This is a genomic window from Alteromonas sp. MmMcT2-5, assembly GCF_022348315.1.
Classification (GTDB): Bacteria; Pseudomonadota; Gammaproteobacteria; order Enterobacterales; family Alteromonadaceae; genus Alteromonas; species Alteromonas macleodii.
The window spans coordinates 1-50,876 of sequence record NZ_JAKRFB010000031.1; the positions used below are offsets into that span (position 1 = coordinate 1).

Below are 50,876 nucleotides of genomic sequence, written 5' to 3' on the forward strand. Positions count from 1 at the left end.
GTCCATAAAAAAATCCGATATCAGTTACCTGATACCGGATTTTGAAGCCTTAAAAAGATCGGTCAACCGATCATTAAATTCTTAACTGATCGGCATTAGTGCAATGCACGGCTTTTTTTTCATGTTTTTTTCCGTTTATCGGTATACATATTTAACGCATTCTATCTGTTTGTAAGTGGTTACTTACAAACGAGTTCGCAGCCAGCTTTATGCTGAAGCCAGCATTCATTTGCTAGCTCTGCGTTGATCAAAGGATGCGATTTCAGCCAGCCTTCAGGAAAAGTAAGTGTCCACTTACTTTCTTCGCACTGCAAAGTTACTTCTGGTATATGTTTATTCTGACGACGCAGACATAACACCACTGCTATACGTAAAATTCGCAATAAGCCTTTTAGCATTGGACGGTAGTCTTCGTGGTACTTTTCAAATACGTCTGGCTTTATGTTTAATCTATGCTGAGCAACTAAATCGCGGATGGCGGCGCGCTGAAGGCGCGTGAAGCCAGGCAAATCAATGTGACTTAATATGTATTCACCATGCTCATGATGGCGCTTATATTCGATGTGAAGACCTATTTCATGAAGCTGTGCGGCTGCACCTAAAATGGTTTCGGTATCTAAATGACAAATGTTCTGTTGTGCACAAAGTTGATGGCATAAAGTAAGCGCTACGTGACTAACCGAGTTCGCGTGACTGGCATCTACATGATAACGATGTTTTGCCTGATTAAGGGTCTGCTGGCGACGATCATTCTCGGTAACGTTATCTAACATTCCGTAGATAAGTCCTTCTCGAAGCGCACCACCAGAAATATTCATGTGCTTGATATTTAGCGCTTCAAATAAGCTGATGAGGATCGCTAAACCAGACGGGAAAATAGCTTTTCTGTTATCTTCCAATCCGTCGATATCAAGGGTTTTAATGCTGCCGCATTCAATACATTGCTTTTCTAAATGATACAAATAGTCTAAGCGGATAGCATCACTAATGCCCTGTGCTACAAGAATCTCAGTAATGGCTTGCGGCGTGCCAGATGCACCTAAACAATTCTCCCAATCAAAACACAAAAACGCGCTAGACACATCGGCAATAAGCGCGTGTGCGGCTTGCTTGGCATTGTCGAAATTGTCTTCGGTGATAGTGCCGCCGGTGAAATAGCGTTCCATAAACGTTACGCAGCCCATATCCAAACTCTTAAGATGGATAGGCTGCATGTCGTTGCCGATAATGATTTCTGTGCTGGCACCGCCAATATCTATGACTAAGCTATTGCCTTGGTTGGCGGATGTGTAGGCTACGCCAAGATAAATTTGTCGCGCTTCTTCTTCACCGCTAATCACTTCAAGTTTGTGATTGAGAATCTCTTCTGCCTTGCGAATGAATACATGCGCATTGGTTGCCAGTCGCAATGTAGCGGTCGCTACAATTTTAATATTAGAAGGGGGGATATCCTGCAGGCGTTCCGAGAATACTTGCAGGCATTGCCAGCCGCGTTCCATGCTTACGTCATCAAGTGCTAGGTCATCATCTAAACCTGCTGCTAGGCGCACTTTCTGTTTAATTTTCCCTATTATTTGCACACTGCCGTTAACAACGTGAACAATCACCATGTGAAAGCTGTTAGAGCCTAAATCTACGGCGGCGTAATACTCGCCGTAGGTTTGTGCGTCGTGCTGGAGTTCTGCCTGCATAAAACCTCGATTCTTATTGAGTACCTTTACGCCTCACTGTTGCGCTCTGTTGTTTCGGTTTTGAGGCTTTCCACGGCCTCTTCCGTTTCCACGACGTGAAGAATTGCGGTTGTTCGGCGTACGTCTTCTACGTGGTTTTGGAGGCGTTACATCATCAAGTAGAGCGCTGCGGTCGTAATCGGTAACCGGTATTGCCTTTTGAATGTATTGCTCAATAGCAGGTAAGTTTAGTGCGTATTTTTCGCACGCGAAACTAATTGCAACACCACTTTGTCCTGCACGGCCAGTACGACCAATACGGTGTACATAGTCTTCGGCGTCGTCAGGTAAGTCGTAGTTAAATACGTGCGTTACCGCGTCAATGTGAAGACCGCGCGCTGCAACGTCGGTTGCGACTAAAATATCAAGATTGCCTTTGGTGAAATCTTCTAAGATCCCAAGGCGTTTCTTCTGTGGTACATCGCCGCTAAGTAAGCCCACACGATGGCCATCCGCGGTAAGCCAGTCGGTAACTTTCTCACAGCTATTTTTAGTGTTGGCAAAAACAATTGCCTTTTCTGGCCATTCTTCTTCAAGCAGCGTAAGAAGAAGCAGCATCTTGTCGTCATCAGACGGATAAAATAGCTCTTGAGAAACGCGAGTTGCAGTTGTTTGTTCTGGCGCTACCTGTACGTGGGTAGGGTTGTTCATGTGCTCGTAAGCAAGCTCTTGCACGCGGTAGCTAAGTGTAGCTGAAAATAGCATGCTCAAACGTTCACTTGCCGGTGGCATGCGGCGGAATAAAAAGCGGATATCCTTTATAAAGCCTAAATCGAACATGCGGTCGGCTTCATCAAGTACGGCAACCTGAATATTCTTCAGTGTGAACACATTCTGTTTGTAGTAATCCAGTATGCGTCCTGTCGTACCAATTATAATATCTACCCCTTCTTCCAAAGTTTCACGTTGACTTTGGTAACCTTCGCCCCCATAAATCAAACCAAGCGACAATCCAGTATGCTCACTAAGCAGTTTGGCGTCGTTATAAATTTGAACGGCGAGCTCTCTGGTCGGCGCCATGATAATTGCGCGAGGGCCATTTGATTTGCTGTTATCTGCATTTTCTGCTTTGCTTAGCAAATAGTGAAATGTAGCTACCAAAAAGGCAATGGTTTTACCGGTGCCGGTTTGAGCCTGACCTGCAATGTCGTGACCTTCCAATAAAGGAGGCAGTGCAAGTGCTTGAATTGGTGTACAATGTGAAAAATTAGCTGCCGCCAAGGCGTCAACAACCTTGCCGTTAATCGGCAGGTCAGAAAAGTGAGTATCAGTTAAGTGAGTAGGCATAGCTTATAGCTTATCAGTGCTTGCATTAAAAAACAGTTTCTATATAACACTTATGGTCAGGCTGAGACAAATCAGCGACAGACCAATAATGGAGAAAAGAATGAGCGACAAAATTATCCAGTTATCTGACGATAAATTCGAAGCAGATGTTATCAATGCTGAAGGTCCTGTACTGGTTGACTTCTGGGCCGAATGGTGTGGCCCGTGTAAAATGATCGCACCAATCTTGGAAGAAGTTGCGACCGAGTTTGATGGCAAGTTAACAGTTGGCAAGTTGAATGTCGATGAAAATAACGAAACTCCACCTAAATATGGTATTCGTGGTATTCCTACATTGCTACTTTTCAAAAACGGTAACGTTGCCGCAACTAAAGTAGGCGCGCTATCTAAAGCTCAATTAACAGAGTTTCTTAACGAAAACCTTTAATTGATTTCAAATTGAAAACCGGTGCTAACGAAGCACCGGTTTTTATTCACGCCACAGGGACTAACGTTTCATTCTAGAAGAGCAAGCCACAAATTATTTAACATTTCGGCGGTAAAACGCTGGACGTTGATTAAATATAGTGCTAACTTTTCTTCAGCGCTCATCCGAGCAGCGTTCTGCTTACGCCCACATCAGGGTGATATCAAATCTAAACTAGAACAGAGTGACTTTAAGTCCTGTAAGCGAAGTTCAAGCACAAAGACCCACCAGTATGAATTTAACTGAATTAAAGAACAAACCAATAAGCGAGTTGGTTAACCTGGCCGAGGAGATGGGCCTGGAAAACATGGCGCGCGCCAGAAAACAAGACATCATTTTCTCAATCCTAAAGACACACGCAAAAAGCGGTGAAGACATCTTTGGTGATGGGGTACTAGAAATTTTACAGGACGGTTTCGGCTTCTTACGCTCAGCTGACTCTTCGTATCTTGCAGGACCAGACGATATTTATGTATCGCCAAGCCAAATTCGACGCTTTAACTTGCGTACCGGTGATACGATTGCCGGGAAAATTCGTCCACCGAAAGACAGTGAACGATACTTCGCCCTGCTAAAAATCCGCGAAGTTAACTTCGACAAGCCTGAAAATTCACGTAATAAAATCCTTTTTGAAAACCTTACACCACTTCATGCAGCAGATCGCTTGCGCATGGAACGTGGTAATGGCTCAACAGAAGACATTACGGCTCGTGTACTAGATTTGGCGTCGCCAATCGGTAAAGGCCAGCGTGGTCTTATCGTAGCGCCACCTAAGGCCGGTAAAACGCTTCTTCTTCAGAATATTGCTCAGTCAATTGCTGCTAACCACCCAGATTGTGAGTTAATGGTATTACTTATTGATGAGCGTCCGGAAGAAGTAACCGAGATGCATCGTCTTGTTCAAGGTGAAGTCGTTGCTTCAACCTTCGATGAGCCAGCAAGTCGTCACGTACAAGTTGCTGAAATGGTTATCGAGAAAGCCAAGCGTCTTGTTGAACACAAAAAAGACGTGGTTATCCTGCTTGACTCGATTACTCGTCTTGCTCGCGCTTACAACACGGTTATCCCATCATCAGGTAAAGTACTTACCGGTGGTGTTGATGCGAATGCTCTTCACAAGCCTAAGCGCTTCTTTGGTGCCGCCCGTAATGTTGAAGAAGGCGGAAGCTTAACGATTATCGCAACAGCGCTTATCGATACCGGCTCTAAAATGGACGAAGTTATCTACGAAGAGTTTAAAGGTACAGGTAACATGGAATTACACCTTAATCGCAAAATCGCGGAAAAACGTGTGTTCCCGGCTATCGACTTCAACCGCTCTGGTACCCGTCGTGAAGAACTGCTTACAGCGCAAGATGAACTACAGAAAATGTGGATCCTTCGCAAAATCGTTCACGAAATGTCAGAAATTGACGCAATGGACTTCCTTATCAGTAAGTTGTCGATGACCAAGACAAACGATGAGTTCTTTGACGCAATGCGTAGACAAAAGAGTTAATAGAAACTTAGTAATAAGTTGATATTTAAAGAAAAGGCGCCACTCGGCGCCTTTTTTATTCCCTGCATCGATAAAGCACTTTTCTTATACTTCCGTCTAATACCCTCAGTCTTGTGAATGGGGTATTTTCGTCTGCTTATTGATTTTTAACAGCAATCGTTAGTTCAGTGGTGTGTTCTCCCGTGAGATGATTTACTCTGTCTAAAAAACACCAAAGGAAATAATAGTTATGTACCAGAAATTGCTGTCACTTGCATTTGCAGGGTTGGCCTCTGTGTCAGCTGCTAATGCCGCTCAGATCAATGTTGATGAATTAGCGAATAAAGTCGAGCCTGATGTAATTAAATGGCGTCATCACTTTCATGAATTTCCTGAATTATCGAATCGCGAGTTTAAAACCGCTGGATATGTTGCTGACTACCTTGAAAGCCTAGGTTTAGAAGTGCAGACCGGTGTGGCAAAAACGGGTGTGGTAGCTATTTTAGACTCGGGCAAGCCAGGTCCTGTGGTTGCATTACGTGCAGACATGGACGGACTTCCTGTAAAAGAGCAAAACGATTTGGCCTACCGCTCAAAGCAGATGGGCGAATACAACGGAAAAGAAGTGCCGGTTATGCACGCATGTGGTCACGATACTCACATGGCAATGCTCATGGGCGCGGCAAAAATTCTTACCGAAATTAAAGGCGACCTGAAAGGTAAAGTGAAGTTTATCTTTCAGCCAGCAGAAGAGGGCGCACCCGCTGGAGAAAAAGGCGGTGCGGAAGTTATGGTTGCTGAAGGTGTACTTAAGAACCCTGATGTAGACGCTATTTTTGGCCTGCATATCAATGCTAACACCGATGTGGGTAAAGTGCGTTATAACGCGGGTGGCACCATGGCCGCGGTAGACCCATTTAAAATTGTTATTCACGGTAAGCAAGCCCACGGCGCTTATCCTTGGAAGAGTGTTGATCCAGTGGTTACCGCTGCGCAAATGATCATGTCAATTCAGACTATAGTAAGTCGTGAGTTGAAATTGATTGACGATGCAGCGGTGGTGTCTATTGGCTCTATTCACGGCGGTAACCGTTCAAACATCATTCCAAATGAAGTAGAAATGGTTGGCACAATTCGTACACTCAATGAAGCCGCTCGCGATCACATTTACGAGTCGCTTCCGCGCAAAGTAAAGGCTATTGCTGAAAGTATGGGCGCAGAAGCTGAACTTACGCTACCGCTAGATTACTATTACCCCATTACGTACAACGACCCAGAGCTTACAAAAGCCATGCTGCCTACTATGCAGCGTACCGCAGGCGTTGAAAACACGCTGCTTTCTAAGCCGGTCACGGGTGCGGAAGACTTTTCATTTTTCCAAGAGCAAATTCCAGGTTTATATGTTTGGGTAGGCGGTAAGCCATTAGACGTCTCTGAAGAAGATAGCCCTGCTCATCACACACCGGAATTTTATGTTGATGATGAAGGCATGAAATTAGGCGTTAAGCTTCTAACGAACTTTACCCTAGATTACATGGCTCAACACTAAATCTATTCGCCGGAGACATGCGTTGAAAATTGGCAGTATTTCATTTTCTTTTTCATGGTCTCTGGCCCTTCAAGCACTACTTGTATGTGTGTTAGGTGCGGGTCTTAATGCTCTCAACCCACCCTTTGATAGTACAGGGATAGCTACATTTGGTATAGGTGCGGCAGTCTACGCTTCACTTCGGTTTTCTCCTTTTATTTCCATTCCTATTGCACTTGTTGTCAGCCTTCCCTTATGGCTTAACGACGGGAGCATAGTTGGAAAGGAAAGCCTTACTCTACTGCCCATCGTGCTTAGCTTTTTTGGCTATAACAAGTCGCTTAAACAGGTGATAAAAGTAGGCGCAGGCTTTTGGTCTATTGTCTTTCTGCCCATTCTTGTTTTAGAGCATTCTCTTTATGATGGCGATAACGCAAATATGCTGTTTTCGGGTGTGCTGGTCACCTGGGTAAGCGGTGTATTTGGTCTTGTAACCGGACACTTTTCGTATTTGGCAGTCCACGGGCTTAAGCGACAAACATCAAGTAAGTCCGAGCGGGTTACGCTGCATTTTCTTTTTGGGTACTTCTTTTCCGGTTGCTTCTTCGTTGCTTCCATGGCAGTAATTTATTTGTCGGTAAGTCTGTTTCAAAAACAGCAAGAAAGACAAATTCACAGTTACATGTCGCAGCGGGTGAATGTGCTGGAGTTCCAACTTTCGAATTTTATTCAGCAACACCAAAGTGCCATTATTAGTGCAGCGCAAGTGTTGTCTAGCGAGGTATCAAACAGCGATTTCGATAATGCAGCGGTGACAAATTTGCGGGTGTTGGCATCGCACAATCCAGAATTTTTGACCTTCCTCATTGCAGATGACAATGGCGATCTTACCCACGCTTACCCGCCTAGCCTGTTGGATAAGGCAAGACAAAGCGGCTTGTCAAATGTGGCTTACAGGCCGTATTTCTTTGAAGTCATGCAGACAGGTAAACCATTCCTTTCAAATGTATTTCAAGGCCGAGGTTTTGGTAACGATCCAATTGTAGCCTTGTCAGCCCCTATTACAGATGCAGATGGCACTCCAAAAGGTATTGTAGAGGGCTCTTTATCGTTAAAGAGCTTTTCTGCTATTGATAACTTAAGCTTGGGTGGTTTTTTGATGCTCATTGAGGATCAAAAAGGCGAAGTTATCTATGCATCTAAAGGCCTGAAGATGAAGCCACTCACTAAAGCACCTTTTTATATTTGTGAACCTGATTGTGCTGTTGAGGTGGAGAACGGGCCTCAGGGGAAAACATGGTTGAGGTTAGCGAAAGATATGCCTTTTGCTAGCTGGAAAGTTAGCTATTACTTCGACAAACGACTGCTAATGGCATCAATGAGTAATTATTTGCTAAAAGACTTGCTGCTGCTATTGGCATTATCTGCATTTGGAACATTCACCGGGTACGTAGTTGCAAAAATGGTCGGCGCGCCTATTCGTCGCCTTGTTCGCTATATTTCCGAATTCGACCCCACACAAAAAGAAGGTGTTAAAGCACCACAAAGGGCACTGCACATTCAAGAGCTCTCGTCGCTAAGCGATGAGTTCGTGAGTTTAGAAGCCCGATTGCTCGATGCATTTGAAGAGCTAAAGGTTGCAAGAGAAGTAGAGCAAAGCCTGAATGTCGAGCTAGGGGAATTGAATCAGTCTTTGGAAAAGCGCATAGAAGAGAAAACCGAGCACCTTGCGTTAGCGCTTAAAGAAGCGGAAGCCGCGAATGTGGCGAAAACGCAGTTTCTCGCCAACATGAGTCACGAGATTAGAACGCCAATGAATGGCATTATTGGCTCATGTGAATTGATGCTCGAGAACGAGTTGCCGGAAAATGTTTCGGCTAGAGCCAAAACAATTTCACGCTCTGCTAGCAATTTACTTATCATCCTGGACAGTATCTTAGATTGGTCGAAGATTGAATCGGGTAAAATGCTTACCGATATTCAAAGCTGTGCCATTCGCGAGTTACTTGAAGCTTCTTGTGACCTCTACCGTCACGCTGCGCAAGTAAAAGGGTACGATATTGCTTTGTATATTAATCAGGGCGTACCTAACGCACTGAACATTGATGCAGGGAAGGTGAGTCAAATCATCAATAACTTACTTAGTAACGCGATTAAGTTCACCAGTGATGGTGTCGTGACGGTTAACGTCAGCTATGCCCACCAAGGACTTAAAATTTCGGTTACCGATACGGGAATAGGCATTGCTCCCAACAAACTACGCCTTATTTTTGATAAGTTTGAGCAAGCCGATCCGTCCACCACTCGAAATTTTGGTGGCACAGGATTAGGTTTGGCCATTTCTAAAGGTTTGGTTGAGCTTCTTGGTGGTGAGCTTTATGTTGAAAGTGAACTGGGTAAAGGAACAAGCTTTACCTTCCACATTCCTGCCACAGTAAGTGAAGAAAAAGAGCATGCAGAAAATGAGGTGATCCCGTCATTACCTGATGGATTACGGGTTTTATTGGCTGAAGACAACGACATTAATGCTGAAATCGTCATGGACATGCTCAAATCGTCCAACATCAAATGTATTAGAAAGAAAAACGGGCAAGATGCTGTTAAGGCCGAGAAGAGGCACAATTTCGACGTAATTTTAATGGATTGCCAAATGCCGATCATGGATGGTCATACAGCATCGAAACTTATTCGAAGTGAAGGCAGGAATAAGGACGCGGTCAGGATCATCGCCTTAACCGCCAATGCGTTTATCGAAGACAAAAATGCCTGCTTAGAAGCAGGCATGAATGCGCATTTAAGTAAGCCTATTCGCAAGCAGGTTCTATTTGACTGTATTGCCCGTGAACTTGCTCGCGTTTGAGGCTACATCAGTGTTATCGCTCGGCGCTTCGCTAACGAATCGCAGTACAATATACCCTAAGCACGCCGAGACGAGAGAGCCGGTTAAAATGCCCACACGCTCGTCAAAAATTTGATTGATACCTGTCTGTGCAAAGGCCAGTCCCCCAATGAATAAGCTCATTGTAAAGCCAACGCCGCAAAGTAGCGCACAGCCATAGATATGCTTGAAGTTAAGATCCTCTGGTAACTTAGCCAGCTTTAACTTCACCATTAAGTAGCAAAAACCGAATACGCCAATTTGTTTACCCACAACCAAGCCAAGAAAGATCCCAAAGGTAACAGGATGGAAAATACCCTCCGGACTGATGTTACCAAAACTTATGCCGGCGTTAGCGAAGGCGAATAAAGGTAGGATCGCGAAACTCACCGAGCCATTCAAACCGTGCTCTAGTCGCGTTACCGGAGAATAAGATTCGTCTTTCTCATCCCGCATAGGAATAAAGCCAGCAAGTACGACACCTGCCAGTGTGGCGTGAACGCCTGACTTCAACATGGCTACCCACAGAATGATTCCCACAAAAACATAAGGCGGAATATCTACCACATTGCGTTTATTCATTTGCCACAACAGCAATAAACAACCTGCAGCAATATACAGCGCACCCGCGGTAATGTGCTCGGTGTAAAACAGGGCAATAATTACGATAGCACCGATATCGTCAATAATAGCCAGGGTGACTAAGAAAACTTTCAGGCTCGTAGGTACTCGACTACCTAGTAGCGCCAAAATACCTAACGCAAACGCGATGTCAGTAGCGGCGGGAATTGCCCACCCTGCAATGGCTACGGGGTTGTCCCAGTTAATGCCTACATATATCAAGGCGGGTAGTGCCATACCACCTACAGCACCCGCTGCGGGTAAAATAATATCTTTGGGATTGGCCAATTCACCTTCGCAGATTTCCCGCTTCAGTTCCAGACCCACGTGAAAAAAGAACACCGCCATTAACCCGTCGTTAATCCACAGCAATAATGGCTTATCGATAGCCCATGTACCGGCTGATATTTGTACCGGCATACTGATTAAATGATCGTAAAGCGTATCTAGGGGAGAATTAGCAATAATGAGCGCAAGAATCGTTGCACCCATTAACAATATGCCGGGAGCGGCTTCGCGATTTAAGAAGTCAGAGACCACGTCTTGTACTTCTTCTATCACCTCATCAAGTACGTCGGGTTCGTGTTTATCTGTCATCAATAACCTCTAACGCCCGTTCATGGTCAACGTCGCAAAATGTGGAAATAAAAGCGTTCGTTTATCCGTGTAGTCAGGCAACTTTTCTACATAAATTAATTATAGTTAATACGACTGACAGCGAAGAGATAGATCACCCTTATAAGAGAGTAGCCTCAACAACCCTTAAGCGAGTGGCGCTATAATTGACGCCATTTACGGTGGGATTTTGAACGGTTTTACGCTACAATCGCGGCCTTTCCAAGGTTGTCCACTTTACCTACCCCGAGGATCTCTAGATGGCAAAAGTCGCGATTGTAATGGGTTCAACTTCAGACTGGCCTACTATGCAGCAGGCCGCAAAAATGCTGAAGTCGTTTGGTGTTGAATTTGAAGCGAAGGTGGTGTCGGCGCACCGTACACCCAACTTGCTAGTAGAGTTTGCAGAAAGCGCTGCAGATGAAGGTTTTAGCGCAATCATTGCTGGCGCAGGCGGCGCAGCTCACTTACCGGGTATGATTGCTGCACACACGCATTTACCTGTGTTTGGCTGCCCGGTTAAATCAAAGGCGCTCAACGGATTAGACTCACTGCTTTCTATCGTTCAAATGCCGAAAGGTGTTGCGGTAGGTACACTGGCAATAGGTGAGGCTGGTGCAGCAAATGCGGGTCTTCTCGCGGCACAAGTTGTTGCGCTGCAAGACGAAAGCGTACGCAATGCCGTTATCGCTTTTAGAAAATCGCAAACTGATACGGTACTTGCTTCAAGCAATACGTTGGAGCTAGATGAATGAGAGTAGTCGTTTACGGCGCAGGCCAACTTGCTCAAATGATGTACCTGGCGGGAAGCCCGTTAGGTATTGACGTTCAAGCTGTGGACGTAAACAACGATACCGTTGTACATCCAGTTAGCAAAACCCCTCTTGAAATCTCACTTGCTCAAGCACTAGAAGGTGCAGATGCTCTTACCGTAGAATTTGAGCATGTACCTGAAAGGCTTCTTGAAGACGCGGCGAAAACAAACAAGTTGATGCCGAATATCGACAGCATTCTTGTTGGCGCCGATCGCGTACGTGAGAAAAAGCTGCTTGAAAGTATGCAGGTGGCAAATTGTGAGCACCAAATAGTTACCGACCTTGCCCAGTTAGACGATTGCGTAAAGCAGTTGGGTAGCAAACTCATTCTTAAGGCTAGCCGCGATGGCTATGACGGATATGGTCAATGGCGTTTAAGTGATGAGGCTGACTTACCTGAACTAAAAAATGCACTTCAGGGATTAGATTTGCAGACTGTGCCTTTAGTGGTTGAAAGAATGGTGGCTTTCGACAGAGAGTTGTCATTAATCGGTGTACGCAATGCTAATGGCGACGTACGCACCTATCCACTTGCTGAAAATTTGCATCACCAAGGTCAACTTCACGTGTCGGTTGCACCAGCGACTAACGTTGATGATGCACTTCAGGCCCAGGCTCACGATATTTTTGTGAAACTTGCTGAGGGTATGAACTACGTCGGTGTGCTGGCTGTGGAACTATTCCAAGTAGGCGACAAGCTACTTGTAAACGAACTTGCTCCTCGTGTACATAACTCTGGGCACTGGAGCCAGTCGGGCGCTGTAACCAGTCAGTTTGAAAATCACTTACGTGCAGTCTGTGGATTGCCTCTTGGTGACACGTCAGCCATTGGCCCAAGCGCTATGGTCAACATTATTGGTTGCAGCAGCTTCTCGCGCGATTTGCTAAGCATCGATGGTAGTCATCTTCACTGGTACGGAAAATCTGTTCGTGAAAAGCGCAAGATGGGACACATCAATGTTACCACGAATAGTTATGAAAGCTTGGGTGAAAAGCTCATGGCATTGAGCAAATATTTACCACTTGAGTACTTCCCAAAATTAGTTGGTGAAGCAACGCGATTAAAAGGTTGACACCCACGCGTTTATCGCTAGAATACGCATCCGCTGTCTAGGCAGCGGTTTTTAAAGTGTGCCGACTTAGCTCAGTTGGTAGAGCAACTGACTTGTAATCAGTAGGTCGCCAGTTCGATTCCGGCAGTCGGCACCATTTTTCTTTTTTCCTATGCCAATCTTACGTACACTTGCTTACGAGTATTCATTCGGAGCAGACTGTATGTCATTTTTTTCCAAATCACTTAAACCGTTAGTTATCGTAACTGGCTTATTTTCTTTAAGCATGTCTGCGACTATTTACGCGCATGGCAATGACCATGATAACCATCACATGCCAAAAGAGCAGCACAAGCACGCCAGTAAGCAATCAGAAGTAATGGTAATGAATGGTTATGCCAGAGCGACCTTTGCTTTGGCAAAAACCGGTGCAGTGTACTTTACTTTGCATAATCATAGTGACAGCGATAAAACCCTGACGTCTGTTTCAGTATCAAGCGATGTAGCAAGTGAAGCGCAAATCCACACAACGGTGATGGAGGAAGACGTGATGAAAATGCGTGAGCTAACTGACGGCGTTATAATAAAAGCGGGCGAAATGGTCTCTTTTGAATCAGGCGGCCGTCATATCATGTTGATGGGGCTGACCAAAGGATTAGAAGAGGGCAGCGAAGTAGCACTAACCCTCACATTTAGCGATGGGAGTGAACTACCGGTTTTGCTACCTGTTAAAAAAGAAGCGGGCGAAAGCCACCATCACCACCATTAATAGAGTGGCTGAGGCAGAATGTATAAAGTCATCGATTAATGCGATGAATGCAATCAACTAAACCGTTAATCTAAATCAAAATTTCTGTAGTACTATTAACTTATATTATTTAAACCAAGATTTTTCAGCGCCGATGAATGGACTGAAGGTAAATCTAAAAAGGGTTTTAACGTTAAGGAGTGTGACATGAGCAAGATTGATATTGGTATTTCTGAGAGCGATCGTAACGCAGTAGCAGAAGGTCTTAAAAAGCTATTGGCCGACTCTTACACTTTGTACCTTCAAACGCATAATTTTCACTGGAACGTAGAAGGTCCGCAGTTCCGTGAATTGCACCTAATGTTCGAAGAGCATTACACAGAGCTTGCCGAAGCGGTAGACGAAATTGCAGAGCGTATTCGTACTCTAGGTGTAGCTGCACCGGGCACATATAAGTCTTTCGCTGAGCTTAGTTCAATTGAAGAAGTGGAAGGTGTACCTGAAGCGACGGAAATGGTGAGATTGTTAACTCACGGTCATGAGCAAGTTGTGAAAACCTGCCGTGAATCGTTAAAGCTAGCGCAAGACGCAGACGATGAGTCATCTGCAGCGTTAATTGGCGATCGTATGCGCGTTCATGAAAAAACTGCGTGGATGCTTCGTGCAACATTACCGAAGTAAATCGCTACATAAGTGCGGTGACAGTGATTTAACATAGGCTTAATCGGCCAGTCACCTTTATCGCATAAGCAAGTAAAATTATCACAAAGGGTACAGCAGCGCTGTGCCCTTTTTTGTATACTGCCTTCCACTAAGAATAATAGAAGAAGCCTGTGTGAACGCGCACACGGCTTTTTAAAATGAGGCTCCTAGCGATGAAACCATCAACTATTTTAGCTGTACCATTCAAACCTGTGAGCGCGCTAGCGCAGTCACTTACTTGTGTATTGGCGCTTACGATCAGCCAATCCGCTTTAGCTCACGGAGATCATAAACATGGCGAAGCGCATGAAATCACCGACAGCGATATTACCGTAACCACGCTCGCTGAAGGGCTTGTTCATCCTTGGGGAATGGCATTTTTGCCAAATGGCGATCTGCTAGTTACGGAACGTGAAGGTGGCATTCAGCGTTTATCAAAAGACGGTAAGTTGTCAGGACGTCTAGGTAATGTGCCTAAGGTGGTTGCGCAAAACCAAGGTGGTATGTTGGACATCGCTATCGACCCGGATTTTGCCAGCAACAACACTATCTACTTCTGTTACAGCAAAGCGAGTGAGGTTGAGGGCAAGCTGGGCAGCAGTAGCAGTGTTGCAAAGGCTAAGCTTACCGACTCAGGCCTTGAAAATGTTGACGTTATCTTTAGTGCCGACTCAGTTGTCGATAACGGCTTTCACTTTGGCTGTCGTTTAGCGTTCGATGCTAAAAACCACTTGTACATCACCATGGGCGACCGCTACAAGTACATGAAAGAAGCGCAGAACACCGATAACCACTTCGGTAAAATTGTACGCATAAACCGTGACGGCAGCGCAGTAGAAGATAACCCATTCACAGACGGCAAAGCCCCTGAAATATTCAGCTATGGTCACCGCAACGTGCAAGGCGTTACTATTCATCCTGAAACTGGTGCGGTATGGGCGATGGAGCATGGCCCGAAAGGTGGTGATGAAATCAATATCCTTGAACGCGGTGCAAACTACGGTTGGCCTGTGATTACCTATGGCGTTGACTATAGTGGCGACATTATCAGCGACAAAACCCATATGGATGGCATGAAGCAGCCTTGGGTGTATTGGGACCCATCAATTGCGCCAAGCGGCCTAACGTTCTACCAAGGTGAAATGTTCAAAGAATGGAACGGGGATGTACTGGTGGGGTCGTTGAAGTTTACTCACCTTCGTCGCATAAAAGTAGAAGATGGAAAGCCCGCAGAGCAGTTTGAATATGTTCGTGACAATCACGCCCGTATTCGCGACGTTGAAGTTGGCCCAGAAGGTGCCATTTACTTACTGACCGATGCACCGAACGGCAAAGTATTAAAGCTAACCAAATAGCATAGTACCAGTCCGCATAGATAAGTGCTCACTCAGAAGGCGCTGGCAAGCTTCATAGCGAAGCGTGGGAATGCAGGAATGGCTGTTCCCTTTCAAATTCTGGTATAAGACGCAGAATGAGAAAAGGCGCCACTTCATTGTTATTGTAAAATGAAGTAAGCGCCTTTTTTATTTATAAGGACATCGGGTCTCGTATTGACTTATTCGCCGTCGTTATTCTTCTTGTAGCGTTCAAACCACGCCACAATATTTCCTACTTTCTGTATCAAGCGAGAAGGGCGGCTTGCAATGCCGTGTGAAGCCCCTGGAATTCGTACCATTGCAGCATCGACACCTTGTAACTTCAACGCTTGATAATACTGCTCTGTCTCGCTAATTGGCGTACGGTGATCGGCTTCACCGGTTAGCAGCATAGTGGGTGTTACTACGTTGCCCACTAAGCTCAAAGGGCTACGCTGCCATAACTTATCCGCGATATTCCATGGCATATCTGCCATCCAGTAGTTGCTAAAGTACGGGTACGCGTCGGCAGTCAATGAAAAGCTCATCCAGTTAATAACCGGCTTCGCCACAACAGCTGCACTAAAGCGGTCAGTTTTACCAATGGACCATGCGGTAAGGGTTCCGCCGCCTGAGCCGCCAGTAATAAACAGATTCTCTGAATCTATATAGCCTTGCTTAACAACCGCGTCTACCACATCCATTAGGTCGTTATAATCTTCTGATGGGTAGTTATGGTGGATCAAATTACCAAAGTCTTCACCGTAAGAGCTACTGCCCCTTGGGTTGGACCATACAACCACATAACCTTGCGCGGCCATTAGCTGAATTTCCATGGCAAAGTGAGGGCCGTAGGCTGCATGTGGGCCGCCATGAATTTCTAAAATTAGCGGGTATTTTTTGCTGCTATCAAATCCTGGTGGCAAAGCAATCCATGCGTCGATAGGTAGCTCGTCCACACTTGATACTACGGAAAGGTCTTGTACTTCTGCCAGCGTTTTATGACCAAGTGCATCGCTGTTTAAATCGGTAAGTTGTGTATCGTCTTTGCCTTTTTTATAAAGCGCCAGGTCGCCAGGCACAGAGCGGCTTGCCGTGGTGTAAACAATATCGCCTTTATCACTAACTGCGAAGTCGCCCGACGTGTAAGGGCGTCCAAACGCTTGTCCACCTATGCTAACGTCGATAGGTTTCACATCGCCTTTCAGGTTCACTGCAGCAAGTTTCGTTTCGCCGTGATCAAGGTAAGAAAAGATTAATCCTCGGCTGTCTTTGCGCCACTCAAATTTGCCTAAGCTTCTATCTAGTGACGTAGTTAAGCGGCTGATGTCACCACTTTCAAGCTCAAGTACCACAAGGTCGCCATTCTGATAAGAAAGCTTTCTGTCGTTGAGCTGAGTAAATGCAAGGTATTTTCCGTCGGGACTCAAGGTTGGTCTACCTTCAGGCCCTTCGATATCGGTAACTTGTTCAACTGCCGCTGTATTCACATTCACTTTATAGATGTCGCTAAACAAAGGGTGCAGCGCGTAGTCTTCTCGTTGTGGTGTGGCGAAATAAATCCAGTCATTCTCTTTAGAGAAAGAAAGGGTGCCGCCGCTAGGGAATTTTCCAGTTGTTAACTGACGCGGCGTACCGCCTTCAACAGGCAGAACAAATATCTGGTCAAAGCCTTCACGCAAGTAGCCTCTTCCGTCACCTCTATACTGCACCGCATCAATATAGGTGCCTTGGTCAGCCCACTTTGCTCCTTTAGGCTTGCTCGGCATGCCGGTAAACAATGGCTTTTGCTTTTCTTCGGTAAACTGGGTGAAGGCTAAGGTTTTGCTGTCATGAGACCAGGTTAACTGACGAGGTGCTTCGCTGGTGTTGGTCAAGCGCACAGACTGCATGGTATCTAAGTAATAGAGATGGATTTGTGCGCGGCCGTTGACCGATTTTGTATATGCCACCATTTTACCGTTGGGCGATAAGGTAGCCTGTGACAAGTTTTCATCTACACCAATAAACGGGCGATGCTCACCGGATTTAATATTTACTTGCCAAAGTCGGCTTTGTCTTCCGTCAGTCATGACATCCATGCTCTGACGAGAATAAATTACCGTATCCTTATTAAGAAACTGTGGGTTGGCCACAAATTCTAAGTTAAAGGTGTCATCGTATGTCAGCGCATTTAAGCTAGTCGAATCAGAGGCAGATTCCTGCAATGCATTGGCCTGACTTATACCTAAAACCAATAGTGATAATGCAGTCGAGGTAACACATAAGCCTTTTCGTACTGGTCGAAAGGCGAAACGAGACGCAAACATAGTTGTTCCTTTTGTTATTGTTTTTTGCGCTGAGCGCGATAGGTAGAATGTTCGCTGTCGTGTGCTTAGCGTAAATCCTAACGCAAATGTAGCAACCTGCGAACGTTGTCTCTAACCATATCGCTTTCGTTTCTTTTATGTAAAGCGCGTGCGGTGAAGAGGCTTGATTGTCCGTTAAAATTACATATCCAACATTAAGCGCAACGTTTAACAACGCAGGGCGCTAGCAATGGCAGTTGTCATTATTAATAGAGGGCTGGCCGTCCTTTAAGTCATTTGAGCTTTATTCGCCTTTAAGGCTAATTTTGCCCACAAGAATATCTTTAAACATGACCCAGTCGCCCATTAGGCTGTAAAGCGGGTGTTTAAATGTCGCAGGGCGATTTTTCTCAAAGAAGAAATGACCTACCCAAGCGAAACCGTAACCTACTAGCGGAATAAACCACAGTAGCGACCAGCTAGCCATAAATACTGCTAGTGCTATAACGCCGAGAACCAGCCACGAGCCGATAAAATGAAGCGTGCGGCATGTACTATCTCTATGTTCATTTAAATAAAACGGGTAAAACTCTTTGAATGAAGCAAAATGCGTGTCAGCGCTTGTTTGTGTAGACATAAAACCCTCTCGGCCATAAGCATGTATTTTATAGAAGTAGAGTGACTTAGTAGCAGTATTTTACACTACGTTAACATTCTATTCTGAAATAGATTGTCGTGAATACGACAAAAAGAGAATGAGTTTTTGCAAACATGCGTGCTCACTGGCGCAGATCAACAAAGTGGCGAATTAAGAAGCGCTTCCTAGTGCAAGGCGCGGTGACCAAAGATAGCCTACCTTAACCTTGTAATTTCAGGCCGTCTGCCCCATATTCCTCTCAATACAAGAAATTAAAGGCCTGCGTTATGGAAAATCTCGTTGCGAATAGCCAAGCAACCATCGTAGATATTACGGTAGAAAACTTTCAACAAATCATCATTGAAGCGTCGCAAGATAAGCTGGTGCTAATTGATTTTTGGGCAGATTGGTGCGAGCCCTGTAAAGACCTTATGCCTATTTTGGAAAAGCTGGCGGGTGAATACAGCCAGCACTTGATCCTTGCTAAAGTAGACTGCGAAGCCCAGCAAGAAGTCGCTGCACAGTTTGGTATTAGAAGTCTACCAACGGTGATGGTGGTGCAAAATGGTCAGCCTGTTGACGGCTTTGCGGGTGTGCAACCTGAGCAGCAAATTCGCGAAATGCTCGCTAAATATTTGCCTAATCCTGAAGACGATCTACTTGCCACTGCTGGCAAAGCGATTCAGCAAGGTGATTATGCAGAGGCACTGCCCGCAGCTAAAGAAGCCCTAGCGCTTAACCCAGATAACGTAAACGCTAAATATATGCTTATTGATTGCTATATCGAGACCGGATCTATCGATACAGCCAAAGCGTTATTGGAAGAAATTAGGTTGGTTGATCAAGACTCTCGCTATAAGAGCTTAGCGGGAAAAATTGAATTGGCAGAACAAGCCGCCGACACTCCTGAAATTCGTCAGCTTCAAGCAGCGGTAGAAGCGAACCCAGACGACTTGCAGCTTAAAGTTGATTTAGCGGTACAGTTGCAGCAAGCGAACAAAGCACAAGATGCACTAGAGCTTCTTTATAGTGTGTTAAAGAAAGAACTTGGGTTTGGCGACGCCAGAAAGCTAATGATGGATATGGTGAATGCGCTTGCCGACGGCGACCCGTTGAAGTCGGAATACCGCCGAAAAGTTTACAGCTTATTGTACTAACAACGTCAGCATTTTAGCGGCTGTCGTAGGGGACAATGAGTCGAGTCTGACTTTGATAAATTGACTGTACGAGGTTCGTGCTGGTGCTTGCAGGTGAACGAGAACACATGCTGACGAGTGTCACCGTGTGTATTTCTACTTCGATTGCTGTATTTATTTAGGCGAGAGAATAGGGGAGAACCCCTCTTTGTGCAGCCAATTAAGTGCTTCGAAATACTTTTGAAAATAATCGCGCTCGTAGTTAGCTGATTCAGCGTCACGGTGCTTAGATGGGTGGGTTCGTTCTAATTGGGCCCGCCTAACCATTCCGGTATCCAGCACGTAAGCTGAGCGTGTGAGCCCTCGCGAAATGTTCACCTTTATTGCTTCTGCTAAACGGGTTTGGCATTCAGGCGTAGAAAGCACCCAGCGGCGTCCGTCCATTAGGGCAGCCCAAGGCTTATTGTCGAACTTAGCGATAAGTTCATGCATTTCTTCTATAAAAAACTCTGTCGTTTTCAGGTTCCACGCCCCGGTTGCAAACACCTCAAGTACGTTACCTGAGACATCCAATGAATAATTTCCGTATTTAGGAAAACGCATAAAATACCTTTAATGTTTGTCTGCGTGGAACAGACGGAGCTTGCTAACTCGGCTAACAAAAACATCTTGCCTCTATAGGGTATAGCAGAGTTCTAAAAATTTGCTGTAGTTGTGTTTATATAAGAAATATCACTAAGCACGTCGATTTGGGCAAAACAATTTACACTTAATTTGTAAATAAATGTTTTGTTGCAGGCGCAGATTCATGCGAAAAAGGTAGAAATTTGATAGGGTTTACGCAGTTTTTATATTGGGTAATAGAGCATGGCATATCAGCATTTTTATACGGGTTTTCTTAATGCGAACAAAGGTAAACAGCACTATGCATGTCACAGCCACTACTTTTGGCCCGACTGCACGCGTGATGCAATGCTCAACTACTGGGATGACAGCGCTAAGTATGTTGACGAAAAATGGGGATATTTCTTCCAAACTTTGGTGCCAGAGCTACAGCAGCGCATTAGCAACATACTGAACACTGGAGCACCACAGCAAATCGTTTTTGCGCCCAATACCCATGAGTTGCTTTATCGCGTAATGAGCTGCATCGATAGTACTGCGCCTTATAAAGTAGTGTCGACAGACAGCGAGTTTCACAGTTTTCAGCGCCAAGCGAGTAGGATGCAAGAGCAGGGTGCGATAGAACTTATTACCGTCCCTACTAAACCCTACGATACGTTTGCGTCGCGCTTTAAGGCCGCCATTGCCGAACACGATCCCGAGCTGGTTTTCTTTAGTCAGGTGTTTTTTAATTCCGGATACGTGGTGAACGATGTCACAGATATCGTAAATAGCGTAACTAACGACAATACCCTTATTGTGGTTGATGGCTATCACGGGTTTATGGCAAAGCCTACCGATATAGCGAACATTGCCCACCGAGCCTTTTATCTTGCCGGTAGTTACAAATATGCTCAGGCAGGAGAGGGCGCATGTTTTGCGCACGTACCCGTGGGCTGTGAGCTAAGACCCGCATATACAGGCTGGTTTGCAGAGTTTGGCGAGCTAGATAAGCCTCGCAAGGTTGGCGGCAAAGACAGCGTTCAATATAACCTAGATGGAATGCGTTTTGCCGGTGCGACCATGGATTTTACCGCGCTCTACAGATTAAGAGCCGTGCTTCGTATGTTCGACGACAATGGCATTGATGTAGCCACAGTTAACGAATATATAATGGGTATGCAGCGCACATTTCTAGAGAAACTTGCTACCTGCAACCATCCCTTGCTAAACGAAAAACATCTAGCAGTAAGTGATGAAGCAAACCGAGGGCATTTCCTTACCTTTGAATTAGATAGTGCCGATGAAACAAAAGCCCTCGCTTCAGCGCTTAAAGAGCACCATATCCTTACCGATTTTAGAGGAAACCGCTTACGGTTTGGTTTTGGTCTGTACCACACCCCTGAGTACATTGATTTAACCGCACTGAATCAGAAAGCGTAAGTCGTTGCTTTAAACATACGTAAATATTAACGTCACACTTATTTAAGGATAGTTTTATGGAGTGGCTACTACCCGCTTTAGCGTTGGTACTTATTATAGAAGGAATAGGGCCGCTTCTTTTTCCTAATAAATGGCGCAATTATTTACTTCAGATAAGCCAACAGCCCAGCAATCAACTGCGTCAAATTGGCGGAACCCTTGTGATAATAGGCGCACTACTGCTGTTTTATTTCAGTTGAGTTAGCGCCCAGATCTAGGCATTAAGAGACGTGAAACGGTGTGAAAACGGACCTCATCAAACACTCTCACACGCTTTACCATAATACAAAGTACGAAAAGGAGCGCGACTTTACCGTTGACTGAAAAGTGTGCTCTTAAACCTGTATTCAACATTCAGAGGTATATTTTCAGCCCTTTGAATACCTCATTAGCTTTTAAGCATCCAATGCCCGCGAATAATAGCAAAACGTTATATAAATGGGCGTAGTGCAGACTGCGATAGACCGTCTGTTCAGCTTTTTTACCAGGTAATGTTTAGAAAGCTTTAAAAATTAGCGTCTTAGAATGTTTGTGCTGAAAATTAGAAGCCAAGCCTTATTTCAAAAAGGCTCGAGCGGCAGTGGGTCATCTTTGTGATTTCAAAAATAAAAATAAAATAGTCGTATTTTTGTTCGAAAAAGAGATGATCCTTGCGCTAGAATTTTGTAGAATCCCCGCCTAATTTTCTTACACATATGATTCATGGCAAAGAACGTTGTGGTACTCGGCACTCAATGGGGTGACGAGGGTAAAGGCAAGGTCGTAGACCTACTCACTGATCGCGCAAAATATGTTGTTCGTTACCAAGGCGGACACAATGCAGGTCACACTCTAGTAATCGACGGTGAAAAAACCGTACTTCACTTAATCCCATCAGGCATCCTACGCGATAATGTTACCTGTATTATTGGTAACGGTGTTGTGCTAAGCCCTGACGCACTAATGAAAGAAATGACTATGCTTGAAGAGCGTGGCGTTCCAGTGCGCGAGCGATTAAAGATTAGTGAAGCTTGTCCGCTTATTCTTCCTTATCACATTGCACTAGACGTAGCGCGCGAAAAAGCCCGCGGCGCAAAAGCAATTGGTACAACGGGTCGTGGTATCGGTCCAGCGTATGAAGATAAAGTAGCCCGTCGTGGATTACGCGTTGGCGACTTGTTTAATGCAGAAGACTTCGCAGCAAAGCTGAAAGAAGTGCTAGACGTGCATAACTTCACGCTTACTCAGTACTATGGCGAAGAAGCAGTAGACTTTGATGGAACCTTAAAAGGTGCAATGGAAGTTGCTGACATTCTTAAAGCAATGGTTGTTGATGTAACTGACGAACTAGACAAAGCACACAATGCTGGCTTGCCTATTATGTTTGAAGGTGCACAAGGTACACTTCTAGACATCGATCACGGTACTTATCCTTATGTTACGTCTTCAAACACTACCGTTGGTGGTGTAGCAACGGGTGCTGGCTTTGGCCCACTTAAGCTAGATTACGTACTGGGTATTGTTAAAGCATACACTACGCGTGTAGGCTCAGGTCCTTTCCCTACTGAACTAGAATGTGAAGTAGGCCAACACTTAGGTGTTAAAGGTCACGAGTTTGGCGCAACCACCGGTCGTAAGCGCCGTACAGGTTGGTTCGATGCAGTTGCAATGAAACGCGCAGTACAAATCAACTCTATTACAGGTTTCTGCTTAACTAAGCTTGACGTACTAGACGGTCTTGAAAGCCTTCAAATTTGTGTAGGCTACAAAGATGCAGACGGTAACGTGAAAGACGTTCCACCTATGGCGGCTGACGGTTACGAAAAAGTGACACCAGTTTATGAAGAAATGCCGGGTTGGACAGACAACACTTTTGGTGTAACTGAGTTTGAAGCGCTTCCACAAGCTGCGAAAAACTACATTAAGCGCCTTGAAGAGCTAACAGGTGTGCCGGTTGATATTGTTTCAACAGGCCCTGACAGAAACGAAACTATCGTTTTACGCAGTCCATACGACGCGTAATAGTTTCACATTAAATATGCTTAAAAGCCCAGTGTTCACTGGGCTTTTTTGTTTGTAATTTTTCGACCTTTTACTTTTATATAATCTTGTTATTGCTTCAACGTTAACTGTTTATACTTCTTAAGTGTAACGTCAGCCACTTGCACCTAAAATACGAGCTCATTAAACATTAATTAACAATTTAGTTGCGTTGTCTTCGAACATCCCTATTAATATAAGATAGTATCAGTTAATTATTGCGCTGCTTTGCCCGACAACAATCCTAAGATGAGCCATAGAATTGTTGCAGTGGGTGTTATGCAATCGGAGCCTTCTTATGCCAAATAGACCTTCTCTTCACGCAGTGGAAACTGGCGTGTGTTTCGTTGACGTTGTTCACAAGCTTAACGACAGTTTCGATACAGGGAAAACCCAGTCCTTGGAGTGGCGTAAAAGCCAGTTAAAGGCATTAGAAACTTTACTGAAAGACAACCAGCACGACATTTTGCAAGCCCTTAAAAATGACCTGGGCAAATGTAAGACCGAAGCCATGGTAGCGGAACAAGGGTTTCTGCTTTCTGATATCAAGCATACGCTTAAGCATTTGGATAAATGGGCAAAGCCACGCAAAGTATCAACGCCTATGGTGGCATGGCCAGGTAAGAGCTTTCGCAAGCCTGAGCCGCTTGGCACTGTGCTTATTATCGGAGCGTGGAATTATCCGCTTCAGTTATTGCTTGCCCCTTATATCGCCGCTATTGCAGCGGGCAACTGTGCGGTATTGAAACCCTCTGAATTGGCTGAAGAAACCTCGTCGCTGGTAGCTAAGCTTATCCCCCAATATATGGATAATTCATGCGTTGCCGTAATAGAAGGCGGTAAAGATGAAGCGACGGCGCTACTTGCCTGCAAATGGGACCATATTTTTTACACCGGTGGTGAAGTGGTGGGCAAAATTGTCATGAGCGCCGCGGCCAAACATTTAACGCCAGTAACCCTTGAGCTTGGCGGTAAAAGTCCCTGTTTTGTTGATAAAAACACAAACCTTGCTGTCACCGCGCGCCGTTTAGTGTGGGGTAAATGGATGAATGCGGGCCAAACTTGTATTGCGCCTGACTATGTCATTGTTGAAAAGGGCTTTGAGCAAAAGCTTATTGATGCGGTTAAAAAAGAGCTGAAAAAGCAATACGGCAAAGCACCTTTATCGTCACGAGATTACGGCAATATCGTTAATCATCGTCACTTAAAGCGTCTTGAAAGTTACCTTGAAAACGTCAATGTGGTGTATGGCGGCGAGCTAGATGAATCTCGTCCAGCAATGGCGCCTACCCTTGTACTGGAGCCATCGCTAGATAGCCCGCTAATGAAAGAAGAGATCTTCGGCCCTATTCTACCTATTATCACTGTCGACAACATGGAGGCGGGCATTAAGTTTGTGAACAGCAGGCCTAAGCCACTCGCACTTTATGCATTTAGTGATAAGGATGATGTGCTTGATAATATTATCAGCAAAACCAGTTCAGGCAGTGTGTGTACTAACGACACTATGCTGTTTATGACTAACCCTGAGTTACCGTTTGGTGGCGTAGGAAATAGCGGCATGGGTAGCTATCATGGCCAAGCAGGTTTTGATACATTCAGCCATATTAAAACGGTAATGAAACGTTCTTTTGCGCTCGACGTGTTCTTCCGTTATGCGCCGTTTTCTAAGTTTAAGCTGTCGTTGCTTAAGAAGTTTTTATAACAGGAGTTTCCATGGTTCAACCTTTTCATCTTGCCATTCCGGTCACTAATTTAACCGACGCAGAAGCGTTTTACGGTGAGTTGTTGGGTTGTGAAAAGGGCCGCAGTGATACCCAGTGGATAGATTGGAACTTCTTTGGCCATCAATTAGTGACCCATTGTGTAGAGGCTATGCCGTCGCCACCTTCACATAACGGGGTAGACGATCATGCTGTGCCGGTGCCACACTTTGGCGTTGTGCTCACCATGGACGATTGGCAAGCACTGGCAAGTAAATTAGAGGCTGCCGATACCGAGTTTGTTATCGCACCTTATATTCGTTTTAAAGGAAAGCCGGGCGAACAAGCCACCATGTTTTTCAAAGACCCTTTCGGCAACGCGTTAGAGTTCAAAGCGTTCGCCGATATTTCTCAGCTTTTCGCTTCATAATAATGGGGGCAGTTGCTCTTTGCCGTACATCAAAGAGCTGCCTGATACTAGGCTAGCGCTTCTTCTTTTTTGGTTTGAAGCGCTTATATAAAAGCGCAACACCTGTAAGGGTGAACAAAAAAGCGCTGCCCGAAAAAGCAATTAACCACGGCGTGTTAAAGTTACTTCTGTCCTTATAATCCATTATGTGCAGCATCCACATAAAATCAAACAGCCGCCATGCGTCGGTACGTACGCGCAGAACACTGCCTGTGTTTGGGTCGATATAAAACCGCGAATTAAGGTCGTCATCGAAGTTTACCTGCCATAATGGCGCAGACAGGTTTTGCACTTCTTGAGGTAACACGCTTAATAGCTGGGTCTCACCAATATCGCCAGTACCTGCGTATTGCCCTTTTGCTGCTTTACGAATAGCGCTTTGTTGCATGGTTTGCAAAGCTTCACCTGTTAATGCGCTGTAGCGATAGGCAATGTTGTCATCCACGACATGATAAACAGGAATAGCATTGAGCGAGCCCGGTTCTGCGAGGCCTACTTCATTTATGCGATGGGTGAGTGATAGCACCGCAGTGCTGCTGTGGTTACGCAAAATATCAGAAGGAGTAACGGAAGCGCTGTGCCATGATGTGGTTACCCTGTTCCTTAAATGGTTACCTCTTACTTCATCTATGGGTAACCAGGCCATAACCAAGCCGTTTAAAAACCATAGGCCTATTTGTACAAATAGTATTAAGCCTAGGTAGTTGTGCGCTTTGCGCATAAATTTCATCATCAGGTTTTTTGGTTTTATTATCAAAAGGCTATAACATCAGAAAACAATAACCGAGTAAACCGAAGAAGAGAGTGGTTTTGAATAAAGCATTAGTGCTGGTAGACGTACAAAATGTGTATTACACCTGCCGTCAGGCGTACAAACGCAACTTTAATTACAACCAGTTTTGGCGTGAACTTACCTACAACTTGGATATAGCCCATGCTTTCGCATACGCCATAGACAGGGGTGACAGCAAGCAGCGTGAATTTCAAAACATTCTTCGTGCTATTGGATTTGAAGTAAAGTTAAAGCCTTTCATTCAACGTGCTGACGGCTCGGCGAAAGGTGACTGGGATGTAGGTATAACAGTAGATGCACTTGAACACGCCGACGATGTTGATGAGATCATTTTGGTGTCGGGCGACGGCGATTTCGATATTCTTGTAAACGCCCTTAAAGCAAAAGGGAAAACCGTAACGGTGTACGGTGTTCCTGCATTAACGGCTGAAAGTATTCAAAAAGTGGCGTCTAAGTACGTGCCTATCGACGCCACGCTGTTGCTGTAGTTATCAGCTTGTACTTTGTTCAAGGCTGAACTAATTACGCTGAGCCCTCAAAGCTACACTAATGGAGCTCAGCTAATGTGGCTGAGCTAACAGCCCTGTGCTAATACGGTTGTACTAAGACGGCTGTGTAAATACGACTGTGTTAATAAGGCTGTACTAATATGGTTGTACTAGGCTCTTACCTCGTCCGCTTTTTTCAGATGCGGCTTCTACACCCTCTTTAGTACGCTTAATTAAATGTACATCACCAAAGCGACGGTTATCTATGGTATAGCCCATTGCTTTAAGCTCATTTACCGTTGCCTCTGTAAACCCGTCGTGCATACGAATGGTGTCTTTGGGCAATAGCTGGTGATGAAACCGTGGTGAGTTCACGGCTTCTTCAGCGCTCATATCGTAAAGCAGGGCATTCAATAGCGACTGAGTTACTGACGAAATAATGGTAGTGCCGCCAGGAGAGCCTGTTACCAGTACCACTTGGTCGTCTTTAGTGACCAGTGTTGGCGTCATAGAAGACAGCATGCGCTTGTAAGGTTCAATAGCATTCGCCTCACCACCCACTGCGCCAAAGAAGTTAGGCACGCCAGGCTTAGCACTAAAATCGTCCATTTCATCATTCAACAAAAAGCCAGCACCAGTCACAACAACACCACTACCAAAAGTAAGGTTGATGGTCGTTGTATTAGCAACAGCGTTACCCCATCTGTCCATAATGGAGAAGTGGGTTGTATCTTCGCTTTCTTTTAAACCAGGCTTAACGCTTGGGGTATCAGAAATACTGGTAGGCTGAATATCTGCTGCGCGTTGAGTAATATAGTTAGCGTCAGTGAGCGCTTTTACCGGAACACTAACAAAATCAGGATCGCCCATGTATTCAGCGCGATCGGCAAACACGCGCTTACCAATTTCTGACATAACGTGAATGTATTCAGTACTGTTTTGCGCTGGCAAATCGTGCGTTGCGTCATAGGCTTCTAGCATGCCGATCCACTGGGCAACGGCAACACCACCAGAGCTTGGAGGAGGTGCGGTCACCAGCTCATAACCTTGCCAGTTTAGGTGAAGAGGTTTGCGCCACACTGCTTTGTAAGCCAGTAAGTCTTCATAGGTAATAAGGCCGCCGTTTTGCTGCATAAAATCAACAATATGCTTTGCTACATCGCCTTTGTAAAAGCCATCCTTTCCCTGTTGCTGAATCGCTTTAAGCGTTTTCGCTAGCTCAGGCTGTTTGAAGGTAGTACCTGCTTTAGCGTGTGCAAAATACTCGCTAAAGTTGTTATTGATAGCTGCTTCTTTGGTACGCTCAATATAGTGATCAATGTTATTGGCCAGCTTCTCGTGAACCACAAAACCTTGCTCGGCCAAATCAACGGCTGGTGCGAGTAGACGCTCCCAATCCAATGTGCCGTATTTTTTATGCGCGGCCCACATACCAGCAACGGTACCAGGAATGCCAGACGCTTTAGCCCCAAACAAAGACTCATGCGGTTTTACGTTACCTTGCTCGTCAAGATACATATCGCGATGCGCATTTTCAGGTGCCATTTCACGGTAATCTAGAAAGTCGGTGTTATCTTTAAACTTTATTGTCATAAAGCCGCCACCGCCTACATTGCCCGCCTCAGGTAGAGTAACAGCCAAGACAAACTGTGCCGTAATAGCAGCATCAATTGCGTTACCACCTTCTTGGAGTACCTGCATTGCAGCATCGGCACTGTAGCTGTCAGGCATGGCAACGGCCTGTTGGCTAAGCCCTACTGTATTGTTGCTAGCACTATCAACAGGGGGATTTGGCGCATGGGAACACGCTGCCACTACTGAAATAAATGCCACTATTACCGAGATAAACCCGATGTTAGCTATCCGCTTTTTCATTACAAACTCCTTGTTACAGACATTGCTAAACCTTTGCGATTAGCAACTGACTTCCAGCAAACTTTAATCAACGGCATTAACCAAGCATGACCAAGCTTGCTACAAAATAGGCAATAAGCGTAAGTGCGCCCGCAAATAGTGCGTAGGGAAACTGAGTTTTAACGTGCGTTAATACGTCAGTACCTGCTGCTAGCGAAGATACGGCAGTAGTGTCGGAAATAGGTGAACAGTGATCACCAAATATGCCGCCCCCCAAAATAGCGCCAATGACCAGTGAAGGGGGTAACCCTAAACTTTGAATCAGCGGCACACCAATAGGAATTAGGATGGCGAATGTGCCCCATGACGTGCCTGTGGTAAACGACATGATCGCTCCGGCAATAAATAGCATGGGAACAATAAGCACTAAAGGAAGATACTCTCCCACTATGCCCGCGACAAACACGCCTGTTCCAAGCACCTTAAGGCTATTGCCTAAGGTTAACGACAGTAACACTATGGTTACTAGAGGAAGTAGTTCACCCATCCCTTTAAAACCAATTTCTACCGCTTCCTTGTGGGTAAAACGCTTGTGGATTAAGAGCAGACCATAGGCAATGGCAGTGGCAAGAGCCGTAGCGTAAAGTACAGATTTGCTCCCGCTGCCTTCAGACAATACGCCATTACCTGTCCAGAACATGAAGCCAACCATGCTTAATACCATTATTATTAGCGGTACCAACATAAAACGTGCCTTGGTGGCAGGTTCCGTAGTTTGGTTAACCTCTACATGCGTTAGTGCTTTTTCTTCCTCAGCCATGGGGCCATGCACTTTGTCAGCGGAAATAGTGTAGGCCACAATAAGTAAGGTGAAGATAGCGTAAAAGTTAAAAAATACGCTGCCCCATAAAATTGAGGCTGACGAAGCTGGTAGCTCGTATGCATCGAGCAGGCTGAGTATAAATGCCCCCCAGCCGTTCAATAAAATCAAAATACAAACGGGCGCGCTGGTGGAGTCGATGATGTAGGCTAAGCGCGCGCGGCTCATGCCGAAACGGTCAAACAGACCTCGGGCGAATATGCCGGCAGTGAGCACACTTAAGTTTGATTCTATGAATACGGCGATGCCAGTGAACATGGTCAAGCCGCCAACTTGTTTGCGACTCTTTGCTACCCCTTTGTTTACTAGAAAGTTGACCGTTGCCGTTACTCCGCCAGAGTCACGTATAAATGCGAGCAACGCGCCCACTAGTACAGAGAAAATAAGCACCCGTGTATTGCCAGGACTCGCGGCGGTATCAACCACGCGCTCTATGGCATTAATGGGCGCCATATAGCTGCTAGCGATATCAGCATTTACCAAAATTAACGCTTCCGCGCACAAAACCGCCAGCGCTAATGCGAGTATGACTTCTTTTTTCCAAAAGACGACGGCAATAGCCACAAGAGGGGGGATGACTGACATCCAATCCATACTTCTTTCCAAACTTAAATTTATGTGTGCCTAGGACTTGTCGAGCTTTGGTAAGTTACTACGCTCTACTTGCCCTATAGGTATGTCTATTTGCGTAAGAGAATGTGTGATTGCAGTTCAAAGTTGGCGAACATGCTTCTCTCATTTATGCTAGCGTACCGTATTGTGCTTCGTGTTACCAAGGATTAGATAAACATTGTTATTCCAGCAAGTTATTTGTAAAAAACGTGCTTCATTGATGGGCCTTAGCGCTATCTTGTCAGGCATACTCATTTTATTAAGTGCTTCACTGTTTACTGCTAGCGCAACCGCTCAATCTGAAAGTGCTAACGCTTCGAATAATCCTAAGCCCAGCGCTGATGCCGAAACAATTCGCGCTGTAAAAAACATGCTCGGGCAAAAAATCATTTTGGATTTTCGCTATTTCTGTGAAGACAATACGCCGTCTTCGCGCTGCCGTACGCCCATGACCGTAATTCCACCGTCACTTTTAAATGTGCTTAGTACGCACAACATCGGCGGTGTTATTTTGTTTTCAGAGAACATTCAAAATACCGAGCAGTTAATTACGCTCAATTACACCATGCAGCAGCATATGGTAAAAGCAGGTCGTCAGCCGTTATTTATTGCTGTCGATCAAGAAGGGGGCAGAGTAGCAAGGTTGCCTTCAGACATGCTCTCGCCGTTTGCGGGTAACATGGCCATTGGCGCCACTTTTCATCAGCGAGGCAGCGCATTTGCGCAAAGTGTGGCATCTCATATTGGCCAAACGCTTTTACCGCTGGGAATAAACACCAATTTTGCGCCGTCGGTTGATGTAAATAGCGAGCCGAAGAACCCCGTTATTAACGTACGCAGCTTTTCGGAAAATCCAGAGCAGGTAGCCGCACTCGGGCAGACATTTGTCAGTGCTATGCAAAGTACAGGTGTAATGAGCGCTATCAAACATTTTCCAGGCCATGGTGATACCCATGTAGATAGCCACAGTGGCCTGCCGCAAGTAACGCATAGCAAAGCGCAAGCTATGGCGGGTGACATCCTTCCTTTTGCGAATATCATTAATAGTGCAACGCCTCCTGCAATGGTAATGAGTGCACACATTCAGTACCCGTCTTTAGACGATACGACAATTATTGATAAGCATGGTAAGTCACAAATAGTTCCTGCTACTTTGTCGAAGAAGATACTAAGCAATTTGCTTCGCAACCAATTAGGATATCAAGGCCTTATCGTTACTGACGCGTTAGACATGGCAGGTATTACTCAGTTTTTCTCCCATGAAGAAGCATTAGTCAGTGCATTCAGCGCAGGTGCTGATATTGCGCTTATGCCGTTCACCATAAGAAACCAAGACGACATAAAAAAGTTCGCGTTACTTATGGATAATGCAGCAAATCGAATCTCAGAAAGCGCTTTCTTGAAAGCGTCTCATAATCGTATTATTAAGGCAAAACAGCGCTTTGCTTTGCAAAGTTTTATTTCCAAGCCCATGTCATGGTGGCTCAATGAAGCGAAAGAAAATGCTTCAATGAATAATCCTAACAGTTTGAAAAACCGAGGAATTCAAATTGAGAAAGCGCTTTCTAAATCGTCAGTTTCTGTACTCTTCGGGAAGGATGAGTTGCCAATAACTTCAAATCGCTGGTTGGCGCTTATGCCAGACGCAGCAAGATGTTTAGCATTTGAAGCCGCGCTTACACGCGCACGTTCCAACTTCAACAATAAGACTCTGGAGTTTGCGTGTTTGCCGTTAACTGCGTTACCTAAAACCCAATTAGCAATGAATCTACTAAAACAAGCTGACGTGCTGGTGGTTGGTAATATTAGTCCGCTACATGCTAACTATGAATTAGGAGGAGTCGATTTACCTGAGCATGTGAAACGACGCGCAAGCGAGACTGAGGTGATGGCATTTAGCAAAAAAATAATGGTTGCTGCGAAAGCACAGAATAAAACCGTGGTCTTTGCTCCACTGCGCATGCCATATAAAGCGCATGACGTGAAAGAGCTAGCCGATGTTGCTATTGCTACATTTAGTTATGCGGTGAACATTACACAGCAAAGTGATAAAGAAAATCAGCACGTTACGAGCTATAGTCTTAATGCTTTGGTTGATGTAATACTTGGTAGCGCGCTCGCTGAGGGACGTTCACCTGTTTCGTTGAAATAGGTGGCCACGCGAAAGCAGAGACCAAGACCAAAGATATTGCCCATTTAAGTGCGAACTAAGAGCCAAGCCAAAAGCCATTTCAAAAGCGATTTCAAAAGGAAATACCGTGAATACAACAAATACATCAGGTGCTACGCAAACTTCATTAGTCGATACGGTATTAAGTGCGTTGTTCCCTTTTGTTCCGCTTCTTGTCGCTATTGTATTGGTAATAAGTGCGCTCATCGCACTGCACTACCTTCTGCTAGCCAAGCAGAGCCATCTTACTAGTGAGCAGAAGTTACCTCGCCAAGTTGGAATGTTGGTACTTACTATCATTGGCGCTGTTGTAATTGCAATGACGCTCCCTGTAAGTGAGAGTACTAGAAATCAGGTTATTGCACTTATCGGCGTACTTATATCAGGTGTGATTGCCTTTTCTTCTACCACCATGGTAGGGAATTTGATGGCGGGGATCGTACTTCGTGTAAATCGTCCGTTTAAAGTGGGTGACTTTATCAAGGTAGAAGGCTACAGCGGTCGCGTTACCGAAATGGGCTTGCTCGATGTGGAAATTCAGACTGAGAGCAGAGAGCTTATTGCCTTTGCCAATACGCTGATGGTGAATTCGCCCGTTTCTGTGACCAGAGCGTCTGGCGCAATTGTTAGTGTAGATATCAGCTTAGGTTACGATATACATCACAGCATTATTGAAAAGCACTTACTTGTTGCAGCTGAAAATGCCCAGCTGTCAGAGCCATTTGTACAAGTAGTTGGGTTAGGCGACTTTTCAGTAAGTTATCGCATTTCAGGTCTACTAACTGAAGTGAAGAGTTTGCTGAGCGCGCGCTCAAGGCTTCATAAAGCCGTACTCGACGCTTTGCATAATGCCGATATTGAAATTGTTTCTCCTAGCTTTATGAATCAACGCCCCCAGCCCGACGGTTTGAAAATGATAGCTAAATCGCCTGGACACACTAAACAAGAAGAAGCATCTCCTGAAGATGTTATTTTTGACAAAGCTGAAGAGGCCGAGCAAAAAGAAAAAAGTAAAGAAACGCTGATGCAGACGATCGCCGATATTGATGTAAAAATCGCTGAGAGTGACGGCGAAAACAGAGATCAGCTTAAACATCAAAAAGCCACCGCTGAAGCTCAGCTCGCAGCTTTGGTAAAAACAAAAAATGAAGAAGGTTAGTTTTCACTAACTTTTTTAGCTTCAAATAAAGCTGTGTTTATGTGGGTGTGAGTGTTTACTTACATGTTGTATGTTAAGTTTGGCATCGCTATCGCTTCCTCCACATTTACCTTGATAAGAAACCTCAAATCCTCAAGGCTAAAAACGTTTATCTGTACATCAATCCGTGTCTTCGTAAAGCAGGTATGCTTTTCGTTTTTCTCTAAATTTGCTTAACTCTTTCTGCCAACTCTGGCGAATTTCTGCAGGCGTTTTACCGGCTTGAATTTGATATCGTAGCGCATCGGTACCCGCTAATTTGTCGAAGAAATCTGGGCGAGTAAAGAAGGTTTCTTCAGAGGCATTACTGGCGCTGATCATCTTGTTATATTCAGAAAAACGAGAATAGGCATCTATCAATGTAGCGATATCTAAGCCACTAATTGGTGAGCGCTTGTGAGTTGTTTGCTTAGAGTCAGAGCCTTCAAAGATCGTTGGATCAGCATAAGAAAAGACATGTGCACTTAGCAGAGTATTTTCATGTTTAGGGTGGGGCGCTGCGCTATTTGCATTTACCGGTATCTCGGTTTTACCAAATTCAACAAACGGGTGGCCAATAAGTTGGAAGGGAAAGTCAGTGCCGCGACCTATACTCACGTCGGTGCCCTCAAAAAAGCACAGCGTTGGATAAAGGAGTATCGATAAATCGTTTGGCAGATTAGGGCTAGGGGCTACGGGCAATGAATAATGTGCAGTGCGTTGATAATTCTGCACTGGGACAACGGTAAGCTTAGCGTTGTCATAACTGCTCACGTCAATATCTAACCACTGTTCCCCCACAATCATTTGAGCAAGTTCGCCCAAGGTCATACCGTGTAAGACGGGAATAGGATGCATGCCAATGAACGACGAAAATTCAGATTGAAGTACTGGGCCGTCAACATAACGGCCGTTAGGATTTGGCCTATCTAACACGATAACGTCGATATTACGCGCAAATGCCGCCTCCAACACATAGTGCAAGGTGCTTAAATAGGTATAAAAGCGTACGCCTACATCCTGAATATCGAAAACAATCACATCGATGCCATCCAACATGTCGGGGGTAGGCTTTTTGGTTGCGCCGTAAAGGGAGTGAATAGGTATACCGGTTTTAGCATCAATATTGCTATCTACTTTTTCGCCGGCGCCTTTGTCTCCTCTAAATCCGTGCTCCGGCGACATAATACTTACAACATTAACACTGCGTTGAAGAAGGGCATCAAGCAGGTGCTGATTGCGCTGGCTTGTCTTTATCTTATTTTTTTGTGCAGCCAAGCTGTTGCTCGATTCGCGCTCTTCAGGCTCAACCGTGCTAGAAGGCAATGCGCTGTGGCTCGAAACCAACGCGCTTTGGTTTACCACCAAACTAACCCGTTTACCTGCTAGCAAGGGCAGGTATTTCGAATAGCGTTCAGCGCCTACAGTAAACTGCTTAGTGCTTGATACAGGCTGCTTTCCTATTAGTGTAGGATGCTTCGCGTTGCCACCTGTATCGCTTGTATATACATGTGTAGATAAGCTTTGCTGTGCACAGCCGTTAAGCGATAAGCTAATTAGTGCTAGAGAAAGTACTGCAATGAATGCGCTCGACGTTAGGCGTCTAAAAACCTTATTAAATGTGACCGAAGTTAAAACTTTCATAGCATTAGGCTACCGTGCTTATTCGCTTTTATTCACGGCGGAACGTAAATACCCACCGCTAGCATCTAATTGAGCGGCGGCCTGCTCGGCAGATTGCCCCGTTAATACCATTAAAATAGCAACTTTAGCTTTGTTGTTACACGCACTAAGCGCTGCTAAAGCAGCATTTTCACTGCAGTCCGTAGCCTGCATAACAATGCGAAGCGCACGGGCTTTTAGTTTTTCGTTAGTGGCATTCACATCTACCATTAAGTTTTGATAGGTTTTCCCCAGCTTAATCATTGTGCTGGTGCTAATCATATTAAGAATTAGCTTTTGCGCCGTACCCGACTTCATGCGCGTACTGCCAGTAAGTGCCTCAGGGCCAACAACTGGGCATATAGCTACATCAGCATGGGTAAAAATAGCGGCGTTAGGGCTACATGCAATAGCGCCGGTAAAGCAGCCAAGCGAACGGGCATATTCCAGTGCGCCACTTACATAGGGTGTACGACCGCTTGCCGAAATACCAATAACGGTATCGTTGTGGTTTAAGGACAGCGCTACAAGATCAGCACGCCCCGCGTCGACGTCATCTTCTGCACCTTCTACGGCGTGCTGAATGGCTTTTTCACCGCCAGCCATCACGCCAACAACCAGTTCATCAGGCACGCTAAACGTGGGGCGGCACTCTACCGCATCAAGTATGCCCAGCCTGCCGCTGGTCCCCGCGCCTATATAAATAAGCCTGCCACCATTTTTAATGCTAATGGTTGCAGCATCCACCGCTTTTCCAATTTGCGGAATTTGCGAGGTAACTGCGTTTGCCACTTTCGCGTCTTCGTTGTTAATGCGGGCAAGAATGCCTTCCGTGCTTAGCGTGTCTATATCGAGGGTGTCTGGGTTTCTGCCTTCTGACACAATTTTATTCAGTGACTGGGCTAATTCGTTAACGGTGGGCTTATTACCTGCCGCTTGATTGTCAGTACTGACTGTATTTTTAATACTGGCGTTGGCGGATGATTCTGAAGTATAAGAATTGTGCGAAGACATTAAAAACCTTGGGGCAACGAAATTGTGATAATGAGCTAGCGCAAAGCATAACGGTATTTTATGCCATAAGAAACCTTGCGTTAGATGGTACGTTTTTCATTATTAATCCTGCGCAGCTAATCCGTTTCTCGTGGTACACTTTGGCTTTCGATATTCTTTCTCATTAAACATTTAAGGAACGTGTTTTTCTGTGAGCCGACAAACGCAAGCTATCATTCATGCTGATGCCCTTTTACATAATTTTAAAGCCCTTGCTGCTTTAGCGCCCTCAAGTCAGTCTATGGCGGTAGTAAAGGCCGACGCTTATGGTCATGGAGCAGTAAATGTAGCGCGCATTCTTCAGCATGTTTCTTCGCGTTTTGCCGTAGCAATAATTGAAGAAGCCATTGCGCTTCGCGACGCGGGAATTTCTGCGCCTATTGTGGTGTTAGAAGGGGCACATCAGGCAAAAGAGTGCCAAATGGCATTTCAGCATAACTGTATATTAGTTATGCACTGCGAAGAACAGCTTACGTGGTTAGAAAGCTGCCCCGAACAGCAGCGCCCGCATATTTGGCTTAAAGTGGATAGCGGCATGCACCGGTTGGGTTTTGCCCTTTTCGATATCGAAGGGATTGCTGCTAAGTACAATCATTTACTTAGCGAGCAAACGGTTATTGCTACGCACTTTGCGTGCGCTGACGATGTAGATAATAATTTTACCAACACGCAAATCGATGCGTTCAAACAAGTAGCGAGTAAATTGGACTTGCCAACCAGCGTGGCTAATTCTCCCGCCACGGTAAACTGGCCTGCAAGTCGAAATGCTTGGAACCGTTTAGGTGTGGGGGTTTATGGCGGTGCCGTTTCTACCTCACAAAATCTCGACATTGAAATCTACCCTGCCATGACACTTCGCTCCAGTGTATTAGCGGTACGAACCATACCGGCAGGCGAGGGAATTGGTTATGGTCAAACCTGGGTAGCAAGTAAGCCCAGCAAAATTGCAACCGTTGGCATTGGTTATGCCGATGGCTATCCAAGACACTGCAAAAACGGTACGCCGGTAATGATTAGAGGTAAACGCGCCTATTTAGCTGGCCGCGTTTCTATGGACATGATCACAATCGATGTAACTCATATCGACAACGTCGCGGTGGGCGATGAAGTTGAGCTCTGGGGGCAGAATGTACCAATTCAGGAAGTTGCGGCTAATGCTGACACTATCGACTACGAATTAATGACCCGCGTTTCTCAACGGGTGCCGCGCATTGTAAAATACCTTTAACTTTCAAAGCAGTGCCAATTTGGCCAATCTTTATATAAGTTTTAATAAAGCACTATTCATTAAAAGAATGAGACTTTTACCCCCATTTTGAGCCTATACTGTATCGGCTTGGTCGCGGGATTGCGGTGAATGTTTCGCCTCCAACTGTGCTGAGCAACAACTCATAAGTGAGGTTTGTATGCGTACTTCGTTTTCTCGTCCAAGAGTGAACCGTGGAGTAGTAAGTCGACCGTCAAGACCTGTTCAGAAGAAGCAATAGGTTTGTTATAGGCGTCTAGGAATACAAATAAAAGATACAAGAAAGCCCGGTTAGGTTGTGCCTAACCGGGCTTTTTATTTGTTGCCCTAATCATCGCTGCTGTCTCTTTTTGAGGGGAGTAAGAGCGAAAACTTATGACCGAATGACAAAGACTGGCTGAGTAAATTTAGCCGTTTTGTGCGCGAAGCTCGCTGTCTAAGCACTGTTCTAGGCTGTTTTCAGCACGATTTTCCAAGTGATTGGTATCGGCATTGTTTGACTCAGCGTTTGCCTTTTTTGATTCAGATTCGCCTTGTACTGGAAAGTAACGCTCTGGTCTATGGTTAAGCGAAATAACCATGTTCAAACAAAATGCCGCTAAAATTGAAATCAGCACTAAAGGCCAAGCGATGAAAAACAGAGCACTAAGTAATATACAGCTATCTACGGTTAGCTGGAATGTACCGGCTCTAATATTGAAACGCTGTTGTAAATAGAACGCCATAATACCAACGCCACCAAGGCTTGAGCTATGACGAAACATCATCAGCATACCTACACCAATTAAAATACCGCCAAATACCGCCGCGAAAAATGGATTTACGTGGCTAATATCCACAAACGCTGGAATTTGCTCAGTTAGTACAGAAACCGTGGTGACGGATATAAAGGTGTTAATGGTGAAACGCTTGCTAATTTGCGTCCAAGCTAGGGTGTAAAACGGTAAGTTAATCAGAAAGAATAGCAAGCCGAAGTCCATATCTACGGCATAAGTACCTAATAGCGCTAAGCCTGCCGCGCCACCTACCATTAAGTCTTGAGACTGAAATAAATATACGCCAAAAGCAACAAACAAGCCGGCGCTTATCAGGGCGAAAACATCCTCGATGACACTGTGTTTTGTTTTTTGCATAAGAAAAAGTTTGCGTTAAGAAGACACAGCGTAATTATACGTTTACAACACAGTAGGTTACAGCGAGATGAAAAGTTAACTCGCTGCGATAAATGGCGGAAGGTAAGTTTGCCTTTACGACTTTTAGCGCACCGGTGAATAGGGTGTTGCGTCGATGTAAACGTTGCACCAAGCTGGTTCACATAAAACGCAAAAAGTAGAGGAAGCTGCTAGGGATTTTGATTACTCAACAATAGAGAATACAACGGTATCTTGCTTATTAAACTCTACACTGCATTTCATAATGCCTAAGTGTAGAGGGCTATATGCTTCAATTTTGCTGCCATTTGCAACAAACTCTGTATCCCACAACAATAAGTTTGCAGTATCTAGCTGGCGTTCGACACTTTTTTTCGATACGCCAGGCGTAAAATTATCGCAGAGAATTATGACTTCGCGCCTTGCTTCTATCCAATAAAACGTCGTAGTGATCAACAGTGCTATTGCCGCTATTGCAACAACATCAGCAATAATGGAACGCTTCATGGCCTGCACGTGCTACTTCTCCTCTACTTCCTTACACTATTCATTTAAAACCTTGCCGCAAAAAATATCGCAACGACAAGGCGCACTTATATAAAGTGCAATTAGGTGGTTTGGATCAAATCCCACTTATTGCCAAACTTATCTCTAAAGATGGCTACCGTACCATACACTTCTTCCCGAGGGGTTTCTAAAAATGCCACCCCTTTGCTTTGCATGGCATTGAAGTCGCGCCAGAAGTCGTCAGTATTCAAAATTAAAAATACTTTATCGGCGGCTTGGCTGCCAATGAGTGCCCTTTCTGTGTCATTTTTTGCTTGCGCCAACAACAAGCTCGTAGCACTGTGTGGTGGGGTTACCAGAACAAAACGCGAGTTTTCGCCGGTTACTTTGTCTTCGGTTAAGGTAAAGTTTAAAACCGTGGTGAAGTATTCAACGGCACTGTCGTAGTCGTCTACAAAAAAAGTAATGGCCGAGAGGTTTTGCGTCATAAATCAGGATCACTTTGAAAGTTAAGCTAAGTTAGCTGCGCATACTACCTAAAAGCTGACTGAGCTGAAATGCGGGTTGTCAGTTATTGCATCAAGTTGAGCGATTTCATTAAGCGCAATATTTTGCGTGGTTTTGTCGATGGACATTTGAATACACTCTGTGGCCACGTCGTTGCGTTTATCGATAACTGTGGTCAGTGCTGTACCCTTTACCGTATTCCCGTCTTTTAATACTACGCTCACCTCAAGCCCATACATGCAGGCAATTTCGATGTAGTCGTAAAGCTGGCACGCTATGTTCACATATTCCCCTATTCACTGTTCAAGTGGCGACCAATTAGTAGAGTAGACCTGACGTTCACAGCAAAACTTTCCGCATCTACCGCGCATACATAGCGCTTTACTTTCCACAGTAAACGACCAATGTTTAAATGCCGCCGCCTTGCGGGGGGCGATTAATTTCCATGAGTCACTTCACAGAAGTCTGACCTTAACAAATGATCTTTTTTTAAGGTTTGCTCAGTATTGTTAGTACTGAAGGATTTATTTTGGTGCGCGATACACCTAAGCGCTTGAACGCCCCTCATGTTTCTTAGAGGCATTTTTTAGCAAAGGGTTCCCGCCAAAAATTCAATACAGGAACAGTAATGAACAAGCTACTATCCGCATTTTCTTTAGTTTCAATAGCCTCGTGCACCTCAAGCTTCGCAAATGCCGACGAACTTCCCTTTAATTTAAGCGGTCATGTTAGGGTTAACTACGGGCATCAAGACTGGCAAATTCCCGAGTTTAGAGATGGTTTCGAATTTGAATCATTCAAACTTGGCGTGTCGGGTGAGTCAGATCAATTTAGCTATAAAGCCGAATATCGATGGTACGAAAACACCGACTTCGACACAGTAAGGTTCGCCGACCTGACTTATCATTTCGATGAGCAAACCGAGATTACAGCAGGTATAACCCAAACACCGTTTGGTTTGCAGCCCTTTGCCAGTAACAACTTTTGGTTCTCGGTAAATTATTATCTTGGCTTCGAAGATGATTACGATGCTGGGGTGAAAATAAATCATGATTGGGGTAACTGGGATTTTCAAGCCGCCTATTTTATGAACGACGAGTACAACGATGCCGCTGAGTTTGGGCGCTATTCGTTCGACGTGGCGGACGACGGTGAATATCGAAATAAAGAAGACGGCCAATACAATTTACGTGCTAACTACACAGCAAACTTTATTCGCGGAGGCACTACCGATATTGGCGTGTCTTACCAATACGGCAACATCTTAAACCTGGATACCCTGGACGATGGTGATATGAATGCCTATGCCGTGCATATGCGCCATACCCAAGGCGACCTGAAGGTCGAACTGCAGTATATCGACTATGAATACGATTTGGCTGCACCAGAAGGGCAAGCGGACGATCGCATAGCGCTATCCTCTTTCACCTTTCCGTTCTTAGCCGCGGCCGACGGTAAAACCTATTCAGCAAACCTTGTGTACTCTGTGCCTTATAAGTTTACTCACATAGAATCACTTACTTGTTACTCAGAGTACAGCGTGGCAAAAGGTGAAGGAAGTGAAGGGAAAAACTCGTCGCAGTGGATAAACGGCTGTAGCTTTGGCTGGGATAAATTGTTTGTATATGTAGATAGTATCCAAGGCAAAAACATGTGGTTCTCAGGCGGTCCGGGCGTGGGACTCGACTTAGGTGGTAGACAAGAAACTACCCACCGCCTGAACATAAACCTTGGTATTTACTTCTAATCACTAACAGGACTTTGACATGCGATTACTATTAATAGCGACATTTATACTAGCGCTAGTTCCAATGCAAAGTTTTGCCCATGCGTGGATGAAACTGCGAATAGCGACCACAGAGTATGCCCCTTATACGTCAACTGATATGCAGCACGACGGTTATATCAATCACATAATCGCTGATGCGTTTTTAGAAACAGGCGTTGTGGTTGAGTTTGTATCTTTACCCTGGGAAGAAGCGCTTGAAGCAACGCTAAAAGGCGAATACGACGCCATCTCATACGGCAATTTTGTGCGCGCCCGGGAAAGTGAGTTTTTCCACAGTAACCCTATTAGTGCGGAAAGCTTGGTGTTTTATGTTAATGCTGAAAAGGGTCCTGATACTTGGGCTGAATTAAGCGACTTAAAAGACCTAAAGATGGGCGTAACGGAAGGGTATTTATACAACGATGAACTTGCCGCTTACATTAAAAGCAGCAGTAATGTTGTGGAAAGTGCCACAGACAAAGACAATTTACAGGCGCTGATTGACGGTAAAATTGACGTTTTTCCCATTGATGAGTTAACCGGATGGTACTTGCTTCAGCGTGATTTCGATAGTGGCGACCGCAGAGATGTGATGCCCATTAAGCCGTTTATCTCAACTGTAACCACGCATCTGTTAGTGCCTAAAGGCGAAAGTGACAGTCAGCTTATTTTGTCGCTATTTAATAAAGGGTTAGAAGAGTTAACGCTGGACGGAAAACTGACCCGCTTTAAACGCCTTCTAAAAGAAGGCTACTATCAGCACCCGCAGAAAAAAGTGAATTTTGACAGACGCTAGCTGGCGTTTCAGGCCTAAGGGGCTATACAAAAGCCCCGCTGGCTAAACGCCAAAGGCATAAGAAATTAAACTAAAAGGGCAGTGCGATAATAAAAATAATCTATATACTTCAGTGCAACGATACTGATGTAATGGTTATTTCCTAATGCGCAGCCCTTTATTTGTGCGACTTTACGGGCGTGGTCGTTTTCGCTCGCTGTTGAGCACATGCCTTCTGCTAATACTCGTTGTTATTTCCCCGTTAGCCAACGCGTCGAGTGATGAAATAGCCTTTGATGTCTCTGGCTCGTTTAGAGTGCGCTACGAGTCGTTGAATAACCCTATATTTCCTACCTCTTCAGCTGCTCGAGAACAAAGTAATCAGCGTCTTTCAACACGCTTTATCGTGAATTCTACGGTAAGTTATCAAAACCTCGCGGCAACGATCGAAATACGTGACTCGCGAGTGTTTCTGGATGAAAACGATCCAACGCTAACGGCCAATCAGGTTAATACACTAGAGCCTACACAGTTTTTTATCACCTACAAACCTGAACGAGAATCAGGCTTACACGAAGTGTCTGCGATAAAAGTAGGGCGTATGGAGCTCGACTACGGCAGTCGCAGGCTATTGGCCAAAACAGCCTATCGCAATGCCACCAATAGCTATGATGGAATTGTGGTGGAAGCAAGAGTTGCAGATTGGCAAGTACATGGCGTGTACGTGCTGCCGGTATCTCGCTTTCCTACTGACAGTGAAAGTCTGGACGGGAACGAACGCGCGTTCGACAAAAGCTTTAGCGAACGAAAATTCTTTGGTGTGTACGCTGCGTCAAAAGACAACAACGTTAAGCTGCAAAGCTACTGGTTAAAAGAAGACGATAGTGAAGCACTTGCCACCAAAAACCGTGATTTGTACACATTGAGTGTGGACTATACCCAGCCTTTCGATAATGGCCTGATAACAAATATAGAGGTGGTGGGGCAAACGGGAACTTCTTATCAAACCGCATCTGCTAACGATACAGACGAGAAAGACGTTCGTGCATATATGCTGTTTGGTTATGTTGGGAAACAGATTACAGACAACACCTTTCTTAGAGCTGAAGTTGACTATATCAGTGGCGACAACGACATAAGCGATGACACAATCTCTGACTTTGATACCTTATACGGCGTGAGACGTTTTGATTTCGGACCTACTGATGTATATCAGGCTATGCCACGTAGAAACCTAAAAGCGGTGGGGCTTCGAAGCGTGTCTAAGCCAGCAAAAGCGCACAATATTATGCTTGGTTACAAAGCCATGTGGTACCAAAAAGCACCTCAAGACGTGGACAGTTTCATTGGCCATCAAGTGGAAGCTCGCTGGCGTTATCAAGTGCGACCCGAGTTGCGATTAGTGCTAGGTGGAGCCTACCTCAAAAAAGGAGAGGGTTTTGCGCGTGGAGATTACAGCGACAACAGCGCCTTTTTATTCACTGGCGCTTTGTATACCTTTTAAAATCTCCGGCTAAATAGCCCGCGTAAACTGGGTACAGCTGCTTACACTACAAGCCTTGCAGATGAGCGCGTACTCTCTTTTCTGTTTATTATATTACTGATATGGTTAACGGCTATTTTGAAATGCCCTTTTAGAGGTTGCCTTGTCGTATTCAGCTGAAACATCGTTTTTTGCCCGTTGTATTGCATTATTAAAATTGCTCGGCCCGGGTGTGCTTATGGCAACAGCGGCGGTAGGCGGTAGTCACTTAGTAGCATCAACTCAAGCGGGGGCGAAGTTTGGTTGGCAGTTAGCGCTGCTTATATTGGTAGTTAACTTACTCAAATACCCATTCTTTAGAGCAGGCGTTAGCTACACCATCAGTACAAAACAAACCCTTCAGCAAGGGTACTTGGGAATGGGACGACGATATTTGGCCATTGCCTTGGGTTTGAATACCATTGCGTCGGTGGTCAATGCTGCAGCGCTGTTGTTGTTTGCAGCAAGCTTATTGTCGTATTTTATTCCTTTCGATATCGCCATAACGTTGTCCGCTTCAGTGGTTTTGGCACTTATTTTAATCATTCTACTCGCTGGCCATTTTGAAGGATTGGACAATATCGCCAAAGGCATAATGGGCGTGCTTGTGGTGGCGACAGTCGCCGTATTCGTGGTGGCACTAAGCAATTACTCTGCTTCACCAGCACCTGCCGTGGCGCCGCCTTCGCCTTGGACGCTCGCTACATTAGGCTTTTTAGTCGTCACAATGGGGTGGATGCCCGCACCTATTGAAATATCGTCCATTACTTCACTTTGGTTAAAGCGCCAGTGCAAAGGGCAAGCCGTAACGCCAAAGTCGGCCCTTTTCGATTTTAATTTAGGTTATGCAGTGACGGTGCTACTCGCATTGTTGTTTTTGGGCTTAGGTGCATTAATTTTGTATGGCAGCGGTACAGAGCTAAGTACCAGCGGTATCGGCTTTTCCCATCAGTTAATTAGTATGTACTCATCAACCATTGGACAGTGGGCGCATTGGCTTATCGCACTGGTTGCATTTTTGTGCATATTTGGTTCGGCGCTAACCGTTTACGATGGTTATGCGAGGGTGGTTGCTGAAGCAATAGCGCTTCTTTTTAAGAAAGACAAAAACGCACGAAATACGCTGGTAACGCCGGTGTTACTGTTCATGGCAGTGGCGAGTTTTATCATTGTGTTGTTCTTTAAATCTGCGCTATTGGCAATGTTAAGTTTTGCGATGACGCTGGCTTTTGTTACGACTCCAATGTTTGCTTGGCTTAACCATAAGCTTGTGGCACAAACCAAGCTTCATCAAGACGCGGCACCAAACGTAATAGTGAAGCTGCTTAGCTATTTAGGCCTAATCTATCTATTTGGGTTTCTAATGGTGTTTATTTGGTGGAAGTGGCTTAGCTAGCCACTTCCTACCGTAACGAGAGCGCAAAGCACTTTAGGTGCTTCGCAAGTTTCACCTTAGTAAATTAGTTTAATTACGCGCACTTATGCGAGCCCTAGCGCAATACTCATCTATACTGTAGATGACATCGTTTGAGGAGTTCGCAGTTTGGTGCGTGGCAAAAAACTATTTCCTTCAACCCTTTTATTATGGGGTAAGCGTATCATGCTGCTTTCGCTTATGAGTGCGGCAATGTGGGGCTGTTCAAAAGAACCGCAGCAAACTATCCACTGGCACAATGCTTACGATATTGAGCGCGAACTTCATCTTTTGGGGCAGCAAGAAGACCCTCGCGAAATCTACAAAAGGCTTCAAGGTATTAAGCAACAAGCTTCGCTACAGCTTTCTCAAATGCGTGAAGCAGGTAATCAGGACCCGTTATTTAGGGAATGGTTGGAGTCGCTACGCATTAGCTTATCGTTAGCCCCCTTGTACGGCGATACCATTGAAACGTGTAGCGTGTGGCAAGGCGCCATGGAAGACGCTTGGGGAGTGGGAATAGTGCAGTTTAATGAACGAGCCAAACTCGTGTGGCGGGTAATGGTGGCTACCTGCAACGCACGAGTTCGCTCGGTATAGTACTAGGTTTTACTTAGTATAAACGGGGCGAGCCGCTGTTAGCGTTGCCACTTTATCTATCACTTGCTGTACTACTGCATTGTCTTCTGGCGCTGTTAACACATCACAAATCCAATGGGCTAATTGAGCACAGTCTTCTTCACTAAAATTGCGTGAAGTGACCGCAGGTGTGCCAATTCGAATACCACTTGTAACGAATGGCGACTGCGGATCGTTGGGTACTGTGTTCTTATTTACCGTTATATTCACGCTATTTAATATCGCGTCGGCTTCTTTCCCCGTCATTCCTTTACTTACAAGACTTAGCAGGAACATGTGGTTGTCGGTTCCATTAGATACTACGTCAAAGCCACGCTTCATAAACACATCAGCCATAGCTTGTGCATTAATGACTACCTGCTTTTGATAAGCGCGGAACTCTGCTGTCATGGCTTCTTTAAGCGCTACCGCTTTTGCGGCAATAACGTGCATAAGTGGGCCACCCTGAATGCCAGGGAAAATTAATGAATTGAATTTCCTTTCAAGCTCGGGGTTTGACTTACACATAATAAGCCCGCCACGAGGACCACGTAGTGTTTTATGGGTAGTAGTAGTAACCACGTGAGCCGCGTTAATTGGCGAGGGATAAACACCGGCCGCAACAAGGCCTGCAACATGTGCCATATCTACGAGTAAATACGCGCCTACGCTATCAGCGATGTCTCTAAACTTCTGCCAGTCGACCACGCGAGAGTAAGCAGAAAAGCCCGCTACAATCATTTTTGGTTTGTGCTCTTGAGCCAGGGCTTCTACTTGGTCATAGTCAATTTCACCAGTTTCTGTGTTCAAGCCATACTGAATCGCGTTGTATAGTTTTCCCGAGAAGTTAGGCTTTGCACCGTGTGTGAGGTGCCCACCGTGATCAAGGCTCAACCCAAGAATGGTATCGCCCGGGTTTAATAGCGCCATATAAACTGCAGTATTCGCTTGAGAGCCAGAGTGAGGCTGCACATTCACATAGTCCGCTTCAAACAATGCTTTAGCTCTGTCGATAGCAAGCTGTTCTACTTTGTCCACCGCCTCGCAGCCACCGTAATAGCGCTTGCCCGGATAGCCTTCTGCATACTTATTAGTTAGCTGACTGCCTTGCGCCTGCATAACCGCTTTGCTGGTGTAGTTCTCCGATGCAATCAGTTCAATGTGATGTTCTTGGCGTTCGTTTTCTTGCGCAATAAATGCTGCGATATCTGGGTCTTGTTCGTGAAGGTGCTGGTTAAGTGGGTTCATGCTGGCTCCTAAATGTCATTATTTTGTATCTGATACTAGGAGTGTAAAAAGAATAAATAAAATTAATAAAAAATATGGCATTATAACTTTATTAAATGGCCTTGTGAGCAAGTTTGGCACTAGTAAGGCAAAACAGCAGGCAAAGCTAATAGAGAGGTGTACAGCAAAGTAATGAAAAACTTATCGATAGATTTTCTGCGTTCGTTCGTGCTTATTGCACAGACGGGTAGCTACACTCAATGTGCGGAGCAGCTTCAGCGCACACAGCCTGCCATTAGCTTACAGATAAAAAAACTAGAAGAAATGATTGGGGAAAAGCTATTTTCCCGCGACAAAAATCGCTTGGCACTAACTGGCGCTGGTAGTCGCTTATTGTCGTATGGTGAAAAGATAGTGGCACTGAACGATCAGGCGATGGCCGAATTCGGCAAACCGCAGGTTACGGGAAATATTCGGTTAGGCATTCCTAGCGAATTTAGTACAACGCTTATGCCTAAAATTATTCGACGGTTCACGCAAACCTATCCGGAAATATCGCTAGAGGTGCATTGTGCGCTAAGTAAAGACTTACTTAGTGAGCCGCTTAAAAGTCAGTTCGATTTAATTCTTTCGCTACAAGAAACACCTGATCCTCAGCAAGACGGCTACATCATTTCAGATCAACTGGTATGGGTGGGGAGTCAGCGCTTTGTAAATAGCGTGCCTGCTAAACTGCCTATTATTGCAGCACCTTCGCCGTGTATTTACCGCAAGCGAGCAACCAATCTGTTATCGGCCATCAAAAAACCGTGGCAGGTGGTGTATACCATTGCTGACTTAAACGGCATACAAACGGCCATTAACGAAGGGCTGGGTATAACCGTTCTTGCAAAGAGTTCAGTGCCGCCTGGGCTACACGTTTTATCTAATTCAGAAAGTTTACCCGAGCTTGGGCATGTGGGTGTTTGTTTAGTTAACCCTCAGAAAGTGTCATCGAAAGCGATTAGCTTGCTTACTGAAACCATTACCAACGAAGTCGCAAATTTTTAACAGGAAATAGCAGGGGATAGCTAGCGCGCCTGCTAAACAACAAAAAGTAAGCGCGCCGAGAGGAGTAACAGCTTTTCAATAAAGGCCGTCTATGCCTTTTTAACAAACTGCGCAGTCAGCATCATTTCACCCGCGCCATCTACCTTACAGTCTAGCTGGTGGTCTTTGGCATCTTTCACGTGTCGGATAACGGCTTTGGTGCCAATTTTAAGTACCAACGAACTGCCTTTTACCTTCAAATCTTTTGCTAGCGTAATTTTGTCGCCGGCTACTAATGGTGTACCGTTGAAGTCTTTAGCTGAGACTTCCTCTTCTACCTCGTTCGGGTTCCACTCGTGTCCACATTCAGGGCAAATAAGTAGAGGCTGATCTTCGTATACATATTCTGATTGGCAATGCGGGCAAGGAGGTAACGACATGTGGAATTCTCTTAAAATACTAAATTAAAGCGCTCGGGTCATAAAGTGGCTGTTGGGATCGATTGAGTAACTGCCAAATGGACCGCAATCAACAAAACCAAACTTTTTGTATAGGGTTCTGGCCGCTAAAAAGTAGTCTTGCGTTCCCGTTTCTAAACTTACCGAACTAAACCCCTTCATTTTCGCATGTTCTAGGGCAAAAAGTAATAACTGAGACGCTACACCGCATCCTCTGAACGGTTTGGCTGTGCGCATAGATTTTAGCTCGGCGCTATGTGTATCAAGGGTTTTAATAGCGACGCAGCCCGCAAGCTGTTGCTGCTTCCAGCCACTAAAAAAAGTAATGTTCGAAGCTTTTAGTGCTTCAACATCTAATGCATGTACGCTCTCGGGTGGCGATGTAGCATACATATCAGACAAATGCTCTTCTAAAAGCGCTAGCACTTCTCCTCCGGTGAGATCATCAATAATAATCTTCATGTGCTTTGGCCTTTAGGTATATTCTGAGTAGACGGCGGTACAAGCCTGTTTGTTAAGTGCTTAAGGGTTTAGTCATGTTAAAAAAGCGGTCGTCTTCACTTTTAATGATAAATCCCACTTTTTTATAAAGCGAAACGGCAGGGCTAACTTTGAATACTCGTAAGTTAAGCGAGTTAGTATTGGCCCCTAATGCTAGTCTTTCTGCTTCTTCAATGGCAGCACTACCTATGCCTTTGTTCTGTGCTCTGGGTATGACCTGAAGGTCGCGCAATATACAGGTATTACCGTCGTATTGAAGGCGCATAACCCCCACCGTTTCGCTGTCTACTTGAATGTCGTAATTAATGAGCTCTGCGGTAACCCCAAGCACTTTTTCGGCGTCCCAATCAGGCGCAAACTGAGCGTAATAATCGCGCATGTTATTAAAGGTAAACTCAGCAGCCCTTGGTAGGTTCGTACTTGGAATAAAGGTAATCTTCATCGCGTTTTCTTCGTTATTTATTGCAAGCAAGACTCTTATCCGTGACTTCTTGGTGCGAACATAATTATCGCCATACCAATCAAAGCGACAAAGGTGCCCACCAAGTCCCATAACGTTGGCTTCACACCATCAATAAGCCAAAGCCACATAATAGCCATAAAAATATAAACACCACCGTAAGCCGCGTATACGCGCCCGGCAGCGGTCGGGTGCAGTGATAACAGCCAAGCAAAAAGCGCGAGCGATATAGCCGCTGGTACTAACAACCATATGGACTTATCTTCTTTCAACCATAAGTAGGGCAGATAGCATCCAACGATTTCAGCAAGTGCAGTAATAACAAACAAACCAATGGTTTTTAATTCCAACGGGCAGACCTCTTTTGAAATACTGCTGGTAAGCAAATAATACCTTTTGAAAAGGGCATTAAAGCGCTACTCGCACGCCATGCTAGGAAACTATCTTTCACTAGTTATCGTCGCTTTCAGAGCTAAACAAACCTCTAAAAAGCGCGGTAAGTGCTCCAGACACCGTATCTTCTATAGCATCGTTTTTATGGTCACGCTTTTTGCTGTATCGGTTAGTAGATTCTTCTCGCTGTCTTTTTTCAGCACTGGCACTAGCCCCATCAAGAAAGTCTCTTGCAGCTCTATCAGAAGTTGAAGCGCACCCTGTTGAGATTACACATATTGACAAGATTACTATCAATTTAATCTTCATGTTATCTAAATTCCTATCACCGTATAACGTCTAATAAAGGGCATATTAAAGTGGAGCGAAACAACGAATCGTTATGTACTTTGCTTGCTCATACCTCTAATTGCAAAGAAGTAATAGATTAAAAAACCCAACCACGAAAAGAAAAGGGAAATGGCCCCCCATGCTAACTTGTGTATGCCTAACTTTCTAATAACGGGCGCAGGCACGTAGGGCATAATGGCAAAGCCGCCCTGCGTGTATGCGTCCCAGCGAACGAAGTGAGTGCGTTAATTGGCTTGTTAGTTGCCACGCTGATACATCCTAGAGTAAAAGCTGAGCTATGCGCACAATGTTCACTCATTTTTGACGAATAACTTTTTGAATAGCTCTTCTGATTTGACGAGCCCTTCTTCAGTTAAAACAACAGACTTTGATTTGCCAACAGGGTCGTGAATATAACCTTTTTCATAAAGTCGGTCGGTGATACTCCAATCTATTTGCTTCCAAGCCCTACCAAACTTGTCGTGCAGAGTAAGGTAAAACAGAGCAAGTGCCGCTTCATCGATTTTATCTTCATCTATTTCCACTGCTGTCTCCATTTTCATGTGGCTACTAACTTTTCAATAACGGGCGCAGGCACGTAGGGCATAATGGCGAAGCCGCCCTGCGTGTATGCGTCCCAGCGAACGAAGTGAGCGAGTTTATTGAGTTG

At 45.1% G+C, this 50,876-nt stretch carries 47 protein-coding genes and 1 tRNA gene; 26 read left to right on the forward strand and 22 right to left on the reverse strand.

Annotated elements, in window-relative coordinates; translation table 11 throughout:
• Positions 1-179 precede the first annotated feature (179 nt).
• Both MHN09_RS13590 and rhlB read right to left on the reverse strand, forming a co-directional pair.
• Positions 180-1,691: a guanosine-5'-triphosphate,3'-diphosphate pyrophosphatase gene (locus MHN09_RS13590; RefSeq protein WP_168463717.1), complete on the reverse strand. Its 1,512-nt coding sequence runs from the start codon at positions 1,689-1,691 to the stop codon at positions 180-182.
• Between the two features lie 33 nt (positions 1,692-1,724).
• The gene (gene rhlB / locus MHN09_RS13595) at positions 1,725-3,017 is read right to left on the reverse strand and encodes an ATP-dependent RNA helicase RhlB (RefSeq protein ID WP_014975523.1); all 1,293 of its coding nucleotides are present in this window, start codon (positions 3,015-3,017) and stop codon (positions 1,725-1,727) included.
• 100 nt (positions 3,018-3,117) lie between these two features.
• Between rhlB and trxA (MHN09_RS13600) the strand changes: the two genes are divergently transcribed.
• The 4 genes from trxA (MHN09_RS13600) (at position 3,118) to MHN09_RS13615 (ending at position 9,348) form a co-directional block, all read left to right on the forward strand.
• Positions 3,118-3,444, forward strand: a complete 327-nt coding sequence (gene trxA / locus MHN09_RS13600) for a thioredoxin TrxA (RefSeq protein ID WP_012517074.1) — start codon at positions 3,118-3,120, stop codon at positions 3,442-3,444.
• 271 nt (positions 3,445-3,715) lie between these two features.
• Positions 3,716-4,981 carry a transcription termination factor Rho gene (gene rho, locus MHN09_RS13605; protein WP_014948094.1) on the forward strand — a complete coding sequence of 422 codons (1,266 nt, stop codon included), beginning with the start codon at positions 3,716-3,718 and terminating at the stop codon, positions 4,979-4,981.
• A gap of 229 nt (positions 4,982-5,210) precedes the next feature.
• Entirely contained in the window at positions 5,211-6,509 is a 1,299-nt protein-coding gene (locus MHN09_RS13610) for an amidohydrolase (RefSeq protein ID WP_239241076.1), read from the forward strand.
• 22 nt (positions 6,510-6,531) lie between these two features.
• The gene (locus MHN09_RS13615) at positions 6,532-9,348 is read left to right on the forward strand and encodes an ATP-binding protein (RefSeq protein ID WP_239241078.1); all 2,817 of its coding nucleotides are present in this window, start codon (positions 6,532-6,534) and stop codon (positions 9,346-9,348) included.
• On the opposite strand, the gene nhaA is transcribed toward MHN09_RS13615, so the two are convergent.
• A complete protein-coding gene (nhaA, locus tag MHN09_RS13620) occupies positions 9,310-10,584 on the reverse strand; it encodes a Na+/H+ antiporter NhaA (RefSeq protein WP_014948097.1) in 1,275 nt (424 codons plus the stop codon). The genes MHN09_RS13615 and nhaA overlap by 39 nt on opposite strands.
• 278 nt (positions 10,585-10,862) lie before the next feature.
• On the opposite strand from nhaA, the gene purE reads away from it, so the two are divergent.
• From purE to MHN09_RS13650, 6 genes are all read left to right on the forward strand, one after another.
• A complete protein-coding gene (gene purE / locus MHN09_RS13625) occupies positions 10,863-11,357 on the forward strand; it encodes a 5-(carboxyamino)imidazole ribonucleotide mutase (RefSeq protein WP_014948098.1) in 495 nt (164 codons plus the stop codon).
• Positions 11,354-12,490, forward strand: coding sequence for a 5-(carboxyamino)imidazole ribonucleotide synthase (locus MHN09_RS13630; RefSeq protein WP_239241080.1), 1,137 nt, complete (start codon positions 11,354-11,356; stop codon positions 12,488-12,490). The genes purE and MHN09_RS13630 overlap by 4 nt, the downstream gene beginning before the upstream one ends.
• A gap of 60 nt (positions 12,491-12,550) precedes the next feature.
• Positions 12,551-12,626, forward strand: a tRNA-Thr gene (locus MHN09_RS13635).
• Positions 12,627-12,692: 66 nt separating this feature from the next.
• A complete protein-coding gene (locus tag MHN09_RS13640) occupies positions 12,693-13,238 on the forward strand; it encodes a copper chaperone PCu(A)C (protein ID WP_239241082.1) in 546 nt (181 codons plus the stop codon).
• A gap of 186 nt (positions 13,239-13,424) precedes the next feature.
• Positions 13,425-13,898 carry a Dps family protein gene (locus MHN09_RS13645; RefSeq protein ID WP_014948101.1) on the forward strand — a complete coding sequence of 158 codons (474 nt, stop codon included), beginning with the start codon at positions 13,425-13,427 and terminating at the stop codon, positions 13,896-13,898.
• 194 nt (positions 13,899-14,092) lie between these two features.
• Positions 14,093-15,274 carry a PQQ-dependent sugar dehydrogenase gene (locus MHN09_RS13650; protein ID WP_239241084.1) on the forward strand — a complete coding sequence of 394 codons (1,182 nt, stop codon included), beginning with the start codon at positions 14,093-14,095 and terminating at the stop codon, positions 15,272-15,274.
• A 200-nt stretch (positions 15,275-15,474) separates the two neighbouring features.
• On the opposite strand, the gene MHN09_RS13655 is transcribed toward MHN09_RS13650, so the two are convergent.
• Positions 15,475-17,583 (reverse strand): S9 family peptidase, encoded by a 2,109-nt coding sequence (locus MHN09_RS13655; RefSeq protein ID WP_239241086.1) that lies wholly within the window; start codon positions 17,581-17,583, stop codon positions 15,475-15,477.
• A 283-nt stretch (positions 17,584-17,866) separates the two neighbouring features.
• Positions 17,867-18,199, reverse strand: coding sequence for a DUF962 domain-containing protein (locus MHN09_RS13660; protein ID WP_014948104.1), 333 nt, complete (start codon positions 18,197-18,199; stop codon positions 17,867-17,869).
• Positions 18,200-18,486: 287 nt separating this feature from the next.
• Between MHN09_RS13660 and trxA (MHN09_RS13665) the strand changes: the two genes are divergently transcribed.
• Positions 18,487-19,356 carry a thioredoxin gene (gene trxA / locus MHN09_RS13665; protein ID WP_239241088.1) on the forward strand — a complete coding sequence of 290 codons (870 nt, stop codon included), beginning with the start codon at positions 18,487-18,489 and terminating at the stop codon, positions 19,354-19,356.
• Between the two features lie 153 nt (positions 19,357-19,509).
• Here the strand turns inward: trxA (MHN09_RS13665) and MHN09_RS13670 are convergent, their stop codons facing one another.
• Entirely contained in the window at positions 19,510-19,938 is a 429-nt protein-coding gene (locus tag MHN09_RS13670; RefSeq protein ID WP_014948106.1) for a hypothetical protein, read from the reverse strand.
• Between the two features lie 264 nt (positions 19,939-20,202).
• On the opposite strand from MHN09_RS13670, the gene MHN09_RS13675 reads away from it, so the two are divergent.
• The 5 genes from MHN09_RS13675 to MHN09_RS13695 all read left to right on the forward strand — a co-directional run bounded on the left by MHN09_RS13675 (position 20,203) and on the right by MHN09_RS13695 (position 25,572).
• Positions 20,203-21,381, forward strand: coding sequence for an aminotransferase class V-fold PLP-dependent enzyme (locus tag MHN09_RS13675; protein ID WP_239241090.1), 1,179 nt, complete (start codon positions 20,203-20,205; stop codon positions 21,379-21,381).
• Positions 21,382-21,437: 56 nt separating this feature from the next.
• Positions 21,438-21,620 (forward strand): DUF2065 domain-containing protein, encoded by a 183-nt coding sequence (locus tag MHN09_RS13680; protein WP_014948108.1) that lies wholly within the window; start codon positions 21,438-21,440, stop codon positions 21,618-21,620.
• A 502-nt stretch (positions 21,621-22,122) separates the two neighbouring features.
• Complete coding sequence (locus tag MHN09_RS13685) at positions 22,123-23,421, forward strand: adenylosuccinate synthase (protein WP_239241092.1); 1,299 nt, start codon at positions 22,123-22,125, stop codon at positions 23,419-23,421.
• A 316-nt stretch (positions 23,422-23,737) separates the two neighbouring features.
• A complete protein-coding gene (locus MHN09_RS13690; protein ID WP_014948110.1) occupies positions 23,738-25,144 on the forward strand; it encodes an aldehyde dehydrogenase family protein in 1,407 nt (468 codons plus the stop codon).
• Positions 25,145-25,155: 11 nt separating this feature from the next.
• A complete protein-coding gene (locus MHN09_RS13695) occupies positions 25,156-25,572 on the forward strand; it encodes a VOC family protein (protein WP_014948111.1) in 417 nt (138 codons plus the stop codon).
• Positions 25,573-25,624: 52 nt separating this feature from the next.
• Here the strand turns inward: MHN09_RS13695 and MHN09_RS13700 are convergent, their stop codons facing one another.
• Entirely contained in the window at positions 25,625-26,332 is a 708-nt protein-coding gene (locus MHN09_RS13700) for a PepSY domain-containing protein (protein ID WP_239241094.1), read from the reverse strand.
• Between the two features lie 89 nt (positions 26,333-26,421).
• Here MHN09_RS13700 and MHN09_RS13705 point away from each other — a divergent pair, with 89 nt between their 5' ends.
• Complete coding sequence (locus tag MHN09_RS13705; protein WP_014948113.1) at positions 26,422-26,892, forward strand: NYN domain-containing protein; 471 nt, start codon at positions 26,422-26,424, stop codon at positions 26,890-26,892.
• A 156-nt stretch (positions 26,893-27,048) separates the two neighbouring features.
• Here MHN09_RS13705 and ggt read toward each other — a convergent pair whose 3' ends face one another.
• Positions 27,049-28,767 carry a gamma-glutamyltransferase gene (ggt, locus tag MHN09_RS13710; protein WP_168533608.1) on the reverse strand — a complete coding sequence of 573 codons (1,719 nt, stop codon included), beginning with the start codon at positions 28,765-28,767 and terminating at the stop codon, positions 27,049-27,051.
• Positions 28,768-28,843: 76 nt separating this feature from the next.
• Positions 28,844-30,220, reverse strand: a complete 1,377-nt coding sequence (locus MHN09_RS13715; protein ID WP_014975536.1) for a Na+/H+ antiporter NhaC family protein — start codon at positions 30,218-30,220, stop codon at positions 28,844-28,846.
• A gap of 196 nt (positions 30,221-30,416) precedes the next feature.
• Between MHN09_RS13715 and MHN09_RS13720 the strand changes: the two genes are divergently transcribed.
• A complete protein-coding gene (locus MHN09_RS13720; protein WP_239241096.1) occupies positions 30,417-32,390 on the forward strand; it encodes a glycoside hydrolase family 3 N-terminal domain-containing protein in 1,974 nt (657 codons plus the stop codon).
• Positions 32,391-32,496: 106 nt separating this feature from the next.
• Positions 32,497-33,567, forward strand: coding sequence for a mechanosensitive ion channel domain-containing protein (locus MHN09_RS13725; RefSeq protein ID WP_239241098.1), 1,071 nt, complete (start codon positions 32,497-32,499; stop codon positions 33,565-33,567).
• A 159-nt stretch (positions 33,568-33,726) separates the two neighbouring features.
• Here the strand turns inward: MHN09_RS13725 and MHN09_RS13730 are convergent, their stop codons facing one another.
• Positions 33,727-35,229, reverse strand: coding sequence for a DUF1343 domain-containing protein (locus tag MHN09_RS13730; protein ID WP_239241100.1), 1,503 nt, complete (start codon positions 35,227-35,229; stop codon positions 33,727-33,729).
• Positions 35,230-35,247: 18 nt separating this feature from the next.
• Complete coding sequence (gene murQ / locus MHN09_RS13735) at positions 35,248-36,261, reverse strand: N-acetylmuramic acid 6-phosphate etherase (protein WP_239241102.1); 1,014 nt, start codon at positions 36,259-36,261, stop codon at positions 35,248-35,250.
• A 190-nt stretch (positions 36,262-36,451) separates the two neighbouring features.
• Between murQ and alr the strand changes: the two genes are divergently transcribed.
• Positions 36,452-37,528 carry an alanine racemase gene (alr, locus tag MHN09_RS13740; RefSeq protein ID WP_239241104.1) on the forward strand — a complete coding sequence of 359 codons (1,077 nt, stop codon included), beginning with the start codon at positions 36,452-36,454 and terminating at the stop codon, positions 37,526-37,528.
• Between the two features lie 425 nt (positions 37,529-37,953).
• On the opposite strand, the gene MHN09_RS13745 is transcribed toward alr, so the two are convergent.
• From MHN09_RS13745 to MHN09_RS13760, 4 genes are all read right to left on the reverse strand, one after another.
• Complete coding sequence (locus MHN09_RS13745; protein WP_014948121.1) at positions 37,954-38,679, reverse strand: YitT family protein; 726 nt, start codon at positions 38,677-38,679, stop codon at positions 37,954-37,956.
• 222 nt (positions 38,680-38,901) lie between these two features.
• Positions 38,902-39,213: a hypothetical protein gene (locus MHN09_RS13750; RefSeq protein ID WP_014948122.1), complete on the reverse strand. Its 312-nt coding sequence runs from the start codon at positions 39,211-39,213 to the stop codon at positions 38,902-38,904.
• A gap of 92 nt (positions 39,214-39,305) precedes the next feature.
• Entirely contained in the window at positions 39,306-39,692 is a 387-nt protein-coding gene (locus MHN09_RS13755; RefSeq protein WP_039225021.1) for a VOC family protein, read from the reverse strand.
• A gap of 48 nt (positions 39,693-39,740) precedes the next feature.
• On the reverse strand, positions 39,741-39,995 hold the full coding sequence (locus MHN09_RS13760; protein WP_014948124.1) for a Rho-binding antiterminator: 255 nt from the start codon (positions 39,993-39,995) through the stop codon (positions 39,741-39,743).
• Between the two features lie 344 nt (positions 39,996-40,339).
• On the opposite strand from MHN09_RS13760, the gene MHN09_RS13765 reads away from it, so the two are divergent.
• The 5 genes from MHN09_RS13765 (at position 40,340) to MHN09_RS13785 (ending at position 45,790) form a co-directional block, all read left to right on the forward strand.
• Entirely contained in the window at positions 40,340-41,458 is a 1,119-nt protein-coding gene (locus MHN09_RS13765) for a porin (RefSeq protein ID WP_014975544.1), read from the forward strand.
• A gap of 19 nt (positions 41,459-41,477) precedes the next feature.
• Positions 41,478-42,275 carry a transporter substrate-binding domain-containing protein gene (locus tag MHN09_RS13770; protein ID WP_014975545.1) on the forward strand — a complete coding sequence of 266 codons (798 nt, stop codon included), beginning with the start codon at positions 41,478-41,480 and terminating at the stop codon, positions 42,273-42,275.
• Positions 42,276-42,420: 145 nt separating this feature from the next.
• Positions 42,421-43,758, forward strand: a complete 1,338-nt coding sequence (locus tag MHN09_RS13775; protein ID WP_239241106.1) for an alginate export family protein — start codon at positions 42,421-42,423, stop codon at positions 43,756-43,758.
• Positions 43,759-43,900: 142 nt separating this feature from the next.
• On the forward strand, positions 43,901-45,172 hold the full coding sequence (locus tag MHN09_RS13780; protein ID WP_239241108.1) for a divalent metal cation transporter: 1,272 nt from the start codon (positions 43,901-43,903) through the stop codon (positions 45,170-45,172).
• A gap of 150 nt (positions 45,173-45,322) precedes the next feature.
• On the forward strand, positions 45,323-45,790 hold the full coding sequence (locus tag MHN09_RS13785) for a hypothetical protein (RefSeq protein WP_014948129.1): 468 nt from the start codon (positions 45,323-45,325) through the stop codon (positions 45,788-45,790).
• 9 nt (positions 45,791-45,799) lie between these two features.
• Here MHN09_RS13785 and glyA read toward each other — a convergent pair whose 3' ends face one another.
• Complete coding sequence (gene glyA, locus MHN09_RS13790; RefSeq protein WP_239241110.1) at positions 45,800-47,056, reverse strand: serine hydroxymethyltransferase; 1,257 nt, start codon at positions 47,054-47,056, stop codon at positions 45,800-45,802.
• A 171-nt stretch (positions 47,057-47,227) separates the two neighbouring features.
• On the opposite strand from glyA, the gene MHN09_RS13795 reads away from it, so the two are divergent.
• Positions 47,228-48,085: a LysR family transcriptional regulator gene (locus MHN09_RS13795; protein WP_014978205.1), complete on the forward strand. Its 858-nt coding sequence runs from the start codon at positions 47,228-47,230 to the stop codon at positions 48,083-48,085.
• Positions 48,086-48,174: 89 nt separating this feature from the next.
• Here the strand turns inward: MHN09_RS13795 and MHN09_RS13800 are convergent, their stop codons facing one another.
• From MHN09_RS13800 to MHN09_RS13825, 6 genes are all read right to left on the reverse strand, one after another.
• Entirely contained in the window at positions 48,175-48,504 is a 330-nt protein-coding gene (locus MHN09_RS13800) for a zinc ribbon domain-containing protein YjdM (RefSeq protein WP_014948132.1), read from the reverse strand.
• A 24-nt stretch (positions 48,505-48,528) separates the two neighbouring features.
• Complete coding sequence (locus MHN09_RS13805) at positions 48,529-48,984, reverse strand: GNAT family N-acetyltransferase (RefSeq protein WP_014948133.1); 456 nt, start codon at positions 48,982-48,984, stop codon at positions 48,529-48,531.
• A gap of 52 nt (positions 48,985-49,036) precedes the next feature.
• A complete protein-coding gene (locus tag MHN09_RS13810; protein WP_239241112.1) occupies positions 49,037-49,465 on the reverse strand; it encodes a GNAT family N-acetyltransferase in 429 nt (142 codons plus the stop codon).
• Between the two features lie 35 nt (positions 49,466-49,500).
• On the reverse strand, positions 49,501-49,833 hold the full coding sequence (locus tag MHN09_RS13815) for a YnfA family protein (protein ID WP_157160426.1): 333 nt from the start codon (positions 49,831-49,833) through the stop codon (positions 49,501-49,503).
• Between the two features lie 100 nt (positions 49,834-49,933).
• Complete coding sequence (locus tag MHN09_RS13820) at positions 49,934-50,185, reverse strand: hypothetical protein (protein ID WP_014948136.1); 252 nt, start codon at positions 50,183-50,185, stop codon at positions 49,934-49,936.
• A 332-nt stretch (positions 50,186-50,517) separates the two neighbouring features.
• Positions 50,518-50,751 (reverse strand): DUF6429 family protein, encoded by a 234-nt coding sequence (locus MHN09_RS13825; RefSeq protein ID WP_239241114.1) that lies wholly within the window; start codon positions 50,749-50,751, stop codon positions 50,518-50,520.
• Positions 50,752-50,876 lie beyond the last annotated feature (125 nt).

What these genes read in the sequence shown, in the direction of transcription:
- MHN09_RS13590 (WP_168463717.1), bottom strand. Translation starts at nt 1,691, where the DNA reads ATGCAGGCAGAACTCCAGCACGACGCACAAACCTACGGCGAGTATTAC.
- rhlB (WP_014975523.1), bottom strand. Translation starts at nt 3,017, where the DNA reads ATGCCTACTCACTTAACTGATACTCACTTTTCTGACCTGCCGATTAAC.
- trxA (WP_012517074.1), top strand. Translation starts at nt 3,118, where the DNA reads ATGAGCGACAAAATTATCCAGTTATCTGACGATAAATTCGAAGCAGAT.
- rho (WP_014948094.1), top strand. Translation starts at nt 3,716, where the DNA reads ATGAATTTAACTGAATTAAAGAACAAACCAATAAGCGAGTTGGTTAAC.
- MHN09_RS13610 (WP_239241076.1), top strand. Translation starts at nt 5,211, where the DNA reads ATGTACCAGAAATTGCTGTCACTTGCATTTGCAGGGTTGGCCTCTGTG.
- nhaA (WP_014948097.1), bottom strand. Translation starts at nt 10,584, where the DNA reads ATGACAGATAAACACGAACCCGACGTACTTGATGAGGTGATAGAAGAA.
- purE (WP_014948098.1), top strand. Translation starts at nt 10,863, where the DNA reads ATGGCAAAAGTCGCGATTGTAATGGGTTCAACTTCAGACTGGCCTACT.
- MHN09_RS13630 (WP_239241080.1), top strand. Translation starts at nt 11,354, where the DNA reads ATGAGAGTAGTCGTTTACGGCGCAGGCCAACTTGCTCAAATGATGTAC.
- MHN09_RS13640 (WP_239241082.1), top strand. Translation starts at nt 12,693, where the DNA reads ATGTCATTTTTTTCCAAATCACTTAAACCGTTAGTTATCGTAACTGGC.
- MHN09_RS13645 (WP_014948101.1), top strand. Translation starts at nt 13,425, where the DNA reads ATGAGCAAGATTGATATTGGTATTTCTGAGAGCGATCGTAACGCAGTA.
- MHN09_RS13650 (WP_239241084.1), top strand. Translation starts at nt 14,093, where the DNA reads ATGAAACCATCAACTATTTTAGCTGTACCATTCAAACCTGTGAGCGCG.
- MHN09_RS13655 (WP_239241086.1), bottom strand. Translation starts at nt 17,583, where the DNA reads ATGTTTGCGTCTCGTTTCGCCTTTCGACCAGTACGAAAAGGCTTATGT.
- MHN09_RS13660 (WP_014948104.1), bottom strand. Translation starts at nt 18,199, where the DNA reads ATGTCTACACAAACAAGCGCTGACACGCATTTTGCTTCATTCAAAGAG.
- trxA (WP_239241088.1), top strand. Translation starts at nt 18,487, where the DNA reads ATGGAAAATCTCGTTGCGAATAGCCAAGCAACCATCGTAGATATTACG.
- MHN09_RS13670 (WP_014948106.1), bottom strand. Translation starts at nt 19,938, where the DNA reads ATGCGTTTTCCTAAATACGGAAATTATTCATTGGATGTCTCAGGTAAC.
- MHN09_RS13675 (WP_239241090.1), top strand. Translation starts at nt 20,203, where the DNA reads ATGGCATATCAGCATTTTTATACGGGTTTTCTTAATGCGAACAAAGGT.
- MHN09_RS13680 (WP_014948108.1), top strand. Translation starts at nt 21,438, where the DNA reads ATGGAGTGGCTACTACCCGCTTTAGCGTTGGTACTTATTATAGAAGGA.
- MHN09_RS13685 (WP_239241092.1), top strand. Translation starts at nt 22,123, where the DNA reads ATGGCAAAGAACGTTGTGGTACTCGGCACTCAATGGGGTGACGAGGGT.
- MHN09_RS13690 (WP_014948110.1), top strand. Translation starts at nt 23,738, where the DNA reads ATGCCAAATAGACCTTCTCTTCACGCAGTGGAAACTGGCGTGTGTTTC.
- MHN09_RS13695 (WP_014948111.1), top strand. Translation starts at nt 25,156, where the DNA reads ATGGTTCAACCTTTTCATCTTGCCATTCCGGTCACTAATTTAACCGAC.
- MHN09_RS13700 (WP_239241094.1), bottom strand. Translation starts at nt 26,332, where the DNA reads ATGCGCAAAGCGCACAACTACCTAGGCTTAATACTATTTGTACAAATA.
- ggt (WP_168533608.1), bottom strand. Translation starts at nt 28,767, where the DNA reads ATGAAAAAGCGGATAGCTAACATCGGGTTTATCTCGGTAATAGTGGCA.
- MHN09_RS13715 (WP_014975536.1), bottom strand. Translation starts at nt 30,220, where the DNA reads ATGGATTGGATGTCAGTCATCCCCCCTCTTGTGGCTATTGCCGTCGTC.
- MHN09_RS13730 (WP_239241100.1), bottom strand. Translation starts at nt 35,229, where the DNA reads ATGAAAGTTTTAACTTCGGTCACATTTAATAAGGTTTTTAGACGCCTA.
- murQ (WP_239241102.1), bottom strand. Translation starts at nt 36,261, where the DNA reads ATGTCTTCGCACAATTCTTATACTTCAGAATCATCCGCCAACGCCAGT.
- MHN09_RS13745 (WP_014948121.1), bottom strand. Translation starts at nt 38,679, where the DNA reads ATGCAAAAAACAAAACACAGTGTCATCGAGGATGTTTTCGCCCTGATA.
- MHN09_RS13755 (WP_039225021.1), bottom strand. Translation starts at nt 39,692, where the DNA reads ATGACGCAAAACCTCTCGGCCATTACTTTTTTTGTAGACGACTACGAC.
- MHN09_RS13765 (WP_014975544.1), top strand. Translation starts at nt 40,340, where the DNA reads ATGAACAAGCTACTATCCGCATTTTCTTTAGTTTCAATAGCCTCGTGC.
- MHN09_RS13770 (WP_014975545.1), top strand. Translation starts at nt 41,478, where the DNA reads ATGCGATTACTATTAATAGCGACATTTATACTAGCGCTAGTTCCAATG.
- MHN09_RS13775 (WP_239241106.1), top strand. Translation starts at nt 42,421, where the DNA reads ATGCGCAGCCCTTTATTTGTGCGACTTTACGGGCGTGGTCGTTTTCGC.
- glyA (WP_239241110.1), bottom strand. Translation starts at nt 47,056, where the DNA reads ATGAACCCACTTAACCAGCACCTTCACGAACAAGACCCAGATATCGCA.
- MHN09_RS13795 (WP_014978205.1), top strand. Translation starts at nt 47,228, where the DNA reads ATGAAAAACTTATCGATAGATTTTCTGCGTTCGTTCGTGCTTATTGCA.
- MHN09_RS13800 (WP_014948132.1), bottom strand. Translation starts at nt 48,504, where the DNA reads ATGTCGTTACCTCCTTGCCCGCATTGCCAATCAGAATATGTATACGAA.
- MHN09_RS13805 (WP_014948133.1), bottom strand. Translation starts at nt 48,984, where the DNA reads ATGAAGATTATTATTGATGATCTCACCGGAGGAGAAGTGCTAGCGCTT.
- MHN09_RS13810 (WP_239241112.1), bottom strand. Translation starts at nt 49,465, where the DNA reads ATGAAGATTACCTTTATTCCAAGTACGAACCTACCAAGGGCTGCTGAG.
- MHN09_RS13820 (WP_014948136.1), bottom strand. Translation starts at nt 50,185, where the DNA reads ATGAAGATTAAATTGATAGTAATCTTGTCAATATGTGTAATCTCAACA.